60 protein-coding genes and 2 tRNA genes (2 of these 62 cut by a window edge) are annotated in these 56,008 nt (G+C 53.6%); 40 read left to right on the top strand and 22 right to left on the bottom strand.

Translation table 11 applies throughout. From position 1 onward, the window contains the following. Window positions 1-13 carry the 3' portion of a mannose-6-phosphate isomerase gene (gene manA, locus M987_RS15300; protein WP_014070000.1) on the top strand. 1,163 nt of this gene lie to the left of the window's left edge, so only the last 13 of its 1,176 coding nucleotides appear in the window; its start codon lies beyond the left edge, outside the window; it ends in the stop codon at window positions 11-13. 99 nt (window positions 14-112) lie between these two features. Beyond that, window positions 113-1,654, top strand: coding sequence for a YdgA family protein (locus M987_RS15295; protein ID WP_014069999.1), 1,542 nt, complete (start codon window positions 113-115; stop codon window positions 1,652-1,654). A gap of 29 nt (window positions 1,655-1,683) precedes the next feature. Here M987_RS15295 and M987_RS15290 read toward each other — a convergent pair whose 3' ends face one another. Together M987_RS15290 and M987_RS15285 are read right to left on the bottom strand one after the other, a co-directional pair. Continuing rightward, complete coding sequence (locus tag M987_RS15290) at window positions 1,684-2,199, bottom strand: phospholipase D family nuclease (protein ID WP_014069998.1); 516 nt, start codon at window positions 2,197-2,199, stop codon at window positions 1,684-1,686. A gap of 140 nt (window positions 2,200-2,339) precedes the next feature. Beyond that, window positions 2,340-3,368 (bottom strand): Mal regulon transcriptional regulator MalI, encoded by a 1,029-nt coding sequence (locus M987_RS15285; protein WP_014069997.1) that lies wholly within the window; start codon window positions 3,366-3,368, stop codon window positions 2,340-2,342. A gap of 178 nt (window positions 3,369-3,546) precedes the next feature. Between M987_RS15285 and malX the strand changes: the two genes are divergently transcribed. The 3 genes from malX (at window position 3,547) to add (ending at window position 7,458) form a co-directional block, all read left to right on the top strand. Beyond that, window positions 3,547-5,139, top strand: a complete 1,593-nt coding sequence (gene malX / locus M987_RS15280) for a maltose/glucose-specific PTS transporter subunit IIBC (protein ID WP_014069996.1) — start codon at window positions 3,547-3,549, stop codon at window positions 5,137-5,139. A gap of 48 nt (window positions 5,140-5,187) precedes the next feature. Then, window positions 5,188-6,360 carry a MalY/PatB family protein gene (locus M987_RS15275; RefSeq protein ID WP_014069995.1) on the top strand — a complete coding sequence of 391 codons (1,173 nt, stop codon included), beginning with the start codon at window positions 5,188-5,190 and terminating at the stop codon, window positions 6,358-6,360. A 96-nt stretch (window positions 6,361-6,456) separates the two neighbouring features. Further along, window positions 6,457-7,458, top strand: a complete 1,002-nt coding sequence (gene add, locus M987_RS15270) for an adenosine deaminase (RefSeq protein ID WP_014069994.1) — start codon at window positions 6,457-6,459, stop codon at window positions 7,456-7,458. A 40-nt stretch (window positions 7,459-7,498) separates the two neighbouring features. Here add and M987_RS15265 read toward each other — a convergent pair whose 3' ends face one another. Next, on the bottom strand, window positions 7,499-8,539 hold the full coding sequence (locus M987_RS15265) for an oxidoreductase (protein WP_014069993.1): 1,041 nt from the start codon (window positions 8,537-8,539) through the stop codon (window positions 7,499-7,501). 243 nt (window positions 8,540-8,782) lie between these two features. On the opposite strand from M987_RS15265, the gene blr reads away from it, so the two are divergent. The 12 genes from blr to gstA all read left to right on the top strand — a co-directional run bounded on the left by blr (window position 8,783) and on the right by gstA (window position 19,075). After that, window positions 8,783-8,908: a division septum protein Blr gene (gene blr, locus M987_RS15260; protein WP_168162139.1), complete on the top strand. Its 126-nt coding sequence runs from the start codon at window positions 8,783-8,785 to the stop codon at window positions 8,906-8,908. A gap of 234 nt (window positions 8,909-9,142) precedes the next feature. Continuing rightward, on the top strand, window positions 9,143-9,358 hold the full coding sequence (gene ydgT, locus M987_RS15255) for a transcription modulator YdgT (RefSeq protein ID WP_006174966.1): 216 nt from the start codon (window positions 9,143-9,145) through the stop codon (window positions 9,356-9,358). A gap of 87 nt (window positions 9,359-9,445) precedes the next feature. After that, window positions 9,446-9,886, top strand: coding sequence for a DUF2569 domain-containing protein (locus tag M987_RS15250; protein ID WP_014069991.1), 441 nt, complete (start codon window positions 9,446-9,448; stop codon window positions 9,884-9,886). 76 nt (window positions 9,887-9,962) lie between these two features. After that, the gene (gene rsxA / locus M987_RS15245) at window positions 9,963-10,544 is read left to right on the top strand and encodes an electron transport complex subunit RsxA (protein WP_008500564.1); all 582 of its coding nucleotides are present in this window, start codon (window positions 9,963-9,965) and stop codon (window positions 10,542-10,544) included. Beyond that, complete coding sequence (rsxB, locus tag M987_RS15240; protein WP_014069990.1) at window positions 10,544-11,122, top strand: electron transport complex subunit RsxB; 579 nt, start codon at window positions 10,544-10,546, stop codon at window positions 11,120-11,122. Before rsxA ends, rsxB begins: the two co-directional genes overlap by 1 nt. Next, a complete protein-coding gene (gene rsxC, locus M987_RS15235; protein ID WP_014069989.1) occupies window positions 11,115-13,235 on the top strand; it encodes an electron transport complex subunit RsxC in 2,121 nt (706 codons plus the stop codon). The genes rsxB and rsxC overlap by 8 nt, the downstream gene beginning before the upstream one ends. After that, window positions 13,236-14,288: an electron transport complex subunit RsxD gene (gene rsxD, locus M987_RS15230; protein WP_014069988.1), complete on the top strand. Its 1,053-nt coding sequence runs from the start codon at window positions 13,236-13,238 to the stop codon at window positions 14,286-14,288. 9 nt (window positions 14,289-14,297) lie between these two features. Further along, entirely contained in the window at window positions 14,298-14,918 is a 621-nt protein-coding gene (gene rsxG / locus M987_RS15225) for an electron transport complex subunit RsxG (RefSeq protein WP_014069987.1), read from the top strand. A gap of 2 nt (window positions 14,919-14,920) precedes the next feature. Further along, entirely contained in the window at window positions 14,921-15,607 is a 687-nt protein-coding gene (locus M987_RS15220) for an electron transport complex subunit E (RefSeq protein ID WP_014069986.1), read from the top strand. Beyond that, window positions 15,604-16,239, top strand: a complete 636-nt coding sequence (gene nth, locus M987_RS15215) for an endonuclease III (protein WP_014069985.1) — start codon at window positions 15,604-15,606, stop codon at window positions 16,237-16,239. Before M987_RS15220 ends, nth begins: the two co-directional genes overlap by 4 nt. A 613-nt stretch (window positions 16,240-16,852) precedes the next feature. Beyond that, complete coding sequence (gene dtpA, locus M987_RS15210; protein ID WP_014069984.1) at window positions 16,853-18,361, top strand: dipeptide/tripeptide permease DtpA; 1,509 nt, start codon at window positions 16,853-16,855, stop codon at window positions 18,359-18,361. Between the two features lie 108 nt (window positions 18,362-18,469). Beyond that, on the top strand, window positions 18,470-19,075 hold the full coding sequence (gene gstA / locus M987_RS15205; RefSeq protein WP_014069983.1) for a glutathione transferase GstA: 606 nt from the start codon (window positions 18,470-18,472) through the stop codon (window positions 19,073-19,075). A gap of 77 nt (window positions 19,076-19,152) precedes the next feature. Here the strand turns inward: gstA and pdxY are convergent, their stop codons facing one another. The 5 genes from pdxY to anmK all read right to left on the bottom strand — a co-directional run bounded on the left by pdxY (window position 19,153) and on the right by anmK (window position 23,736). Next, window positions 19,153-20,013 (bottom strand): pyridoxal kinase PdxY, encoded by an 861-nt coding sequence (gene pdxY / locus M987_RS15200; RefSeq protein ID WP_014069982.1) that lies wholly within the window; start codon window positions 20,011-20,013, stop codon window positions 19,153-19,155. A gap of 66 nt (window positions 20,014-20,079) precedes the next feature. Then, entirely contained in the window at window positions 20,080-21,354 is a 1,275-nt protein-coding gene (gene tyrS, locus M987_RS15195; protein ID WP_014069981.1) for a tyrosine--tRNA ligase, read from the bottom strand. A gap of 125 nt (window positions 21,355-21,479) precedes the next feature. Next, a complete protein-coding gene (pdxH, locus tag M987_RS15190) occupies window positions 21,480-22,136 on the bottom strand; it encodes a pyridoxamine 5'-phosphate oxidase (RefSeq protein WP_014069980.1) in 657 nt (218 codons plus the stop codon). Between the two features lie 57 nt (window positions 22,137-22,193). Then, entirely contained in the window at window positions 22,194-22,517 is a 324-nt protein-coding gene (mliC, locus tag M987_RS15185) for a C-type lysozyme inhibitor (RefSeq protein ID WP_014069979.1), read from the bottom strand. A gap of 94 nt (window positions 22,518-22,611) precedes the next feature. Further along, on the bottom strand, window positions 22,612-23,736 hold the full coding sequence (anmK, locus tag M987_RS15180; RefSeq protein WP_014069978.1) for an anhydro-N-acetylmuramic acid kinase: 1,125 nt from the start codon (window positions 23,734-23,736) through the stop codon (window positions 22,612-22,614). 254 nt (window positions 23,737-23,990) lie between these two features. On the opposite strand from anmK, the gene slyB reads away from it, so the two are divergent. Continuing rightward, the gene (gene slyB, locus M987_RS15175; RefSeq protein WP_014069977.1) at window positions 23,991-24,458 is read left to right on the top strand and encodes an outer membrane lipoprotein SlyB; all 468 of its coding nucleotides are present in this window, start codon (window positions 23,991-23,993) and stop codon (window positions 24,456-24,458) included. A gap of 201 nt (window positions 24,459-24,659) precedes the next feature. Continuing rightward, the gene (locus tag M987_RS15170; RefSeq protein WP_014069976.1) at window positions 24,660-26,021 is read left to right on the top strand and encodes a sensor domain-containing diguanylate cyclase; all 1,362 of its coding nucleotides are present in this window, start codon (window positions 24,660-24,662) and stop codon (window positions 26,019-26,021) included. A 36-nt stretch (window positions 26,022-26,057) separates the two neighbouring features. On the opposite strand, the gene slyA is transcribed toward M987_RS15170, so the two are convergent. Then, entirely contained in the window at window positions 26,058-26,498 is a 441-nt protein-coding gene (gene slyA / locus M987_RS15165) for a transcriptional regulator SlyA (RefSeq protein ID WP_041162049.1), read from the bottom strand. Between the two features lie 139 nt (window positions 26,499-26,637). On the opposite strand from slyA, the gene M987_RS15160 reads away from it, so the two are divergent. The 3 genes from M987_RS15160 to M987_RS15150 are packed head-to-tail and all read left to right on the top strand — an operon-like array spanning window position 26,638 to window position 29,818. Beyond that, window positions 26,638-26,922, top strand: coding sequence for a DUF1656 domain-containing protein (locus tag M987_RS15160; RefSeq protein WP_425359147.1), 285 nt, complete (start codon window positions 26,638-26,640; stop codon window positions 26,920-26,922). Window positions 26,923-26,924: 2 nt separating this feature from the next. Then, entirely contained in the window at window positions 26,925-27,785 is an 861-nt protein-coding gene (locus tag M987_RS15155) for an efflux RND transporter periplasmic adaptor subunit (protein WP_014069973.1), read from the top strand. Then, window positions 27,785-29,818: an FUSC family protein gene (locus M987_RS15150; RefSeq protein WP_014069972.1), complete on the top strand. Its 2,034-nt coding sequence runs from the start codon at window positions 27,785-27,787 to the stop codon at window positions 29,816-29,818. The genes M987_RS15155 and M987_RS15150 overlap by 1 nt, the downstream gene beginning before the upstream one ends. Here the strand turns inward: M987_RS15150 and sodC are convergent. From sodC to M987_RS15135, 3 genes are all read right to left on the bottom strand, one after another. Further along, complete coding sequence (gene sodC, locus M987_RS15145; RefSeq protein WP_014069971.1) at window positions 29,797-30,315, bottom strand: superoxide dismutase [Cu-Zn] SodC; 519 nt, start codon at window positions 30,313-30,315, stop codon at window positions 29,797-29,799. The two genes, M987_RS15150 and sodC, sit on opposite strands and share 22 nt — an antisense overlap. Before the next feature lie 79 nt (window positions 30,316-30,394). Then, window positions 30,395-31,291: an aldo/keto reductase gene (locus tag M987_RS15140; protein ID WP_014069970.1), complete on the bottom strand. Its 897-nt coding sequence runs from the start codon at window positions 31,289-31,291 to the stop codon at window positions 30,395-30,397. Window positions 31,292-31,339: 48 nt separating this feature from the next. Further along, window positions 31,340-31,579 carry a DUF1289 domain-containing protein gene (locus M987_RS15135; protein ID WP_014069969.1) on the bottom strand — a complete coding sequence of 80 codons (240 nt, stop codon included), beginning with the start codon at window positions 31,577-31,579 and terminating at the stop codon, window positions 31,340-31,342. A gap of 148 nt (window positions 31,580-31,727) precedes the next feature. Here M987_RS15135 and eptA point away from each other — a divergent pair, with 148 nt between their 5' ends. The 5 genes from eptA to rnt all read left to right on the top strand — a co-directional run bounded on the left by eptA (window position 31,728) and on the right by rnt (window position 36,601). Then, window positions 31,728-33,353, top strand: coding sequence for a phosphoethanolamine transferase EptA (gene eptA, locus M987_RS15130; protein ID WP_064555879.1), 1,626 nt, complete (start codon window positions 31,728-31,730; stop codon window positions 33,351-33,353). A gap of 41 nt (window positions 33,354-33,394) precedes the next feature. Next, entirely contained in the window at window positions 33,395-34,033 is a 639-nt protein-coding gene (locus M987_RS15125; protein ID WP_014069968.1) for a TetR/AcrR family transcriptional regulator, read from the top strand. A 207-nt stretch (window positions 34,034-34,240) separates the two neighbouring features. Continuing rightward, window positions 34,241-35,338, top strand: a complete 1,098-nt coding sequence (gene nemA, locus M987_RS15120) for an alkene reductase (protein WP_014069967.1) — start codon at window positions 34,241-34,243, stop codon at window positions 35,336-35,338. Window positions 35,339-35,437: 99 nt separating this feature from the next. Next, on the top strand, window positions 35,438-35,845 hold the full coding sequence (gene gloA, locus M987_RS15115) for a lactoylglutathione lyase (protein ID WP_014069966.1): 408 nt from the start codon (window positions 35,438-35,440) through the stop codon (window positions 35,843-35,845). Window positions 35,846-35,941: 96 nt separating this feature from the next. Further along, complete coding sequence (rnt, locus tag M987_RS15110; protein WP_014069965.1) at window positions 35,942-36,601, top strand: ribonuclease T; 660 nt, start codon at window positions 35,942-35,944, stop codon at window positions 36,599-36,601. Window positions 36,602-36,674: 73 nt separating this feature from the next. On the opposite strand, the gene grxD is transcribed toward rnt, so the two are convergent. Then, entirely contained in the window at window positions 36,675-37,022 is a 348-nt protein-coding gene (gene grxD, locus M987_RS15105) for a monothiol glutaredoxin 4 (protein ID WP_014069964.1), read from the bottom strand. Between the two features lie 338 nt (window positions 37,023-37,360). Between grxD and M987_RS15100 the strand changes: the two genes are divergently transcribed. Beyond that, complete coding sequence (locus M987_RS15100) at window positions 37,361-38,119, top strand: C40 family peptidase (RefSeq protein WP_041162220.1); 759 nt, start codon at window positions 37,361-37,363, stop codon at window positions 38,117-38,119. A gap of 122 nt (window positions 38,120-38,241) precedes the next feature. Further along, entirely contained in the window at window positions 38,242-38,823 is a 582-nt protein-coding gene (gene sodB, locus M987_RS15095) for a superoxide dismutase [Fe] (protein ID WP_014069962.1), read from the top strand. Window positions 38,824-38,861: 38 nt separating this feature from the next. On the opposite strand, the gene M987_RS15090 is transcribed toward sodB, so the two are convergent. Together M987_RS15090 and cydH are read right to left on the bottom strand one after the other, a co-directional pair. Then, complete coding sequence (locus M987_RS15090; protein WP_014069961.1) at window positions 38,862-40,028, bottom strand: MFS transporter; 1,167 nt, start codon at window positions 40,026-40,028, stop codon at window positions 38,862-38,864. A gap of 165 nt (window positions 40,029-40,193) precedes the next feature. Beyond that, window positions 40,194-40,283 carry a cytochrome bd-I oxidase subunit CydH gene (gene cydH, locus M987_RS24710; protein ID WP_041162048.1) on the bottom strand — a complete coding sequence of 30 codons (90 nt, stop codon included), beginning with the start codon at window positions 40,281-40,283 and terminating at the stop codon, window positions 40,194-40,196. A 297-nt stretch (window positions 40,284-40,580) separates the two neighbouring features. Between cydH and purR the strand changes: the two genes are divergently transcribed. Next, window positions 40,581-41,606 (top strand): HTH-type transcriptional repressor PurR, encoded by a 1,026-nt coding sequence (gene purR / locus M987_RS15085; protein ID WP_014069960.1) that lies wholly within the window; start codon window positions 40,581-40,583, stop codon window positions 41,604-41,606. A 16-nt stretch (window positions 41,607-41,622) separates the two neighbouring features. Here the strand turns inward: purR and punR are convergent, their stop codons facing one another. Beyond that, window positions 41,623-42,534: a DNA-binding transcriptional activator PunR gene (punR, locus tag M987_RS15080; RefSeq protein ID WP_014069959.1), complete on the bottom strand. Its 912-nt coding sequence runs from the start codon at window positions 42,532-42,534 to the stop codon at window positions 41,623-41,625. A gap of 115 nt (window positions 42,535-42,649) precedes the next feature. On the opposite strand from punR, the gene punC reads away from it, so the two are divergent. Then, entirely contained in the window at window positions 42,650-43,849 is a 1,200-nt protein-coding gene (punC, locus tag M987_RS15075) for a purine nucleoside transporter PunC (RefSeq protein ID WP_014069958.1), read from the top strand. 301 nt (window positions 43,850-44,150) lie between these two features. Beyond that, window positions 44,151-45,299, top strand: coding sequence for a cyclopropane fatty acyl phospholipid synthase (gene cfa, locus M987_RS15070; RefSeq protein ID WP_014069957.1), 1,149 nt, complete (start codon window positions 44,151-44,153; stop codon window positions 45,297-45,299). Window positions 45,300-45,330: 31 nt separating this feature from the next. Here the strand turns inward: cfa and M987_RS15065 are convergent, their stop codons facing one another. After that, window positions 45,331-45,969 (bottom strand): riboflavin synthase, encoded by a 639-nt coding sequence (locus M987_RS15065; protein WP_014069956.1) that lies wholly within the window; start codon window positions 45,967-45,969, stop codon window positions 45,331-45,333. A 347-nt stretch (window positions 45,970-46,316) separates the two neighbouring features. On the opposite strand from M987_RS15065, the gene mdtK reads away from it, so the two are divergent. The 4 genes from mdtK to M987_RS15045 all read left to right on the top strand — a co-directional run bounded on the left by mdtK (window position 46,317) and on the right by M987_RS15045 (window position 49,713). Then, window positions 46,317-47,690, top strand: a complete 1,374-nt coding sequence (gene mdtK / locus M987_RS15060; RefSeq protein WP_041162047.1) for an MdtK family multidrug efflux MATE transporter — start codon at window positions 46,317-46,319, stop codon at window positions 47,688-47,690. 153 nt (window positions 47,691-47,843) lie between these two features. Then, window positions 47,844-47,920: transfer RNA gene (locus M987_RS15055), tRNA-Val, on the top strand. Between the two features lie 4 nt (window positions 47,921-47,924). After that, a tRNA-Val gene (locus M987_RS15050) sits at window positions 47,925-48,001 on the top strand. Between the two features lie 116 nt (window positions 48,002-48,117). Next, window positions 48,118-49,713 (top strand): FAD-NAD(P)-binding protein, encoded by a 1,596-nt coding sequence (locus M987_RS15045; protein ID WP_014069954.1) that lies wholly within the window; start codon window positions 48,118-48,120, stop codon window positions 49,711-49,713. A 28-nt stretch (window positions 49,714-49,741) separates the two neighbouring features. On the opposite strand, the gene M987_RS15040 is transcribed toward M987_RS15045, so the two are convergent. Next, entirely contained in the window at window positions 49,742-50,377 is a 636-nt protein-coding gene (locus M987_RS15040) for a carbonic anhydrase (protein WP_014069953.1), read from the bottom strand. A gap of 228 nt (window positions 50,378-50,605) precedes the next feature. On the opposite strand from M987_RS15040, the gene M987_RS24705 reads away from it, so the two are divergent. After that, window positions 50,606-50,746, top strand: a complete 141-nt coding sequence (locus tag M987_RS24705; RefSeq protein WP_003857665.1) for a hypothetical protein — start codon at window positions 50,606-50,608, stop codon at window positions 50,744-50,746. Window positions 50,747-50,794: 48 nt separating this feature from the next. Here the strand turns inward: M987_RS24705 and M987_RS15030 are convergent, their stop codons facing one another. The 4 genes from M987_RS15030 to M987_RS24890 all read right to left on the bottom strand — a co-directional run bounded on the left by M987_RS15030 (window position 50,795) and on the right by M987_RS24890 (window position 53,644). Then, on the bottom strand, window positions 50,795-51,274 hold the full coding sequence (locus M987_RS15030; RefSeq protein WP_014069952.1) for a GlcG/HbpS family heme-binding protein: 480 nt from the start codon (window positions 51,272-51,274) through the stop codon (window positions 50,795-50,797). Window positions 51,275-51,363: 89 nt separating this feature from the next. Next, window positions 51,364-51,975, bottom strand: a complete 612-nt coding sequence (locus M987_RS15025) for a response regulator transcription factor (protein WP_014069951.1) — start codon at window positions 51,973-51,975, stop codon at window positions 51,364-51,366. Then, complete coding sequence (locus tag M987_RS15020; RefSeq protein WP_041162046.1) at window positions 51,968-53,296, bottom strand: sensor histidine kinase; 1,329 nt, start codon at window positions 53,294-53,296, stop codon at window positions 51,968-51,970. Before M987_RS15020 ends, M987_RS15025 begins: the two co-directional genes overlap by 8 nt. Before the next feature lie 180 nt (window positions 53,297-53,476). Then, window positions 53,477-53,644 (bottom strand): hypothetical protein, encoded by a 168-nt coding sequence (locus M987_RS24890; protein WP_041162045.1) that lies wholly within the window; start codon window positions 53,642-53,644, stop codon window positions 53,477-53,479. A gap of 238 nt (window positions 53,645-53,882) precedes the next feature. Here M987_RS24890 and M987_RS15010 point away from each other — a divergent pair, with 238 nt between their 5' ends. The 3 genes in view from M987_RS15010 to M987_RS15000 are tightly spaced (at most 1 nt apart) and all read left to right on the top strand, a layout consistent with a single transcriptional unit that may run on beyond the window. Then, a complete protein-coding gene (locus tag M987_RS15010; RefSeq protein ID WP_014069949.1) occupies window positions 53,883-54,701 on the top strand; it encodes an ABC transporter substrate-binding protein in 819 nt (272 codons plus the stop codon). 1 nt (window position 54,702) lies between these two features. Beyond that, window positions 54,703-55,518 carry an amino acid ABC transporter ATP-binding protein gene (locus M987_RS15005; protein ID WP_014069948.1) on the top strand — a complete coding sequence of 272 codons (816 nt, stop codon included), beginning with the start codon at window positions 54,703-54,705 and terminating at the stop codon, window positions 55,516-55,518. Further along, window positions 55,518-56,008, top strand: the 5' portion of a protein-coding gene (locus M987_RS15000; protein WP_014069947.1) for an amino acid ABC transporter permease. 286 nt of this gene lie beyond the right edge of the window; 491 of the gene's 777 nt are visible here — the first part of the coding sequence; its start codon is at window positions 55,518-55,520; its stop codon lies off the right edge, out of view. Before M987_RS15005 ends, M987_RS15000 begins: the two co-directional genes overlap by 1 nt.

Raw genomic sequence — 56,008 nt, 5'->3', positions numbered from 1 at the left:
CAATAAGCTATAAGCACTTACTGAATTTTTTAACAACTCTTGCTAAGCTAGTTGAAGACTTTATATCACCGGGCGGTTTTTACCGCCTGGTTTCATTTTAGGGATAGTCGCAATGAAAAAATCGGTCGTAGCGGTTGGGGTTATTGTTGCATTAGGCGTGGTCTGGACAGGGGCATCCTGGTTCACCGGAAAACAGCTGGAAGGTCGTCTGGCTGAGATGGTGGCGCAGGCCAATAGCGAAATCAAACGTAGCGCGCCAGAAGCTGGCGTGGAACTGAGTTATCAAAACTATCAGCGCGGCGTGTTTACCAGCCATATGCAGCTGGTCGTCAAGCCGGTGGCAGGTAATGACACCGCGTGGCTGAAACCCGGCCAAAGCGTGGTACTGGACGAAGTCGTGAGCCACGGCCCCCTCCCGCTGGCACAGCTGGCCTCTTTCAATCTGATCCCGTCAATGGCGTCGGTAAAAACCGTTCTGGTGAATAACGACATCACGAAACCGCTGTTCGATATTGCGAAAAATACCTCGCCATTTGAGATTGATACCCGCATCGGTTATGCCGGAGACACCAGCTCAAATATTGTGCTGAAAGCGCTGAACTACGAAAACGGTAACGAGAAAGTGGCCTTCAGCGGCGGCCATTTCCAGCTGGACGCCGATCGTGACGGCAACGTCTTCACCCTGACCGGTGAAGCGCAGAGTGGCCTGGTGAATGCGGTTAACGAGTACGACCAGAAGGTTCAGCTCACGTTCAACAACCTGAAAGCTGACGGCAACAGCCGCATGACCAGCTTTGACGAGCGCATTGGCGATCAGAAAATCAGTCTGGAAAAGCTCGCCATCGCGGTTGAAGGTAAAGAGATGGGCGTGCTGGAAGGGATGGACCTGAACGGCAAAACCGATGTATCCAAAGACGGTAAGAGCATCAATACCCAACTGGATTACAGCCTGAAAAGCCTGAAGGTACAAAATCAGGATCTGGGTACCGGTAAACTGTCGCTGAAAATTGGCAACATTGACGGTGCCGCATGGCACGAGTTCAGCCAGAAATACAGCAAAGAGAGCCAGGCGCTGTTGACGGATGCCGCACTGAAACAAAACCCTGAAGTTTATCAGCAGCAGGCGATGGCAGTGCTGTTCAACAATCTGCCAATTCTGCTGAAAGGCGATCCGGTGATTACCATTGCGCCGCTGAGCTGGAAAAACAGCAAAGGTGAAACCAGCTTTAACCTATCGCTGTTCCTGAAAGATCCTTCCACCGCCACGGGTGAGCCACAGACGCTGGCCCAGGAAGTGGACCGCACCGTGAAATCGCTCGACAGCAAGCTGACGATTCCGATGGATATGGCCACCGAGCTGATGACCCAGGTCGCGAAGCTCGAAGGTTATGGTGATGAGGATGCCGGTAAGCTGGCGAACCAGCAGGTGAAAGGCCTGGCGGCGATGGGCCAAATGTTCCGCATCACCAAACTGGAAGACAACACCATTTCAACCAGCCTGCAATATGCAAACGGCCAGGTGACGCTCAACGGCGATAAAATGCCGCTGGAAGATTTTGTCGGAATGTTCGGGATGCCTGCGTTGGGAATGCCAGAACCGGCGGAACCAGCCGATCCGGCAGCGCCAGCAGCACCGGCTGTGCCGCAGCAATAATCGACATAAGCCCCTCGCGAGGGGCTTTTTTATGGCTGGAAATCAACACCCTGCTGCCAGCGATTTTCCCAGTGTGCCAGGTACTTCTGCGCCAGTTCAGGCGCATGGTGGATAACAATGACATTCTCGGAATTCAGATATTCGGCTGATTTCGCGAAGTTAAACGAGCCGGTTTCAACAGTGTCCCCATCAACAACGATCGTTTTGTCATGCTGAATGCGGTAGTGATTATCCGTGCGCAGCTTTACGCCGTTTTGAGTGATATAACGCATGGCCGCCAGGCTTTTGGCACTGGTGTTTCCCTCTTCATCAATCACCACCCGCACATCCACCCCGCGCTTTTGCGCGTCCACCAGCGCGGTCATCACATCAGGCGCGCTAAAAGAGAACGCCATCATACGAATCGACTTCTTCGCCTTATTGATGGTTTTAAGTACAAGCGCCTGCGCCCCGCCTTCAGGAGAGAATCCAACTTCGATATCGCTGGAGGCGTAAGAAACAAGCGGGATAAAGGTTAATGCCAGAAGAGTCGTGAGGATCCGCATGGGCAAGCCTGGTGAAAAAATGAGGTGGAGAATATGCCTTGTTTTGATGCGCACATGGTTGATCCGGATCACACTTTATTGCCGGGTGGCGGCTGCGCCTTACCCGGCCTACGAACAGCAAACGTAAACCGGGCTGAAGACTACTTCACCGGCACCAGACGAGCTGCCACAATCTGATGCCCGGCCTGTACCTCGGTGTTGTCGATACGCTGCATGATTCGGTCAGCCAGCGTGTGCCCCATCTCGCGTGCGGGTGTGGTTGCCCAGACGATGGGCAGATCGTCCAGCGCATTTTCGCCGACATCGGCAAAAGCCCCTAACGCTACCTGCTGACCAAAGAAAGTTTCAACGCCCCCTTCACCGCTCTGACGCCCCGCACGGATAAGGCCAAACCATGCCCCCATCGCAATGGTATCGTTGTAGCAAATCACGGCGCTGATCGTAGGGTTACGGCGCAACATGGCCCCAATCACTTCGGCGGCCTGTTTCTGGCTGGATTCACACTCCACCACCCATTCACTGTGGAACGGCAGCCCATATTTAATCAGCGTGGCGCAATATCCCCCCACCCGTTCAGCCCGCGTCAGGGAGGAGCTTTTCCCGCCCAGCCAGGCGATGCGCTGATGGCCGCGACGAATAAGATGTTCGGTCAGCATTTGTGCCGCCTGCATATTGTCGGGCCGCAGCGTATCGGCTTCGTCAAGGTAACTGGCACGCGATGCAAACACCAGCGGTACGCCTTTTGCGGCGGCCCGCTCGCACAGTTCACTGCCGACACCGGACGCCCCGGCGATAATCACACCATCAACACCCTGCGTCAGCAGCATATCCAGCCGCTGAAGAAGCTGGTCGGCCTCGCGCCCGCCGTGCAGTAAAAATACCATCCGCCCCTGCGCTTCCAGCGCTTCAGTCAGCCCGGCGGTCAGTTCGGCGTAAAACGGTGAGGTCAGATCGCGCACAATCAAACCAATCACACCGCTTTGTCCGCCGCGAAGCGCCGATGCCTGGCGATTACGCACAAAACCCAGCTGCTCGACAGCCTCGTTAACTCGCTGACCCGTGGCGGAAGAGATGCGCCCTTTTCCGCTCAGAACCAGCGAAACGGTGCTGACAGACACGCCAGCCGCCAGTGCGACATCGTTGATAGTGATTTTTTTCGCTACAGCCATGTGTTGGCGTGACTCCCTGATAATGAGATCGGTAAAACGTTTTATCAATACGTTATCTTTATACTCTCTGCCAAAGCCTGAGAATGTGATTTAGCGCGCACTAAAGTTTGATAAAACGTTTTATCTTCTCGCAGCATTGAAGCAGATAAACCTATTTTAACAATAAAGGAGTCGTTTTATGACGGCGAAAGCAGCACAAAAAATATCGCTGTGGGAATTTTTCCAGCAACTGGGTAAAACCTTTATGCTGCCCGTGGCACTCCTCTCCTTCTGCGGGATCATGCTGGGGATCGGCAGCTCACTGAGCAGTAATGATGTTATTACGTTGATCCCGTTCCTCGGCAACCCTGTGTTGCAGGCGATCTTCATCTGGATGAGTAAGGTCGGCTCCTTTGCATTTAGTTTCCTGCCGGTGATGTTCTGTATCGCTATCCCGCTGGGGCTGGCGCGCGAAAACAAAGGCGTTGCCGCCTTCGCCGGGTTTGTCGGCTACGCGGTGATGAACCTCGCCGTTAACTTCTGGCTGACGGCAAAAGGCATCCTGCCAACAACCGATGCCGCCGTACTGAAAGCGAACAATATTCAGAGCGTCATTGGTATTCAGTCTATCGATACCGGTATTTTGGGTGCGGTGATCGCGGGCGTCATTATCTGGATGCTGCACGAACGCTTCCACAATATCCGCCTGCCGGATGCGCTGGCGTTCTTCGGCGGCACGCGCTTTGTCCCGATTATTACCCTGGTGGTGATGGGCCTGTTTGGTCTGATCATTCCTCTGATTTGGCCAGTTTTTGCGCTGGGCATTAACGGTATCGGCCGCATCATTAACGGTGCCGGTGATTTTGGCCCGATGATCTTCGGTACGGGCGAGCGTCTGCTGCTGCCGTTCGGCCTGCAACATATTCTCGTGGCGCTGATCCGCTTTACCGAAGCGGGCGGTACCATGGATGTGTGTGGTCACGATGTCAGCGGTGCGTTGACCATCTTCCAGGCGCAGCTGAGCTGCCCGACCACTCACGGCTTCTCTGAGAGCGCAACCCGCTTCCTGTCACAGGGTAAAATGCCAGCCTTCCTCGGCGGCCTGCCAGGTGCGGCGCTGGCGATGTACCACTGCGCACGCCCAGAAAACCGTCATAAAATTAAAGGTCTGCTGATTTCCGGCGTGATTGCCTGCGTGGTGGGTGGCACAACCGAGCCTATCGAATTCCTGTTCCTGTTTGTTGCGCCGGTGCTGTATCTCATCCACGCGGTGCTGACCGGTCTAGGCTTTACCGTTATGGCGGTGCTGGGCGTGACTATCGGTAACACCGACGGCAACGTGATCGATTTCGTAGTGTTCGGCATCCTGCACGGCCTGTCGACCAAATGGTATCTGGTGCCGGTGGTGGCGGCTATCTGGTTCGCGGTGTACTACGGGATCTTCCGCTTTGCTATCACCCGCTTCAACCTGAAAACTCCGGGTCGCGATGCGGATACCGCCACCAGCGTTGAACAAGCCGTTGCCGGTACGGTGGGCAAATCCGGCTATAACACCCCTGCTATTCTGGCGGCGTTGGGCGGTGCGGATAACATTACCTCACTGGATAACTGTATTACCCGCCTGCGTCTGTCGGTTAACGATATGTCGAAGGTCGATACCAATGCCCTGAAAGCCAACCGCGCCATCGGTGTGGTACAGTTAAATCAGCATAATTTGCAGGTTGTCATCGGCCCGCAGGTGCAGTCAGTCAAAGATGAGCTGGCGACCCTGATGCGAACAGTAGAAGCCTGATGCCTCACCCCCTCTTCGTGAGGGGGTTTTACTTTAAGGACCAACGCGATGTTTGATTTTTCTACCGTTGTAGACAGACACGGCACCTGGTGCACCCAGTGGGATTATGTTGCCGACCGTTTCGGCGCCGCCGACCTGCTGCCGTTTACCATTTCGGATATGGATTTTGCCACCGCGCCCTGCATAACCGAGGCATTACATCAACGCATCAGCCACGGTGTATTCGGCTACAGCCGCTGGAAAAACGATGAGTTTCTTGCCGCCGTGGCACACTGGTTCCAGCAGCGCTTTAACAGCCGCATTGATCCTGAGTCCATTGTTTATGGCCCATCGGTCATTTACATGGTGTCGGAGCTAATTCGTATCTGGTCAGACGCGGGCGACGGCGTTGTGGTACATACTCCGGCCTATGATGCCTTTTACAATGCCATCAACGGCAATCAGCGCACCGTGGTGCCCGTGGCGATGGAGAAAGATGCCGCAGGCTGGCAGGGCAATATGGCAGCACTGGAAGCCGCTCTCGCCAGGCCGGAAAACAAAATCCTGCTGCTGTGCAGCCCGCAGAACCCAACGGGTAAAGTATGGACGCGGGAAGAGCTGCACAAAATGGCAGAACTGTGCGCGCGATATGACGTGGCAGTCATCAGCGATGAAATCCATATGGATATGGTGTGGGGTGAGCACCGCCATACCCCGTGGAACGAGGTTGCACTCGGGAAATGGGCGCTGCTGACCTCTGGATCCAAGAGCTTTAACATTCCGGCGCTTACCGGTGCATACGGTTTGATTGGCGATAATGATAGCCGCACTGCCTACCTGAGCGCGCTGAAAGGCCGCGATGGGCTATCTTCCCCTTCCGTGCTGGCGCTGACCGCGCACATTGCGGCTTATGAGCAAGGCGCTCCCTGGCTGGATGCTTTACGCCGTTATCTGGAAGAAAACCTGCACTATGTTGCGCGTGAATTGAACAGTGCTTTTCCGAATCTGAACTGGCAGCCGCCTCAGGCGACTTATCTTGCCTGGATAGATCTCAGCCCTCTGGGGATTGATGACAAAGCACTGCAAAAAGTCCTGATTGAGCAGCAAAAAGTTGCCATCATGCCAGGATATACCTACGGCGAAGAGGGCAACGGTTTTGTACGCCTTAACGCCGGATGCCCGCGCAGTAAGCTTAAGCAAGGGGTTCAGCGGCTCATCGCCGGGATTAACACGCTGCGCTAATTGATTTGCGCAACGGAATATTCCATTGCGCAAATAGCTTTTTGCCTCGTTTTGTTTTTATAATATGGCGCACTTTAACCAGAAAAGAGTGCGACCATGATTGATACAAGCCTTCCTTTAACTGATATTCATCGTCACCTTGACGGTAACATTCGTGCCCAAACCATTCTCGATCTTGGCCGCCAGTTCAATTTAACTCTTCCTGCTCAAACACTTGAAACCTTGATCCCGCATGTTCAGGTCACGTCGAATGAACCGGATCTGGTCAGTTTCCTGAGCAAGCTCGACTGGGGCGTGAAGATGCTGGCCTCCCTGGATGCCTGCCGCCGTGTTGCTTTCGAAAACATTGAAGATGCTGCGCGTAACGGCCTGCACTACGTCGAACTGCGTTTTTCACCAGGCTATATGGCGATGACCCACAACCTGCCTGTGGCTGGCGTGGTTGAAGCGGTGATTGCAGGCGTGCGTGAAGGCTGCAAGGCCTTCGACGTACAAGCCCGTCTGATTGGTATTATGAGCCGTACGTTCGGTGAAGCGGCCTGTTTGCAGGAGCTGGAAGCGCTGCTCGCGCACCGTGATCAAATCACCGCCATTGACCTGGCGGGCGATGAACTGGGCTTCCCGGGCAGCCTGTTCCTCTCCCACTTCAACCGCGCACGTGATGCCGGCTGGCACATTACCGTCCATGCGGGGGAAGCTGCTGGTCCGGAAAGCATCTGGCAGGCTATCCGCGAGCTGGGCGCCGAGCGTATTGGTCACGGCGTTAAAGCCGTTGAAGATCGCGCTCTGATGGATTTCCTTGCCGAACAGCGCATCGGGATTGAATCCTGCCTGACGTCCAACATCCAGACCAGCACCGTGCCCACGCTTGCACAGCATCCGCTGAAAACCTTCCTGGAGCACGGCGTACTGGCATCGCTGAACACTGATGATCCGGCGGTACAGGGTGTCGATATTATTCACGAATATACCATTGCCGCACCGCAGGCCGGTCTGAGCCGCGAACAGATCCGCCAGGCGCAGATTAACGGGCTGGAAATTGCCTTCTTAACGCCTGCGGAAAAACAGGCGCTGAAAGACAAAGTGGCTCGCGGCTAAGCCATGTGCCGGGTAGCGTGTGCCTGCCCGGCCCTTAGCGTTATGCCAGACAAAGCGTTGCGCGATGTTTGGCAGATTCAATCCCCAGCTCAATCAGCTCCATAATCTGAATGGCCTGGCTTGCCGGAACCGGATTTTCCCCCGTGCCATTTAGCGCATCGCGGATCCCCGCATAATAAGCCGGGTAGTTGCCGGGCATCGTCAGTAGGGTTTCCTGAACCTGTTCCTCACCTTCGAAGCGCGTGAATACACCATCGCGCATATCGTAGCCCCAGTCTTCCTGTGGCAGACGTTCACCATTTTTCAGACGGTCTTCTTGCGGGTCCAGACCAAACTTCACGTAGCTGCCGCGGGTACCGTGGATGATATAACGCGCAGATTCCGCAGCCGCCAGCATGGTGGCGTGCAGGACAATGCGCCGTTGCGGATAACTTAATATCGCATGGAAGTAATCTGTTGTCTGCGCTCCCGGCCGCAGCTGTGCCAGGTCAACGGTCAGGCTCACCGGCAAACCAAACAGATTCACTGCCTGATCGAGCAAATGCGGCCCTAAGTCGTACCAGATACCGCTCCCGGGGCCAGCCTGCTCGCGCCAGCGGTCACGCACCTGAGGACGGAACCGGTCAAAGTGCGATTCGAAATACGCAATTTCGCCGAGCGCGCCTTCGTTTATCAGCGATTTGACGGTGAGAAAATCACTGTCCCAGCGGCGGTTATGAAATACTGAAAGCAACCGACCCGCACTTTTCGCCTGCGCATCCAGCTCTCTTGCTTGTGACAACGTCACGGTAAAGGGTTTATCCACCACCACATGTTTACCCGCTTTCATTGCGGCTTTTGCCAGCGGGAAGTGGGTATCGTTTGGCGTGGGGATCACAATCAAATCAAGATCCGGATTGTTAAACAGATGCTTTGGCTCAGAAACCACAGGAACCGATGGCCAGTCGGCATGGACTTTTGTTGCATCGCTGCTTGAAATCGCGGCCAGTTCCATTCCTGAAGTTCCGGCAATCAGAGGGGCGTGAAATGTTTTACTCGCGTACCCATAACCAATAAGCCCGACACGGATGTTGTCATTCATATTGTTACCCTCTCAGCTGATGTTCTTATTTCACACTGGCTATTCTGATGTCTGAACAGATTAATAATGTACCATATGACTTAAAATAGCATCCTGTGCCGGTTATTTTTGTTACATAGATTTAACCTGCTGATTTTCTTTAAGGAAACCGTTCCCAAAGCGCTTGCCGTGGCGAATGTTGCGCTGTAACATTTGCAATCTGTATTTATGGATAAATTACAAACACGAATCATGACGTCAATAATTAATCGAATCATTGAATTAGCGGGATGGATTGTCCTTGGAGTTTCGGTCGTGTTGCTGGGTGTTGCCAGCCATATCGATAACTACCAGCCGCCGGAGCCTGTCACAGTCGCACAACCGAAATAACCTCAACGCGGTAATAAAGAGTGACATATTATGTCAGTTTCATATTGCCAGCCGTGTTGAACAGGGTTAACCTTCTCATCCAGGCATCGTCTGATGCCTGAATCATTCAGCAAAGAAAACTCCTAATTTAGTCGCATTACCTGAGTGGGCAGTTTACGTCTTTATTAATCCGTTTATTATTCGAACGAATTACCTTTACTGGTATTACTCACTTTTATATGGAAACTCATTAATATGACAGTTCAGGACTATTTATTAAAATTTCGCAAGATCAATTCGCTTGAGAGCCTGGAAAAACTGTTTGACCATCTGAACTACACGCTGTCGGATAATCAGGAAATCATCAATATGTATCGCGCAGCCGATCACCGCCGTGCAGAGCTCGTCTCTGGTGGCCGGTTGTTCAATGTTGGCGAAGTTCCTAAGTCTGTATGGCGTTACGTACTATAAGAAAGTAGCCATCCGCGCGAAATGTTATATACTCTGCGCCCTGCAAATTGGCTATATAACGTTTCGCGCAGACTTATGGGAGAGAACATGACCGCATCGCCTGGAGAAAAAATCGGAGGCTGGTTAATCGCCCCGCTGGCATGGCTGCTGGTTGCATTATTAAGCGCATCTCTGGCGCTTCTGCTCTACACCACCGCACTGATTACCCCTCATGCGATCCAGACCCTGATGTCTCAGAGTACTGGCAAAATTGCGCTGTGGTTTGCGTCGTTCGTCTTCGCGATAGGCATGTGGTATTACACCCTGTGGCTGACCATCGCCTTCTTTAAGCGCCGTCAGAGTGTGCCTAAACACTATATTATCTGGCTGCTGATCTCTGTGCTGCTGGCGGTGAAAGCCTTTGCTTTCTCACCCGTGTCTGATGCGCTGGCCGTTCGTCAGCTGCTGTTCCCGTTGCTGGCGGCATCACTGTTGGTCCCCTATTTCAAACGCTCGTCGCGCGTGAAAAAAACCTTCGTGAACCCGTAATAACCTTACAGTTATCCTGTTGTCGCCTGTTCTGGTTTATCAGATAATGGGCGGCTTTTTTATTTCAGGCTGAATAATGACCGATTACTTACTGCTCTTTGTCGGAACTGTGCTGGTTAACAACTTCGTACTGGTGAAGTTCCTTGGCCTGTGCCCGTTTATGGGTGTGTCCAAAAAACTGGAAACAGCAATGGGCATGGGGCTGGCGACTACCTTCGTCATGACGCTGGCGTCTATTTGCGCCTGGTGGATTGATACCTGGATACTCATCCCGCTGGGTTTAACCTATCTGCGTACGCTGGCCTTTATCCTGGTTATCGCGGTTGTGGTGCAATTTACCGAAATGGTGGTGCGCAAAACCAGCCCGGCGCTTTATCGCCTGCTGGGCATCTTCCTGCCTCTCATTACCACCAACTGCGCCGTACTTGGCGTGGCGCTGCTGAATATCAACCTCGGGCATAATTTCATGCAATCGGCGCTGTACGGTTTCTCCGCAGCGGTCGGTTTCTCGCTGGTTATGGTGCTGTTTGCCTCTATTCGTGAGCGCCTGGCGGCAGCGGATATCCCTGCGCCGTTTCGCGGAAATGCCATTGCGCTGGTGACCGCAGGTTTAATGTCTCTGGCCTTTATGGGCTTTAGTGGTCTGGTGAAGTTGTAATGAATGCTATCTGGATTGCCATCGCTTCTATCAGCGTACTGGGATTAGTGTTTGGCCTTATTCTGGGCTATGCCTCCCGCCGCTTCGCGGTTGAGGACGATCCGGTTGTTGAAAAAATTGATGAGCTTTTGCCGCAAAGCCAGTGTGGCCAGTGCGGCTATCCTGGCTGCCGCCCTTATGCAGAGGCGGTCGGTGTGCAGGGTGAGAAAATCAACCGCTGTGCGCCAGGTGGTGAAGCGGTAATGCTGAAAATTGCCGCGCTGCTTAACGTTGATCCGCAGCCTGCTGATGGCGATGCGGATGTGCAGGAGCCCGTTCGCGCACTGGCGGTTATTGACGAAGCAAACTGTATTGGCTGCACCAAATGTATTCAGGCGTGTCCTGTCGACGCCATTGTCGGCGCAACCCGCGCCATGCACACCGTTGTGGCGGATTTGTGCACCGGCTGTAACCTCTGCGTCGCGCCTTGCCCGACGCAATGTATCGAGTTACGCCCGGTCGAAACGACTACCGATAGCTGGAAGTGGGATCTTCAGACCATTCCGGTTCGCATCATTCCTGTGGAACAACATGCTTAAGTTATTTTCTGCTTTCAGAAAAGAGAAGATTTGGGACTTTGATGGCGGCATTCATCCGCCAGAAATGAAAACCCAGTCTAACGGCACCCCGCTGCGTCAAATTCCGCTGGCGACCCGCTACGTTATGCCGCTGAAACAGCATATTGGCGCTGAGGGTGAGCTGTGTGTGAAAGAAGGCGATATCGTCCTGCGCGGCCAGCCGCTGACCTTTGGTCGCGGACGTATGCTGCCCGTACACGCGCCAACTTCCGGTAAAGTGGTGTCGATTGCACCGCACACCGTTGCGCATCCTTCTGCGCTCTCTGAGCTGAGCGTCATTATCGAAGCTGATGGCGAAGACCGCTGGATCGACCGCGATAGCTGGAGCGACTACACCGCCCGCAGCCGCGATGCGCTCATTGAACGTATTCATCAGTTTGGCGTGGCCGGTCTTGGCGGCGCGGGCTTCCCGACGGGAAGCAAACTGCGCGGCGGCGGCGATAAAATCCAGACCTTAATTATCAACGCTGCGGAATGCGAGCCTTACATCACCGCGGATGACCGTCTGATGCAGGATTGTGCTGCGCAGGTTGTGGAAGGTATTCGCATCCTCGCCCACATTCTGCAACCGCGCGAAGTGCTGATCGGCATTGAAGATAACAAACCGCAGGCGATTTCCATGCTGCGTGCGGTGCTGGCAGGCAGCCACGACATTGGCCTGCGCGTTATTCCAACCAAGTATCCTTCCGGCGGCGCAAAACAGCTGACGCAGATTTTGACCGGCAAACAGGTTCCGCACGGCGGGCGCTCGTCCGACATCGGCGTACTGATGCAAAACGTGGGTACCGCCTATGCGGTGAAACGCGCGGTTATTGACGGCGAACCGCTGACTGAGCGTGTTGTCACCCTGACCGGTGAATCGGTTTCTCGCCCGGGTAACGTCTGGGCACGTTTAGGCACACCGGTGCGTCACCTGCTGGAGCAAGCCGGTTTTTGTGCCGGTAGTGAACAGATGGTGATCATGGGCGGCCCGCTGATGGGCTTTACCCTGCCCTGGCTGGATGTCCCGGTCGTTAAAATTACTAACTGCCTGCTCGCCCCTTCTGCTACCGAGATGGGTGAAGAGCAGGAAGAGAAAGGCTGTATTCGCTGTAGCGCCTGTGCTGACGCTTGCCCGGCTGATCTTTTGCCACAACAATTGTACTGGTACAGCAAAGGCCAACTGCACGATAAAGCCACGGCACACAATCTTGCCGACTGCATAGAGTGCGGCGCCTGTGCCTGGGTATGCCCAAGCAACATTCCGCTGGTGCAGTACTTCCGCCAGGAGAAGGCTGAAATTTACGCCATCTCGATGGAAGAGAAACGTGCGGCAGAAGCAAAAGCCCGCTTTGAAGCGCGTCAGGCCCGTCTTGAGCGTGAGAAAGCGGCGCGTCAGGAACGCCATAAACAAGCCGCCGTGCAGCCCGCAGAGAAAGATCAGGATGCGATTAACGCCGCTCTGGCGCGCGTTCGCGAGAAAAAAGCCTCGGCCACTCAGCCCGTGGTGATCCCGGCGGGGGCAAAACCGGATAACAGTGAAGTCATTGCCGCACGCGAGGCGCGTAAGGCAGAAGCCCGTGCTCGTCAGGCGGAAAAAGCGCAAAGCGCACAGCCGGAAATAGCAGCCGACCCGCGTAAAGCGGCCGTCGAAGCGGCCATTGCCCGGGCCAAAGCGCGTAAAGCTGAACAACAGGACGTTGTAGTGGCACCAGAAGCACCGGTTGATCCGCGCAAAGCCGCTGTTGAAGCCGCTATTGCCCGGGCCAAAGCACGCAAAGCTGAACAACAGGACGTTGTAGTGGCGCCTGAAGCACCGGTTGATCCGCGCAAAGCCGCTGTCGAAGCGGCTATCGCCCGGGCCAAAGCGCGCAAAGCAGAACAACATGTACAACAAGCAGAGCCTGAAGCCCCTGTTGACCCGCGTAAGGCGGCTGTCGAAGCCGCCATCGCCCGGGCTAAAGCCCGTAAAGCGGCACAACAGGAAGAGCAGCCTCAAGCCGCAAATGACGATCCACGCAAAGCCGCAGTCGCTGCCGCGATTGCGCGCGTTCAGGCAAAGAAAGCCGCGCAGCAAGCAGTTAACGAGGATTAAATGGTTTTCAGAATCGCAAGTTCCCCTTACACCCATAACCAGCGCCAGACATCGCGCATTATGATGCTGGTTTGCCTGGCGGCCCTGCCGGGTATCGCCGTGCAGTTTTGGTTTTTCGGCTGGGGAACCCTTTTCCAGTTAGTCCTGGGTTGTGCTACCGCATTAGCGGCCGAAGCGCTGGTTCTGAAATTGCGCAAGATAGATGTCACCCGCATTCTCGGCGACAACTCAGCGCTGTTGACCGGCCTGCTGCTGGCCATCAGTATCCCGCCCTTCGCTCCGTGGTGGATGGTGGTACTGGGCACCGTGTTTGCCGTGATTATCGCAAAACAGCTCTACGGCGGCCTGGGGCATAACCCGTTTAACCCGGCGATGATCGGCTATGTGGTGTTGCTTATTTCTTTCCCGGTGCAGATGACCAGCTGGCTGCCACCGCATGAAATTGCTGCAACCGTGCCTGGTTTTATGGATGCGTTCCACGTTATTTTCACCGGCCACACGGCGCTGGGTGCGGATATGAACACACTGCGTATGGGTGTGGATGGCATCAGCCAGGCGACTCCGCTGGATACCTTTAAAACCTCACTTCACGCCGGGCACAGCGTTGAGCAGATCATGAAATCGGCCATCTACAGCGGCGTGCTCGCCGGAGCAGGCTGGCAGTGGGTGAATCTGGCTTATCTGCTGGGTGGCGTGTTCCTGCTGTGGCAGAAGGCAATTCGCTGGCATATTCCGCTCAGTTTCCTGGTGACACTCGCCATCTGCTCCACCCTGGGCTGGGTATTTTCTCCGGAATCCCTGGCCAGCCCGCAGATGCACCTGCTCTCAGGTGCGACCATGCTGGGTGCCTTCTTCATTCTGACCGACCCGGTGACCGCATCGACCACCAACCGTGGCCGTTTGATCTTCGGTGCCCTGGCGGGGCTGCTGGTGTGGCTTATCCGCAGCTTTGGCGGCTATCCTGATGGCGTGGCGTTTGCTGTCCTGCTCGCCAACATCACCGTTCCGCTTATTGACTACTACACGCGTCCGCGCGTGTACGGCCACCGCTAGGAGCCTGCTATGCTGAAAACGATGCAAAAACACGGCGTCACGCTGGCCATCTTCGCTGCGGTGCTGACCGGGCTGACGGCGCTGGTGAATGCGCTGACCAAAACGACCATTGAAGAACAGGCGACAAAGCAACAGAAGGCCCTGTTCGACCAGGTTATCCCGGCAGAATTCTACGATAATGACCTGCAAAAAAGCTGTTTTGTGGTTCAGGCAGCCCCGTTAGGGAAAGGTTCGCACCGGATTTTTATCGCTCGTAAAGGGGATAAAGCCGTGGGTGCCGTGATGGAAGCCACCGCGCCAGACGGATACTCCGGGGCCATACAGCTGCTGGTCGGCACTGATTTCTCTGGTACGATTCTGGGTACGCGTGTGACAGAGCACCACGAAACACCCGGTCTTGGTGACAAAATTGAGCTGCGCTTAAGCGACTGGATTTTGCATTTCGCCGGCAAAGTGATCCATGGTGAAGATGATACCGCCTTTGCGGTGAAGAAAGATGGCGGCGAATTCGACCAGTTTACCGGCGCCACCATCACCCCGCGTGCGGTGGTCAACGCCGTAAAACGAGCCGGGCTGTATGCCGAAACGCTGCCCGCGCAGATCAACAATCTTCCGGCCTGTGAGGAGTAATCATGAGCCAGGTTAAAGAGGTTATTGTCCAGGGGCTATGGAAGAACAACTCCGCACTGGTGCAACTACTGGGGATGTGTCCGCTGCTGGCGGTAACATCGACCGCTACCAACGCACTCGGGCTGGGCCTTGCGACAACGCTGGTGCTGACCCTGACGAACCTGTCCATCTCTGCACTACGCCGCTGGACACCATCAGAAATCCGTATTCCGATTTACGTGATGATCATCGCCTCGGTGGTGAGTATCGTGCAGATGCTGATTAACGCCTACGCGTTTGGTCTGTACCAGTCGCTCGGGATTTTCATTCCGCTTATCGTGACCAACTGTATTGTGGTTGGCCGTGCTGAAGCCTTTGCGGTGAAAAATAGCCCGGCAATGTCTGCGCTGGACGGTTTCTCCATCGGTATGGGCGCAACCTGCGCCATGTTTATTCTCGGTTCCATCCGTGAAATCCTGGGGAACGGTACGCTGTTTGACGGCGCAGATGCCCTGCTGGGTGGCTGGGCAAAAGCATTGCGCATCGAAGTGTTCCACACGGACACACCGTTCCTGCTGGCCATGCTGCCACCAGGCGCATTTATTGGCCTTGGAATGATGCTGGCGATAAAATATCTCATTGATGAGAAACGTAAACGCCGCGCCGCTGAGCGCAGCGTTCAGGAAGGGATACCCGAGAAAGCCTCATGAACAAAGAGAAACGCATTGCAATCCTGACCCGGCTGCGGGATGAAAACCCTCACCCGACAACAGAGCTGAACTTTAACTCACCGTTCGAGCTGCTGATTGCCGTGCTGCTCTCTGCACAGGCCACGGACGTGAGCGTCAATAAAGCGACTGCCCTGCTCTACCCGGTCGCCAACACGCCGCAGGCAATGCTGGAGCTCGGTGTAGAGGGCGTTAAGTCCTACATCAAGACCATTGGTTTGTTCAATAGCAAGGCCGAGAACGTTATTAAGACCTGCCGGATTTTGCTTGAACAGCATGGTGGTGAGGTGCCTGAAGATCGCGCAGCGCTTGAGGCATTACCCGGTGTAGGCCGGAAAACCGCCAACGTTGTGCTTAACACGGCATTTGGCTGGCCGACCATCGCAGTCGATACCCATATCTTCCGCGTTTCAAACCGCACTAACTTCGCCCCAGGCAAAAATGTCGAGCAGGTCGAAGAGAAGCTGCTCAAAGTGGTTCCCGCCGAATTTAAGGTTGATTGCCACCACTGGCTGATCCTGCATGGGCGTTATACCTGCATTGCGCGCAAGCCGCGCTGCGGCTCCTGCATCATTGAAGACCTCTGCGAATTTAAAGAAAAAGTGTATCCCTGAATCCTTTTTCGCTTTCTGAGCTCATATCAAATGGTTATGAAAGGAAGCTCTCACTGTGAACCTTCCTTTCGGCCATTTATTGTCCGCATTAGCCATCCTTGACCCTGTCGATTGTTCGGTCATTTAACACTCAAACAGGTTAATTGTTTTTTCATCACCAAAAATTTCTATACATCTGTGATCGAGATCACTCTGATAACTCCATGTTGGATTTTTGTTGTGAAAAGCTGTGTAAACCCTTTGCCAGACAATATTTAACCGTTCCTTTACCGCAGATAAGACCAGTCATTTTTCAGAATATGGGCTATATCACTGGCCATGAGGTCAAATAGCAGAACATATTGCCAAATGCGGTTTTTTTGGGGTTTGTGGCAGTGAAAAAAACCAACAATCCTTAACCAATGAAATTTAACGCTGAATAACATTTGCATGACCCGAGTATTATACCGCTCCAGATATATGTAACAGATTATTACAAACGTATTGCCAGATGGGTCAGGATAGTGAACATTACCCGCCGTTTCCCCTCCCAATATAACTATAAGGCGGATGGACTACGGTCATCACGCTATGAACACCCCCGTTAATATGGGATGTAAAAAAAGAGGTATATGTGTCTACTGCAAACAATAAACCAACAGATGAGAGCATAAGTCTTAACGCTTTCAAACAACCTAAAGCGTTCTATCTCATCTTCTCTATTGAGTTATGGGAGCGTTTTGGTTACTACGGCCTGCAAGGGATCATGGCGGTTTACCTGGTTAAACAACTGGGTATGTCCGAAGCAGATTCCATCACGCTGTTCTCTTCATTCAGTGCTCTGGTGTACGGTCTGGTCGCTATCGGCGGCTGGCTGGGTGATAAAGTTCTGGGTACCAAACGTGTCATCATGCTGGGCGCGATCGTCCTGGCAATCGGTTATGCACTGGTTGCATGGTCCGGTCACGATGCGGCTGTGGTCTATATGGGTATGGCGACTATCGCAGTCGGTAACGGTCTGTTCAAAGCGAACCCATCTTCCCTGCTTTCTACCTGCTACAGCAAAGATGACCCGCGTCTGGACGGTGCATTCACCATGTACTACATGTCCGTGAACATCGGTTCCTTCTTCTCTATGCTGGCAACGCCATGGCTGGCCGCGAAATTCGGCTGGAGCGTTGCGTTCTCCCTGTCTGTTGTCGGGATGCTGATCACCGTTGTTAACTTCGCCTTCTGCAAGAAATGGGTTAAAGACTACGGTTCAAAACCAGACTTCGAACCTGTGCATGTGGGCAAACTGCTTGCAACCATCGTGGGTGTTGTGATCCTCGCGGCAATCGCCACCTGGCTGCTGCACAACCAGGGCGTGGCACGTGCTGTGCTGGGCGTGGTTGCACTGGGTATCGTCTGCATCTTCGCGAAAGAAGCATTCGCCATGCAGGGCGCTGCTCGCCGTAAGATGATTGTTGCGTTCATCCTGATGCTGGAAGCGATTATCTTCTTCGTGCTGTACAGCCAGATGCCAACGTCTCTGAACTTCTTCGCTATTCGTAACGTTGAGCATTCTATTCTGGGTATCGCGTTCGAGCCGGAGCAGTATCAGGCCCTGAACCCGTTCTGGATCATGATTGGTAGCCCGATTCTGGCCGCTATCTATAACAAGATGGGTGACCGTCTGCCAATGCCGCACAAGTTCGCGATTGGTATGGTGCTGTGCTCTGGTGCGTTCCTGGTGCTGCCACTGGGTACCAAATTTGCGACCGACGCAGGTATCGTCTCCGTTAACTGGCTGATCCTGAGCTATGCTCTCCAGTCTATTGGTGAACTGATGATCTCCGGTCTGGGTCTGGCAATGGTTGCTCAGCTGGTACCACAGCGTCTGATGGGCTTCATCATGGGTAGCTGGTTCCTGACCACTGCCGGTGCAGCGATTATCGCCGGTAAAATTGCTAACCTGATGGCCGTTCCAGAGAACGTAACCGACCCACTGGTTTCTCTGAACGTCTACGGTACGGTATTCATGCAGATTGGTGTGGCTACCGCAGTTATCGCTGTGCTGATGCTGCTGACTGCACCTAAACTGAATCGTATGACTCAGGACGACGACAAAACTGCTAAAGCGACCAAAACCGCAACAGCATAATGTCATCGGGGAACGACTGAACAGAAGCCGTTAACTTTGTGTTAGCGGCTTTTTTTTTATTCGTTCGCGCACTAACATAGCTGAAACCTCAGCAAAAAGGAGTTACCGATGAAACTGTTCTACAAACCGGGCGCCTGCTCTCTTGCTTCCCATATTACCCTGCGCGAGAGCGGTAAAGATTTCACGCTGGACGGCGTTGATCTGATGAAAAAACGCCTGGAAAACGGCGACGATTTCTTTGCTATTAACCCGAAGGGACAAGTTCCGGCGCTGCTGCTGGATGACGGTACACTGCTGACAGAAGGCGTTGCCATTATGCAGTTCCTGGCGGATAACGTACCGGACCGCCAGCTGTTGGCCCCGACTGGCAGTATCTCTCGCTATAAGACGCTGGAGTGGATGAACTATATCGCGACCGAGCTGCACAAAGGCTTTACGCCGCTGTTCCGCCCGGATACACCAGAAGACTACAAACCTACCGTGCGTGCCCTGCTGGAGAAAAAACTTCAGTACATTAACGAGTCGTTGAAAGACGATCAGTGGATTTGTGGCCAGCGTTTCACCATTGCAGATGCGTATCTGTTTACCGTTCTGCGCTGGGCACGTGCGGTTAAGCTTAACCTGGAAGGGTTAGATCATATTGCATCGTATATGGAGCGGGTGGCAGCGCGCCCTGCGGTTGCTGCGGCGCTGAAAGCGGAAGGTCTTAACTAATATCGCCCGGCGGCGCTGCGCTTGCACGGGCCTACAGGTATTGTAGGCCGGGTAAGCGTAGCGCCACCCGGCATAGTTTACAGCTGCGTTGCGCTGAAATAGTGCTCCGGCTTCGCAATTCGATCCTGCGCAGCAACCACCTGCAACTCATACTCCTGCATATTTTTCGTCGCGGTCATGATTTCGTACACGGCGGCAGTCACATGCTCCAGCGCATCACGAAGCGTTGCGCCTTGCAGCAATTTCACCAATAGCAGACCGCTGGTCACATCGCCCACGCCAACCGGCTGACGCACGCCAAAATCAACCAGCGGACGGCTGATATGCCAGGCTTCGTCTTTCGTCACCAGCAGCATCTCAAAACGGTCACGGCTCAGCCCTGCGCGCGCCAGGTGCTTGACCAGTACAATCTCAGGCCCTTGCGCAATCAGCTCGCGAGAAGCGCTGACAGCCTCGTCTACGCTGTTAACAGGATGCTCGCAGAGGATCTCCAGCTCAATCAGGTTGGGCGCAATAATGTCACTCGCGGGCAGCGCGTGTCGCACGTGAAACTCAGCCACGCCAGGAGCCACGATGCAGCCCTTCTCCGGGTGCCCCATTACCGGGTCGCAGAAGAATTTTGCCGCCGGGTTCGCCGCCTTAACCTGACGCACGATGCCGAGAATATGTTCGCCCTGCTCTGCTGAGCCCAGATAACCGCTCAACACCGCGTCACAGCGTTTGAGCTGGTCGATATCAGCGATGCCCTGCACAATCTCCGTGAGATGCGAAGGCGGCATCACGCAGCCGGTCCATTTCCCGTACTGGGTATGATTAGAGAATTGAACGGTATTAAGCGGCCAGACATTGGCACCGAGACGACGCATTGGGAATTCCGCTGCGCTGTTGCCAGCATGTCCAAATACAACGTGGGACTGAATGGCGAGGATATTCTTCATTTTTTGCTTACCACAACCCTGAAAAAACAAAGGGGCGTGGTTTCCCACGCCCCTGCATACTGTTGATTACTTCCAGCACACCAGACAGTAATTCTTCTTACCGCGACGCAACAGCGTGTAGCGGCCATACAGACGATCGCCGTCAACAAAGGTGTATTCAGGATCGGCCTGTTTTTCACCGTTGATGGTAATGGCGTTGGAGGCAATGGTCTTACGAGCCTGACCGCGGGACGGTTGCAGCTCAGAATCCACCAGCGCCTGCATCAGGTCTGCGCCTTTTTCCATCTCAACCATCGGCACGCCATCCTGCGCCAGCTGTTCGAAGTCCGCTTCGCTTAAATCGCTCAGCGTACCGTTGAACAGGCTTGCGGTAATGCGTTTTGCCGCTGCCAGGCCTTCTTCGCCGTGAACCAGTTTGGTCACTTCATCAGCCAGAACATACTGCGCACGAGGTGCAGTGCCGCTGTTTTTGTCTTCTTCTTCCAGCGCATTGATGGCTTCAATGTCCATAAAGGTGAAGAATTTCAGGAAGCGGTAGACGTCAGCATCTGCGGTGTTGATCCAGAACTGATAGAACTTGTACGGGCTGGTTTTCTTCGGATCGAGCCATACTGCGCCGCCCTCGGTTTTACCAAACTTGGTGCCGTCGGCTTTGGTGATCAGTGGAACCGTCAGGCCGAACACCTGGTTCTGATGCAGACGACGGGTCAGATCGATACCGGAGGTGATGTTACCCCACTGGTCAGAACCACCAATTTGCAGGGCCACACCGTGCAGTTTGTTCAGGCAGGCGAAGTCATAACCTTGCAGCAGGTTGTAAGAGAACTCGGTGAAAGAGATGCCCTGATCGTCACGGTTCAGACGCTGCTTCACGGCTTCTTTGTTGATCATCTGGTTAACAGAGAAGTGTTTACCGATGTCACGCAGGAAGGTCAGCACGTTCATGCCGCCAAACCAGTCATAGTTGTTCGCGGCAATTGCAGCGTTTTCACCACAGTTGAAGTCGAGGAACGGCGCAACCTGTTTGCGAATCTTGTCCACCCACTCCTGCACGGTGTCTTCGGTGTTCAGTTTACGCTCAGCGGCTTTGAAGCTTGGGTCACCAATCAGACCGGTCGCGCCGCCAACCAGTGCAACAGGCTTATGGCCTGCCATCTGGAAGCGTTTCAGGCATAACAATGGAACAAGATGCCCCAAATGCAAGCTGTCAGCGGTGGGATCGAAGCCGCAATAGAGCGCGATCGGGCCTTGCGCCAGTCGCTCTGCTAACGCTTCCTCGTCCGTCACCTGGGCCACGAGGCCCCGCTCTTGCAATTGTTTAATCAAGTTACTGCTTGCCATCAAATTCTCCATGTATAAACGACTGCACCTTTGCCGGTACACGACTTTTCGCCTGATGCGAAAGGTACATAGAATAAAGCGCTGGCGCACGTAGCGCTAGCGCTTAAAACAACAAATTTCGGGGATTACGGCGCCAGTCTGTCGATTTTCCAGCCAGCATTCTCGCGCTGGTATAAAAAGCGGTCGTGCAGGCGATGTTCACCGCCCTGCCAGAACTCCATCTGCTCGATTGGGATGCGGAATCCGCCCCAGAAGCTTGGCAACGGGACTTCACCCTGCTGGAACTTTTGTTTTAACTCGAGGAATTTACTTTCCAGTACGCCGCGGGCAGAGATTCGGCTGGACTGTTTAGAGACCCAGGCACCAATCTGGCTGTCGCGCGGGCGGCTGTGGAAATATTTCAGCACTTCCAGGGTGGAAAGTCGCTCGGCTTTACCGGTGACCATGACCTGACGTTCCAGCATATGCCACGGGAACAGCAGGCTCACACGCGGGTTGTTTTCAATCTGATGCGCTTTACGGCTGCCCAGGTTGGTATAAAACACCAGCCCTTTCTCATCGTAATGCTTCAGCAGCACGATACGCTGGTACGGCTGACCGGTCTCATCAACCGTGGCAACCACCATTGCGGTCGGGTCGGCAAGCTTTGCTTCACAGGCCTGTTTCAGCCAGCGTTCAAAAAGCACCAGGGGTTCGGCGGGAAGATCCTGGCGACGCAGGCCGCCTTTGGTGTATTCACGGCGCAGATGCGCAATTTGCTGCAATTCGTCGTTATCTGACATGGCGTTAGCTGAAATTGACAATAGGTGGCGCTATTGTGCGCCGCCCCTGTAAAAATCTCAACGCTTCGGATTTTGTAGCTGGCAATTGTTCAACACAATGCGGTCACGTTTGTAGACCGTTGCTTCATCGCCTTTAGACCAAAAAACATAAATGCCATCGGTATAACGCGCACCTGACGCAGACATGCCCTGCTTCAGATTCAGCAGTTTGTTGTCGTACACAAAGCTGGCTTCCTGACGGGGGTTGTTGATCTTCACGGTCAGCGGTTTTTCGTCGCAACGATACTCCAGGGTATCGGTCTGCATACGTTCAACGAACTGGTTATAGACGCTGCACCCTGGCAGCAGTAAAGGCACAGCAATAAGAAGAAGTTTTTTCATGGGCGTATTCCGAAGACTATCCTGGTCCTGGAGGACACTGCTGCCCTCCTGTTTTCTTTCCATTTTAACGGCTACACGCAACGCTGAATTTCAGTTAACTCTGATTATGACGTGGATTTGCCGGGAAAATCGCACCCAGCACGCTCGCCTCACGCGCGCCGGTTACCGACGGAAGATTCCCAGGTAATCCGGCGATGGTGCGCCAGGCAAGCCAGGCAAAGGCCAGCGCTTCCATATCATCGCCGCTGATCCCGGCATCGTCCGTCGTCGTGACTTCGGTGCCTGGCAATAACCCGGCCAGACGCGCCATCACCAGCGGGTTGCGGCTGCCACCGCCACACACCAGCAGGCGTTCACATCCGCCGCTGAGGAGAACCTGTTCGGAAATCGACGTGGCCGTCAGTTCTGCAAGCGTTGCCTGTACATCTTTAGGGGAAAGTGCGGGGAATGGCATAAGCTGACGTTCAAGCCAGCCATAGTTGAAATACTCGCGCCCGGTGCTTTTTGGCGCAGGTGCAGCAAAATACGGGTCGCTAAGCATGGATTGTAAAAGAGGAATGATCACTTTTCCTTCACAGGCCCACTGGGCGTCTTTGTCGTAAGGTTTTCCATACTGACGCCAGATCCAGGCATCCATCAGCATATTGCCCGGCCCGGTATCGTAGCCACGAACGGGCTGGCCCGGGATAAGCATTGACAGGTTGGCGATGCCGCCGATGTTGAGCACCATCCGGCGTTCTGTTGGGTGCGCCAGCAACGCCTGGTGAAATGCGGGGACCAGCGGCGCGCCCTGCCCACCCAGCGCGATATCCCGACGACGAAAATCGCCCACAACAGTCACGCCGGTTTTGGCGACAATCTGGTTGTTATCACCAATCTGCATCGTGTGCGGCGCATCGCCGGTCGGCTCATGCCAGACCGTTTGCCCGTGACAGCCGATCGCCACCACATCCTGCGGTTGCAGCTTCTCTTTTTGCATCAACGCCAGTATCGCATCGCCGAAGAGCGCGCCCAGGCGCACATCAAGCTGACCAAGCTGTGACAGCGTAAGCTGCTGGCCCTGACAGATGCTCAGGATCGCTTCTTTAAGCGAAACAGGGATCGGCCATGTCAGGCTCGCCTGCTGTGCCACCATGTTTTCATCTATGGCAGCCAGAACAACATCGACACCATCAAGACTGGTACCTGACATCACACCAATGTAGCGACCCGATTTCATGCGCTTTCCTTACGTTTCGTGGGCGAGTTACCCACACTCCACCATAAACGGCGTCGCTTTGCTATGCAGAGATAATATTTTTTAACAATGTCAGACACGTAACCAGAGGACTTCTTGTTTATGCCTCGTTAAGCCAAATTCAAGTACAATTTTCCTATTGTTAGTGCAAAGATATGAACTATGGCCTCTTATGCCATATAATTTAGCCATAACGGATGCCCTGACTGGGCGTTTTTGGTGAACAGGAGATTCAAATGATTTTACGTGTACTGGGCGTTTCACTGATTGGATTGACGCTGGCGGGTTGTGTGAATAACGATTCCCTTTCCGGTGACGTTTATAGCGCGTCTGAGGCTAAACAAGTTCAGAACGTGACTTACGGTACTATCGTTAATGCACGTCCTGTACAAATTCAGGGCGGCGATGACAACAATGTTGTTGGCGCAATCGGCGGTGCCGTACTGGGTGGCTTCCTGGGTAACACCGTAGGTGGCGGTACGGGTCGTTCTCTGGCAACAGCTGCAGGTGCCGTAGCCGGTGGTGTTGCAGGTCAGGGTGTGCAGGGCGCGATGAACAAAACGCAGGGTGTTGAACTGGAAATCCGTAAGGACGACGGCAACACCATCATGGTTGTACAAAAACAGGGTAGCACCCGGTTTGCAGCCGGTCAGCGTGTTGTTCTGGCCAGCAACGGTAGTCAGGTTACCGTTTCCCCGCGTTAATACCAAAGAGGATGCGGCCAACTGGCTGCATCCTTTTACAATATTCATCATTTAAATATATATATTTACAAAATACCTCCCCCACTATTTAGTTTCCCCTTCTTATATTGCTCCTGCGCAAAGTATTTGTTCATGACGTTGTTAAACTAAGCAGACTCACACCTCCTTAATAAACTATTATTTTTTTGTTAACAAAAACGTATGAACACGATTGAACGTTACATAAAGAACCGCTATATCACTTTCTTCTTTGGCTGCATAATTGTCATTGGGATATTACAGGGTTCATTTTTAAAACTGGTCGAGTTAGTCCCGTCATTTTCACCCTTATTATTCCCGACGCTCACCATATTTTTACTCGTGTTTCATCTGTTTATTGCTTGTTTTATGTCCATGAAATATTGGTGCGATCGCAGACGCTTGTATTTGGTCGCCATCGCCTCCGCCTTCATCGGGTCGATGCTGCTGATGACCGGGACGCTGTCGAGCTTCCCTGCCTGGCTTGATCTCTACCAGTTCGACATCGTTAACTATAACGACGCGATGATTTTCTTCACGTTTCGCCATCTCCTGATGGCGGTATTGATTATCTTTGCTGCGCTACTGTATATGGTCCGGGATTACCCTTTATCTCGACTGACTCATATCAGCATTATTATTGCTATTTTTATATTCACCGCATGTATGGTTGTGTTGGCATGGCTTTTTTCCGGCCATTCATCAGTACTGACGATTGATTTAGTGGATAATGAAACCCGGCAATTTATGGTTCTCTGGAGCCATTTAATCAATATATTGCTTATCATTTTGTGGCTAGTGGCATTAGTGGCACTGATCGCTATTACGCGTTTGCGCAACCTGTTCTGGGTCGGCGGTACTTTTTTATGTGTCTGTTATATCGTGACACTGGGGATGTTGTTCTTCGGCGGGCACGCTGAAGACATCGCCTGGTATCGCGCCCGCTTATTTGAAACTGCGGCAACCTTACTCATCATTCTGGTTCTGCTTTATGATGTATTTAATCTCTATCGTGATTCACATTTAAAGTACCAGCAGTCTTATCAAAATTCGATTCGCGATCCGCTGACCCGTCTCTACAACCGCAGCTATTTTTATGACGCGTTAAACCAGTCCCTTGCAACGGCAAAAGCGACTCGCCCTGTTTCCGTTATCGTCAGCGATCTCGATCGCTTCAAGCGCATCAACGACTGCTATGGCCACTTACAGGGCGACAAGGTATTGCAGTTTGTCGCCAATTTGCTGATGGATTCCGTGCGTCCTCAGGATATTGCCGCACGCATCGGTGGCGAAGAGTTTGTCCTGATGCTGGCCAATACCGATTCCGATGCCGCGCGCCAGGTTGCAGAGCGTATTCGCCTCAACTTAAGCAGCTTTGACAAGAGCAGCAGTAACGGACAGCTTCCGGAGCCTATTACCATCAGCATGGGGGTGTTTACCGCGACATCCTCACAGATAACCGCTGAGGAGTGCGTGGAAAGCGCGGATAAAGCGATGTACGAGGCCAAAGAGACAGGACGTAACCGTGTGGTGGTCTTCCCGTAAAAAAAAGCCTTGCTGATGCAAGGCTTTTTTATGTTATCAGTCGCGGGACTGCAACTCACTGATGTTCTGCTCAAGACGAGCAATGAGACTAATAAGCATCTCAAGTTCCGCCGGAGAAATCCCGGACAGGATCTCCCCTCGCGTTTTGCTGATCACAGCTTCCATCTCATCAATGATTGGCGCTGCTTTTTCAGTGAGTTTAATCCGCTTGGCACGACGGTCACTGGCGCAGGTCTGCCGTGAGATCAGCCCTTTTTCCTCCAGCTGATCTAACGTTCGTACCAACGACGGTTGCTCAATACCAATCGCTTTGGCCAGTTGAATTTGCGACTGTTCGGGTGGCAGCTGATGAATGTTATGCAGCGTGACCCAATGCGTCTGTGTCAATTCCAGAGGTTTCAGGCGATGGTCAATCAGAGCACGCCAGACGCGTACTAACCTTGCCAGATCAGAACCTAATGGCGATTCCAATTTCATCTCCTTATAATTAGCTTGCTAAGTTATTCTACTGATTTTAGAATAGTGTGCAGCATTTATATTGCCAAAACAAATGCAATACTGCATTCAGCGATGTTGAAAGTATGATTTACACTGAATACTAACGCCTCATCGTGTAATGACTGGCCACTGTGGCCACCCTTTCAACTGCAAAGGATCTCTGCTCGTGAAGTTTTCTTACAGCTCCGCGGGGTTACCCCTCCAGGACTTGATTGTCGGTGCATCAGTCTTTTTTCCTCCTCTTTTTAAAGCCGTTTTTGTCGGTTTTTTAATCTGGCTTGTTGTACACCGCCTGCTGCGAGACTGGATGTATTCCGGTGAAATCTGGCACCCGATGTTGATGGATCTCTCCCTGTTTGCTCTTTCCGTATGTCTTGGCCTTGCCGTGTTGATTGTGTGGTGAATATGTCCCTGAAAACACTAAAATACTTTTCCACTCTTTTGGTTCTGGCCCTGGCACTGGTTGCCGGTTGGTGGATGTGGACCTACTACATGCAGTCCCCGTGGACGCGCGACGGTAAAATTCGCGCTGAGCAGGTCAATATCACCCCGCAGGTCTCAGGCAGTATCACGACGCTTCTTGTTAAAGATAACCAGTTTGTTAAAAAAGGCGATGTGCTGTTCCGTATTGACGAGACGCCCTACCACATCGCTATCCTGAATGCACAGGCGCAGCTTGCCAAAGCGCAGTCTGACCTGGCAAAAGCCAACAACGAAGCCAACCGTCGCCGCCATTTATCGCAAAATTATATCTCTGCGGAAGATTTAGACACCGCCAACATTAATGTGAAAGCCATGCAGGCAAGCGTCGATGTCGCCGAAGCGACGCTCAAGCAGGCCCAGTGGCAGCTGACGCAAACGGTGGTGACATCTCCGGTTGATGGATGGGTAACGAACCTCTCCACGCGCGTGGGGAATTATGCCACCACGGGGCAGCCGGTGTTTGCGCTGGTAGACAGCCACTCATTCTATGTTGTCGGTTATTTTGAAGAGACGAAGCTGCGCCATATTCAGGAAGGTGCGCCGGCGCGGATAACACTGTACAGCGGCTCACAAACGTTACAGGGTCACGTATCAAGCATTGGCCGGGCCATTTACGATCAAAGCGTCGAGACAGATTCCGGCCTGGTTCCGGATATCAAACCGAACGTGCCCTGGGTGCGTCTTGCCCAGCGCGTTCCGGTTCGCGTGGAGTTTGACAACCTGCCGCAAGACATCACGCTGGTTTCAGGCACAACCTGTACCGTCACTGTCGGAACACGTTAATGAACCTCTCCGCTTTCTCCTGGCGTAACACTCCCTGGATAAAAGCAACCCGCCCGCAGTGGCGTTATGCACTGCGTAACGGCATTGCCATGTGTCTTGCGCTCATGGTGGCCTACTATCTGAACCTGGACGAGCCCTACTGGGCGATGACCTCTGCGGCGGTGGTGAGCTTCCCCACCGTTGGCGGTGTTATCAGTAAAAGTCTGGGACGCGTGGCGGGCAGTCTGCTCGGCGCTACCGCTGCGTTGATCATCGCCGGCCATACTCTTAACGATCCCTGGCTGTTTTTACTGAGCATGGCAACATGGCTGGGCTTTTGTACCTGGGCCTGCGCGCATTTTACCAATAACGTGGCCTACGCATTTCAGCTGGCAGGTTATACCGCCGCCATTATCGCCTTCCCGGTGATTAACGTCCTGGACACTACCGAACTGTGGGATATCGCCCAGGCGCGCGTGTGTGAAGTCATTATCGGTATTCTGTGCGGCGGGGTCATGATGATGATCCTGCCCAGCACATCGGATGGCACAGCGCTGATCGCCGCATTAAAAGCCATGCATACCCGCTTACTGGAACACGCAAGTCTTCTCTGGCAGCCCGACACCAACGACGAAATTCGCCTTGCGCACGAAAAAGTCATCGGCCAGATCCTGACCATGAATTTACTGCGTATCCAGGCGTTCTGGAGCCACTATCGTTTCCGCAGGCAGAACGCGTTGCTTAACTATCTGCTGCATCAACAACTGCGTATGACCAGCGCCATTTCCAGCCTGCGCCGGATGTTGCTTAACTGGCCCAATCCGCCGGAAAACACCCGTGAAATCATTGAAGCGCTGCTGGTCGAGCTTGCGCGACCCACGGCCGACTTCTATAGCGTGGCCCGCATTATTGCACCGCTGGCACCGGTGGATGAATATGACTATCGCCACCGGGCGTTCTGGCAGCGGCTGCGCTATTTTTGTCGGCTTTACCTGCTGAGCAGCCGTTGGATCCGCGCCGTAGAAAATGCCACGCCCATTACGGAGTTTTCTGTCCCGCAAAGTCCTGCGCTGGCGCGGCATACCGATAACATGGAGGCGCTGTGGAGCGGTTTTCGTACGTTCTGCGCGCTTACCCTGGTGGGCACATGGGGCATCGCAACCCAGTGGGACAGCACCTCCGCCGCGTTGACCCTCGCCGCCATTAGCAGCGTACTGTACTCGGTTTCCCCTTCACCCTTTAACTCCCTGACGCTGTTGCTGCGTACGCTGATACTGCTGTCACTGTTCAGTTTTGTGGTGATGTTTGGCCTGATGGTGCAAATCACGGATCTGTGGCAGTTCCTGCTGTTTCTTTTCCCTCTGCTCACCACCATGCAGCTGCTGAAGCTACAAATGCCAAAACTCGCCGGGCTCTGGGGGCAGCTTATCGTTTTTATGGGATCGTTTATCGCGGTCACCAACCCACCCGTTTATGATTTTGCTAACTTCCTCAACGACAACCTGGCAAAAATCCTTGGTGTGGCGTTAACCTGGCTGGCGTTTGCGGTGCTCCGCCCGGGCTCTGATGCGCGCAAAAGTCGGCGTCATATTCGCGAGCTTCGCCGGGGATTTGTCGATCAGCTCAGCCGTAAGCCCCATCTGCGTGAAAGCGAGTATGAATCCCTTGTGTATCATCACGTGAGTCAGCTGAATAACAGTCAGGATGTTCTCGCGCGCCGCTGGCTGCTGCGCTGGGGCGTGGTATTGCTTAACTGTTCACATGTGGTGTGGCAGCTGCGTGCCTGGGAAACCCGGTCTGATCCGCTGGCGCAGGTTCGGGATATCTGTATCGCGTTACTGCGCGATGTGATGAGTGAACGCGGTGTTCAGCAGCGCCCGCTGGAAGCCACGCTCGTTGAGCTTCAGCGTATTTGCAACACCCTCGCGCGCCACCATCTCCCGGCCGCGCGCGATTTAGCCTCAATAATCTGGCGGCTGCACTGTTCGCTGTCGCAGCTGGAACAGGCCCCGCCACCGGGCACCATTGGCGATCACATCACGCCACAGGCATAACGTGCACCGCCACCGCCCAGAGGTTTAGGCTTGTCGGACATGTTATCGCCGCCCACGTGGATCATCAGCGCCCGGCCTTTGATTTCATCCAATTTTTTGAGCCGCGGCGCAATGACTGGCGTCGTGGCTTTGCCATCTTTGTCTACCACCAGCACGGGCAGATCGCCCAGGTGCCCCATGCCGTTCGGCCCTTCGTGCTTACCGTAATGTTCAGGATCAAGGTGGCCACCTGCGGCTTCTGCCGCCGAGGCTTTCCCCTCTTTCAGGGCGGGCTGACAGCTACCGTTGGTATGAACATGAAAACCATGCTCGCCGGGTGGAAGGGAGTTGAGATGAGGAGCAAACTCCAGCCCTTTGTCGGTTTCAGTGATTTTTACTGTTCCGACGGACTGGCCTACACCAAGTGGAGAAACGAGGTTCATTTCTACTTCGTCACTGGCAGCCTGCGCCCCTGCGCATACTGCTAGTGTCACGAGTGCCAGAGCAAAACGCTTCATGTGACCTCCTGGGTTTCTTTTTGCCCCTTAAGTCTATACCAGAGGCAGCATTTTCACCGGGAGGTCACTTTTTAGCGGATTACGGGACGTCGTAACCCAGTGCCGCTTTACGGATACGGAACCACTGCTGGCGTGTCATTTCCAGCGCTTCAGCGGCAATCGCCGCGCGCACACGTTCAATTTTGCCAGAACCAATAATCGGCAGCGGTTTTGACGGCAGACGCATGATCCACGCGTACACGACCTGCTCAATGCTTTCCGCATTCAGCTCCTGTGCGATGGTGCTCAGTTCATCACGCAATGGCTGGAAGGCATCATCATTAAACAGACGCCCGCCGCCCAGGCACGACCACGCCATCGGGCGGATGCGCAGCTGTTGCAATTGATCGAGCGTACCGTCCAGCAGCAGCGGCTGGTGAACAGGTGAAATCTCGACCTGGTTAGTGGCCAGCGTAAATGGCAGGCGTGACTGAAGTAAGGCGAACTGCGCAGGGGTAAAGTTCGATACCCCGAAATGACGGACTTTGCCGCTCTGGTGCAGATTCAGGAAAGCCTCCGCCACTTCATCAGCATCCATCAGTGGATCCGGGCGATGGATCAGCAGCAAATCAATATGGTCAGTTGCCAGATTAACCAGTGATTGCTCTGCGCTTTTTACGATATGGTCACGGTCAGTGATGTAGTGACCAAGCGCGTGCTCAGGTTTAGCCGTGGTGGCGATGCCGCATTTCGTGACAATCTCCATACGCGAGCGAAGCGCCGGAACCAGCTTAAGTGCCTCACCAAACGCGGCTTCACACAGGTAGCCGCCATAGATATCGGCATGATCGACGGTGGTGATCCCTAAATCGAGATGCTCTTCAATGAAGCTCGCGAGCTGAACAGGGGACATATTCCAGTCCATCAGCCGCCAGTAACCCATCACAAAACGGGAAAACTCCGGGCCCTGGGGTGCAAGGGTAATACGCTGAACCATAACAATTTCCTCAAGGAAGTAATGTCATGAGTATACGCAATTACGCTGCTAAAAAAGTGAAGGTTGCTGCGGTTCTTCGGTTTCGCCTGCTTTGTTTGCGCGTATTTTGCGCAGCAAACGCTGCCGACACAGGCGCAGGATGTCCTGTTTTTGCGTGTCGCTAAAATTTTGCCAGTTGAAACGCTCGTCGCGGGTACGCATACACCCACGGCAATATCCGCGCTCATCCACCTGACAAATTCCCCGGCACGGGCTCTGGATGGGGAAAAACTCCAGTTGCTCTGCCACACACACCTCCAGAAACCGATTATCACCTACAGTGAAGACGTTAAATGCCGCTCATGCAAGGGCTTTACCACAGAAATATGGCATTAAGGTTTCACTAATCTTCTCTCCCTATACTCGCCGCATCACGATAAAGAATGGTTTGTTAATGATGTGGTTTATTAAAAAGTTACAATGTAACGACATTAAATTTACTCTGGGTTGTGCCCTCTTTTTTACCGCGCTGAATGCACTTTTCATCCAGCGCAGCTGGGCTATCATTGCCCCTGCACAACTGCATGATATGCTCTTCGCAGCGTCCGTTCCGCTGGTGCTGTTTTGCGGTTGGGTCATTGTTTTTAGCATTCTCAATATCCCCTTTATCCGTAAGCCGCTGCTTATCCTGTTAACCATGGGATGCGCCGCAGCCACCTATTTTATGTATACCTACGGCGCGGTTATCGATCAGAACATGATTGTTAACGTGTTCGAAACCAACTCCCAGGAAGCGACCGCCCTGGTGACACCGCAGATGATCATCTGGATTGTCATCGCCGGTCTTATTCCATCCGTGGTGTTAGCCCTGACGCGCATACGCACCGGCAAATGGTGGTACGCGCTGCTGACGCGTATTGCCGCGATGCTCGGCGCGCTGCTGGTGATCATTCTGGTCGCCTCCGTGTTCTATAAAGATTACGCCTCGCTGTTCCGTAACAACAAAAGCATCGTCAAGATGGTGACCCCTGCCAACTACGTCAGCGCGATCATGAAATACAGCAAAACCCGCTGGTTTGCAGGCGATCAGACGCTGGTACGTATTGGTGAAGATGCCCAAAAAGGCCCGGTGATTGCCGGGCAGCAGAAAAAAACAGTGCTGGTACTGTTGGTCGGTGAAGCGTCCCGCGCAGCGAACTACTCGCTTAACGGCTATGACCGTGAAACCAACCCTGAGCTGAAAAAGCAGAATATTATCAATTTCCCTCAGGCATCTTCCTGCGGGACAGAAACCGCGGTCTCCGTTCCTTGCATGTTCTCAGGCATGACGCGTAAAAAATACGACGCTGACCTCGCCCGCCACCAGGAAGGGTTGCTCGACGTGCTGGGACACGCGGGTATCAACCTGTTGTGGCGCGATAACGATGGTGGCTGCAAAGGGGCTTGTGACCGTATCCCACATACGGACATGACTCAGTGGAAGCTGGACCAGTTCTGCAAAGACAAATCCTGTATTGATGACGTTAATTTCTATCGTCTGGATAACGTGCTGGACGGCCTGAAGCAGGACACGGTTCTGGTCATTCACCTGATGGGCAGTCACGGCCCGGCGTACTATCGCCGTTACCCGGATAACTTCCGCAAGTTCACGCCAACCTGCGATACCAACGAGATTCAGGATTGCGATCATCAGGCGCTGATCAACACCTATGACAACACCATCCTTTATACCGACAGTATCGTGAGCAAGACTATCGATACCCTGAAAGCCCGCCAGGGCAGCATGAACACGGCGCTGATTTACCTGTCGGATCACGGTGAATCGCTGGGCGAAAGCGGTATCTACCTGCACGGCACACCGTACATGCTGGCTCCTGAACAACAAACGCATATTCCGTTTATGTTCTGGCTCTCTCCCGACTACGCGAAAAACTACGGCGTTAACGAGCAATGCCTGCGCGACCATGCAGCAAAAGATGCGGTTTCACAGGACAATTTATTCTCAACGGTACTGGGGATGATGAACGTGAAATCAAAGGTTTATCAGCAACAGCTGGATATCCTGAACGCATGTCGTCAATAAACCTGCTTGCAATAGACCGATTGGTCTATTAGAGTGCCGACATGAGCAGAAATACTGAACACGATACGCGCGAACACTTACTGGCTACAGGCGAGCGTCTTTGTATGCATCGCGGGTTTACCGGTATGGGGCTTAGCGAACTGTTAAAAACCGCTGAGGTGCCGAAAGGGTCGTTCTACCACTATTTTCGCTCCAAAGAAGCCTTTGGCGTGGCGATGCTGGAACGGCACTATGCCAGTTATCATCAGCGCCTTGCCACCCACTTTGCCAGTGGCGAAGGTAACTACCGGGATCGTGTTCTTAACTACTATCAGGAAACGCTGACCCAGTTCTGTCAGCAGGGCATTATCAGCGGATGCCTGACGGTAAAACTCTCTGCTGAGGTGTGCGATCTTTCCGAAGATATGCGTGCCGCAATGGACAAAGGTGCCAGCGGCGTTATCGCCCTGCTGGCCCAGGCGCTTGAGAAAGGCCGTAATGAAAAAACGCTGGCCTTCCCCGGTGAGCCACTGACCCAGGCGCAGGTGCTCTATGCGCTCTGGTTAGGTGCAAACCTGCAAGCCAAAATTTCTCGCAGTGCCGTGCCGCTGGAAAGCGCGCTGGCGCATGTGAAAAGCAGTATTACAACGCCTGGCGTAAATACCCTAAATAATTCGAGTTGCAGGACAAAACGCGTGTAGCGTTTTGAACAGTGCTTGCGCTGGCCCCGAAGGGGCGAGGCCACAGGCCGAGTAACGCGGCAAGGGAGTGAATCCCCGGGAGCTTACACCAGTAAGTGACTGGGGTGAGCGAGTGAAGCCAACGCACATGCAACTTGAAGTATGACGGGTATAGCAGGTGTTTTTATTTACCTAATCACTAGTCGACTGGTCTACTCAGGAGTCTCTATGTCAGCTGAAAAATTATTTACCCCACTGAAAGTGGGTGCCGTGACCGCGCCGAACCGCGTATTCATGGCCCCTCTCACCCGCCTTCGCAGCATTGAACCGGGTGACATCCCAACCCCACTGATGGGTGAATATTACCGCCAGCGCGCAAGCTCAGGGCTTATCATCTCTGAAGCTACGCAGATTTCTGCTCAGGCAAAAGGTTATGCTGGCGCACCAGGCCTGCACAGCCCGGAACAAATTGCAGCCTGGAAAAAAATCACCGCCGGCGTTCACGCTGAAGATGGCCGCATCGCCGTACAGCTGTGGCACACCGGTCGTATCTCTCACAGCAGCATCCAGCCTGGCGGCCAGGCTCCGGTTTCCGCCTCTGCGCTGAGTGCAAACACCCGTACCTCGCTGCGTGATGAAAACGGTCATGCGATCCGCGTCGATACCTCTATGCCGCGTGCGCTGGAGCTGGACGAGATCCCGGGTATCGTGAACGATTTCCGTCAGGCCGTTGCCAATGCACGTGACGCCGGTTTCGACCTGGTTGAGCTGCACTCTGCTCACGGCTACTTGCTGCACCAGTTCCTGTCGCCGTCTTCTAACCATCGTACTGACCAGTACGGCGGCAGCGTTGAAAACCGCGCGCGTCTGGTTCTGGAAGTGGTTGATGCCGTCTGCAAAGAGTGGAGCGCCGACCGTATCGGTATCCGTGTTTCCCCGATTGGTTCTTTCCAGAACGTTGATAACGGTGCGAATGAAGAAGCTGATGCCCTGTATCTGATTGAAGAGCTGGCAAAACGCGGTATTGCTTACCTGCATATGTCTGAACCTGACTGGGCAGGCGGTCAGCCGTACACTGAAGCTTTCCGTCAGAAAGTGCGCGACCGTTTCCACGGCGTGATTATCGGGGCCGGTGCCTATACACCAGAGAAAGCAGAAGATCTGATCAGCAAAGGGCTGATTGATGCAGTGGCATTTGGTCGCGATTACATCGCTAACCCGGATCTGGTTGCCCGTCTGGAACGTAAAACGGCACTGAACCCACAGCGCCCTGAAAGCTTCTACGGCGGCGGTGCTGAAGGTTACACCGACTACCCTTCCCTGTAATTCCTCCTTGTGCATTGATAGCGGCGACATTTCGCCGCTATACTAAAACATCGTTTCTGTTCAAGAAGATAATCCAATCCATTGGTTAATGAGGAAATTATGCGCCTACTTCACACCATGCTGCGCGTTGGCGACCTGCAACGTTCTGTCGATTTCTACACTAACGTGCTGGGTATGACGCTGCTGCGCACCAGCGAAAACCCGGAATACAAATATTCACTGGCATTCGTAGGCTACGGCCCGGAATCAGATGAAGCGGTTATCGAGCTGACCTATAACTGGGGCGTAGACAGCTACGAGCTGGGCACGGCATATGGCCATATCGCGCTGGAAGTGGAAAATGCCGCTGAAGCCTGTGAACGCATCCGCAGCAACGGCGGCAATGTGACCCGTGAAGCGGGCCCGGTCAAAGGTGGCACCACGGTCATTGCTTTTGTTGAAGATCCAGATGGTTACAAAATCGAGCTGATTGAAGCCAAAGACGCTGGTCGCGGTCTGGGCAACTGATCCCGCAGGGCGCAATATGCGCCCGTAGTTTTACTGCATCCCCTCTTAAAATTTGCCATAATGCGCACTGCTTTTTTCCCCATGTAAGAGACCCTGATGTCCGATAACGCTCAATTTACCGGTCTGTGCGACCGTTTTCGTGGTTTTTATCCCGTTGTCATTGATGTAGAAACAGCCGGATTTAACGCTAAAACCGATGCGCTGCTTGAAATTGCCGCCATCACGCTGAAGATGGATGAACAGGGCTGGATTTCACCGGACACCACGCTGCATTTCCACGTTGACCCATTCGAGGGCGCCAACTTACAGCCAGAAGCGCTGGCCTTTAACGGCATTGACCCACATAACCCCCTGCGTGGAGCCGTAAGCGAATACGATGCACTGCACGCCATTTTCAAAATGGTGCGCAAAGGCATGAAAGACAATGATTGCAGCCGCGCGATCATGGTGGCGCATAACGCTACCTTCGATCACAGCTTTATGATGGCGGCTGCCGAACGCGCATCGCTCAAACGCAACCCTTTCCATCCGTTTGTTACCTTCGACACCGCAGCCCTGAGCGGCCTGGCGCTGGGACAAACGGTATTATCCAAAGCCTGCATCACGGCAGGAATAGCGTTTGACGGGACTCAGGCGCATTCCGCGTTATATGACACCGAACGCACCGCTGAACTGTTCTGTGAAATTGTGAACCGCTGGAAACGTCTTGGCGGCTGGCCGCTGCCGATGGGTGATGAGGCAGATATTCAATCGTAGGTCGGGTAAGCGCAGTACCACCCAACAAAAAAAAGCGACCTCGACAGGTCGCTTTTTTATTTTCGCAGATAACTTACTCTGCGTCTGGTTCTTCAGTTTTGTACTTAGCAGCGGTTTCTTTGATCAGCTGTTGCAGTTCGCCACGCTGATACATTTCGATCAGGATGTCACAACCGCCAACCAGCTCGCCATCAACCCACAGCTGCGGGAAGGTCGGCCAGTTTGCGTATTTTGGCAGCTCAGCGCGAATGTCCGGGTTTTGCAGGATATCAACGTAAGCAAAGCGCTCGCCACAGGCAGACAGCGCCTGAACTGCTTGTGCGGAGAAACCGCAGCTTGGCAGCTTCGGAGAACCTTTCATGTACAGGAGAATTGGGTTTTCAGCAATCTGGTGCTGGATTTTTTCAATAGTGGTGCTCATGTCTTGCTTCCTTTAACTTCTGTTACGGCATTCGTCTGACATTGTAGCGGTTCAGAGCGGCATCGGAAAATAACATTTTTTTCACGTCTATATATTTTAAACGTTACCGGCATAAGTTGCATTCCAAATGTAGCTTAACCCTGCTGTAGGTAAGGTTTTGCTTAAGGAGTAAGCAATAGTGCTACAGATTGATGAATTTTTTTGCACTTGCTAACGAAACACAATTTTAGATTGAAAAATGCTATTAACTTATCGGGTTTTTATAGATTAGAATCGACGGGTTTTGAAAATCACACGCAGGTATGATTGATGACCTGCATTTACCAGGGGACTGGCCAGTGGCGCGGATAAATAAAATCTCGATCACGCTCTGTGCTTTATTGTTTACGACACTCTCTTTCACGCCAGTGGCTAACGCCTCCCAGCAGGCGCGGCATTCTGCTGTACAAAAAACGCACCTGGCGAAAGTCACAGAACGTAAGAAAAAAACCACCAGCAAGAACGAAAAGAAAAAAACCACCGCACAGACAAAACGTACTGCCTCCAGCAAAACTAAAACCACTCACACCACCTCGCGCAAAGCCCAGCAAACTGCCGCTAATCTCGTTACCGAAAAATGTACGGCCCGCAAAGGTCACAAAACGAAGTGCGTTAAAGGCATGAAGGTTGCGGAAGTGCATAAAGTGCGCGTCCAGAAAGCGCAAAAAACCGCGATGAACAAGCTGATGGGACAAATTGGCAAACCTTATCGCTGGGGCGGAACCTCACCCCGTACCGGTTTCGATTGCAGCGGTCTGGTGTATTACGCTTACAAAGATCTGGTGAAATTCCGTATTCCGCGTACAGCGAACGAAATGTATCACCTGCGCGATGCTTCACCGGTCGATCGTGGCGAGCTGGAAAACGGCGATCTGGTGTTCTTCCGCACCCAGGGTCGCGGCACGGCTGACCACGTGGGTGTTTACGTGGGCAACGGGAAATTCATCCAGTCACCCCGTAGCGGCCAGGACATTCAAATCACTTCTCTGAGCGAAGATTACTGGGTACGCCACTACGTTGGCGCGCGCCGTGTAATGACCCCGAAAACCATTCGTTAATCCCTGCCCTGCCGCGTCTGCGGCGGGGTAAGTTCCTCTTTTGCATACCCTTTCAATTTGCTACTCTATCCTTGTTGTCTGTATGGTTATTGGCAACGTAAAAAATAATAAGGAGAGAAGCAATGTCGTTCGAATTACCTGCATTACCGTATGCAAAAGACGCCCTGGCTCCACACATTTCCGTGGAAACCCTGGAATATCACTACGGCAAACACCACCAGACGTATGTCACCAACCTGAACAACCTGATCAAAGGCACTGACTTTGAAGGCAAAACGCTGGAAGAGATCGTGCGTAGCTCTGAAGGTGGCGTGTTTAACAACGCCGCTCAGGTCTGGAACCACACGTTTTACTGGCACTGCCTGGCACCGAATGCAGGCGGAGAACCAACCGGTGAACTGGCCGCAGCCATCAATGCCGCGTTCGGCAGCTTTGCTGATTTCAAAGCAAAATTCACTGACGCAGCGATTAAAAACTTTGGCTCCGGCTGGACCTGGCTTGTGAAAGAAGCCGATGGCAAACTGGCTATCGTATCAACATCCAACGCGGGTACACCGCTGACCACCAGCGCAACCCCGCTGATGACCGTCGATGTGTGGGAACATGCTTACTACATCGATTACCGTAACGCGCGTCCGAACTACCTGGAGCATTTCTGGGCGCTGGTTAACTGGGAATTTGTTGCGAAGAACCTCGCAGCGTAAGAGACACGCAGAAGGGTTCACCCTTCTGCGTTTTTTGATTATTCAGCAGCACAGGCCGTTTCTGGCGGTTTACGTCCCGACATCAGTACCAGCAGTAACCCCAGAGCAGCAATAATCGCTCCCATCACCGGCACAAAGCTGTACCCAAGGCCACCCGAAATCACCGCACCACCGGCCGCAGCGCCCAGCGCATTACCCAGGTTAAACGCACCAATATTCACGGATGAAGAGAGCCCCGGCGCTTCATGAGCCACACGCATGACACGCATCTGCAACGGCGGAACCACGGCAAAGGTTGCTGCACCCCATACCACCATCGCAATGGCCGCGCCAAACTCGTTACGCGCCAGCCACGGAATGGCTACCATGATGACAATCAGCAGCGTTAAGAAGCCTTTCAGCGTGCCGCTCACGGAACGGTCTGCCAGCTTACCGCCCAGATAGTTACCAATAGAAAACCCTACGCCAATCAGCACCAGAATCGCGGTAATAAAAACTGGTGTGGCATGAGTAATATCGTGCAGAACGGGCGAAATATAGGTATAGAGCGTAAACATCGCCCCTGCCCCCAGCACCGTAGTCAACAGTGCAGACAACACCTGAGGACGCACCAGCACAGACAGCTCTTTACGTACATCCGGGCGTTCGCCTGCGCTCCCTTTTGGCAATGAGAAGAACAGCGCGACCATGGCAATCACGCCCAGTGCGGCGGTTGCCAGGAACGACATACGCCAGCCGATCGCTTCACCCAGCCAAGTGGCCGCAGGGACACCGCCGATATTGGCGATGGTCAGGCCCATAAACATGGTTGCCACTGCGCTGGCCTGCTTATGTTTAGGCACCACGCTTGCGGCAACCACGGAGCCGAGTCCGAAGAAGGCGCCGTGATTAAGGCTGGTCAGGATACGGGACAGCATCAGCGTGGTGTAATCCGGTGAAAGTGCGGAAAGCACATTCCCCAGCGTAAAAATGGCCATCAGGAAAATCAGCGCATTACGACGCGCACGGTGTGATAGCAGCAGCGTCATTAACGGCGCCCCTACCATCACGCCAATCGCGTAGGCGCTAATCAACATCCCGGCCGCAGGGATAGAGACGTCCACACCCCGGGCGATAACAGGCAATAACCCCATCGGGGAAAATTCAGTGGTGCCAATCCCAAAAGCGCCAATCGCCAGGGCCAGCAGAGGAAAATTGATTTTCATGAGTCAACTCCGGATGCCGTGTCGTACCGCGACACAGAACAAAGAAGTCAAAAGCATGACACCAATCACAAAAAATGAGAAGTTAACAATTTGGCAAAAGATTTTTGCCAGAGAAGTAACAATCAGCGGGGAGTGTGGAGGGAGAGAACTCTCCCCCCGCGTAAATCAGTGCAATACAGCCGTCAGACCAGCGGCAACAATCAGTGCCAGCACGATAACGGTGGTCGTCAGCGAAAACTTAAGATCGGTACTCATCAATTTTTCTCCTTTTAATCACCTTACGAAAAGTGAGCTTGCTCATTTTTACACAGTTTACGTCAAAAATCTTCCTGGATTTAAACTGATATCCACTTTTGCTCTTCCCCTTTTCATCAAGATAGGACAAAATTCCACGCTAAATTTATTAGCGTACCGGCCATTGACCCCCTCCTGACGTCCTGTGTCGTTTTCCCGGCGTGTCGCAATTCCAGATTGCGTGATAAGGGTGAGAGAAGGCAAACGTTTACCTTCAAGTTTTTCAGGAGCTTAGGATATGGTCTGGAGTGACATTTAATGGCAACAATTAAAGACGTGGCAAAACGCGCAAACGTTTCCACTACAACCGTATCACATGTAATTAACAAAACCCGTTTTGTCGCGGAAGAGACGCGTAATGCCGTCTGGGCGGCGATCAAAGAGCTGCACTATTCGCCAAGTGCGGTCGCGCGTAGCCTGAAAGTTAATCACACCAAATCCATTGGTTTGCTGGCCACCAGCAGCGAAGCTGCGTATTTCGCAGAGATCATCGAAGCGGTCGAGAAAAACTGCTTCCAGAAAGGCTATACCCTGATCCTGGGCAACGCGTGGAACAACATTGAGAAACAGCGTGCTTATCTGTCGATGATGGCGCAAAAACGCGTGGATGGCCTGCTGGTCATGTGTTCTGAATACCCTGAGTCTGTGCTCTCCATGCTCGAAGAGTACCGTCACATCCCAATGGTTGTGATGGACTGGGGTGAAGCGCGTGCTGATTTTACCGACTCCGTTATCGATAACGCCTTCGAAGGCGGCTACATGGCCGGTCGTTATCTGGTGGAACGCGGTCATCGCGAGATTGGCGTGATCCCGGGCCCACTGGAGCGTAACACCGGTGCAGGCCGTCTGGCCGGGTTTATGAAAGCCATGGAAGAAGCGCTGATCACCGTACCGGAAAACTGGATTGTTCAGGGTGACTTTGAGCCTGAATCCGGTTACCGCGCGATGCAGCAGATTGTCTCCCAGCCACATCGTCCGACTGCCGTCTTCTGCGGTGGCGATATTATGGCGATGGGTGCACTTTGTGCCGCCGATGAGCTGGGTTTGCGCGTACCGCAGGATATTTCTGTGATCGGGTATGACAACGTGCGCAACGCGCGTTTTTTCACTCCGGCGCTGACCACCATTCACCAGCCGAAGGACTCTCTGGGTGAAACAGCATTCAATATGCTGATGGACAGGATCGTTAACAAACGTGAAGAGTCACAGTCGATTGAAGTCCACCCGCGTCTTATCGAACGTCGTTCCGTTGCGGACGGTCCTTTCCGCGACTACCGCCGTTAATCGTGAACGGAGCCAGTTAATCTGGCTCCCGTAACCACTCCCTGTTCAGCGTTTCACTGTCCCCCAAATAATCCAGCAGCCACGCCATCGCAGGCGATACGTCGCTTTGCTGCCAGGTCAGACAACATGCCGCATCCGGGAACGGGTTTTCAAGTTCAAGGGCAACCCACTCCCCGGCATCGATTCGCGGTCTGGCAAAATGGACCGGCACCATCGCCACACACAACCCGGAGGAAAGGCAGGTCGCGGAGGATTCCCAGTCAGGCGCAATCACCCGACGCTGGTTATCCAGCAGCCAGGTTACACGCTTCGGTAGTGAGCGCGACGTGTCCTCCAGCACCAACGATGGCCAGTTACGCAAGGTATCGTCACTTAACGGCCCCGGCATTGCCGCCAGCGGGTGATCGCTTGCCACCACGCATTTCCAGCTTAACATTCCCATATCGCGAAATGCGTAGCGTCCCCCTACGGGTATGGCCTGTGTTGCGCCGATCGCCATCTCTGCCCTGCCGTCTGCCAGTGCATCCCAGACACCGTTAAAGACTTCCTGCGATACCCGCAGCTCAACATCTGAGAAGTGGCGATAAAAATCGACAATCATCTGCCGGGTACGTTCGGGTTTTACGATGTTATCCACCGCAATAGACAGATGCCCTCGCCAGCCGTTAGCGATTTGCTGACACTGTTCGCGGGTGATCTGCATTTTTTTGATAACAGAACGCCCTTCTTTCAAAAACCACGCCCCGGCAGGCGTTAATTCCACGTCGCGATGGCGGCGTTCAAACAGCGGAACCGCCAGCCATTCCTCAAGCTGACGTACCGTGTAACTGATGGCCGAGGGGACGCGGTGGAGTTCCTGCGCGGCTCCGCTGAAGCTGCCGTTACGGGCGACAGCATCCACAACTTCAAGAGAATAATCTGACCACATTTTCTGCCTGCAAAAAATTTGAATGCACCAGCCAAATATTAGCGTTTCACAAGCCGCTTTGCACTCCCTACACTCTGCGCCAACGTACACCTGCCTCCTTAAGGAGAATAAAACAATGCAACCCAGGAAAGGTTTTTTAGTCTGGCTCGGCGGCTTAAGCGTGCTGGGCTTTTTAGCGACCGATATGTACTTACCCGCATTCGCTGCAATGCAGGAAGATTTGCAAACGCCTGCCGCCGCCATCAGTGCCAGCCTGAGTTTGTTCCTCGCCGGTTTTGCCTTTGCGCAGCTGCTGTGGGGACCGCTCTCTGACCGTTTTGGTCGTAAACCGGTACTGTTGCTTGGCCTGGCAATTTTTGCCGTGGGCTGTCTTGGGATGTTGTGGGTACGCGATGCGACCTGGCTGCTGGTGCTGCGTTTTGTTCAGGCCGTCGGGGTTTGTGCCGCAGCGGTCACCTGGCAGACGCTGGTGACGGATTACTATCCGGCCTCGCGGACCAACCGAATTTTTGCCACCATTATGCCGCTGGTTGGCCTTTCCCCTGCGCTGGCTCCACTGCTGGGCAGCTGGATCCTGGCGCACTTCGACTGGCAGGCGATTTTTGCCACCCTGTTTGCCATCACTCTGGTGCTGATGCTGCCCGCATTCGCCCTGAAGCCTGCGCATAAAAAAGAGACACACCCGGAAGCGAAGCCGATTACTTTTACCTCTTTGCTGCGCACCAAAGCGTACCGCGGCAACGTGCTTATCTACGCCGCCTGCTCCGCCAGCTTCTTCGCATGGCTGACCGGCTCACCCTTTATTCTGCATGACATGGGTTACAGCCCGGCCGCCATCGGACTGAGCTATGTTCCACAGACCATCGCCTTCCTGGTGGGCGGTTATGGTTGTCGCGCGGCGCTGCAAAAATGGCAGGGTCAGCAGATGTTACCCTGGCTGCTGGCGCTGTACGCGTTAAGCGTTATTGGTACCTGGGCCGTTGGCTTTATTCCGGGCGCAGGTCTGGTAGAAATCCTGATCCCGTTCTGTGTGATGGCGATTGCTAACGGTGCCATTTATCCGATTGTCGTGGCGCAGGCTTTACGCCCGTTCCCCCAGGCAACGGGCCGCGCGGCAGCCTTGCAGAACACACTGCAACTGGGGCTGTGCTTCCTGGCAAGCCTGGTGGTGTCCGCACTGATTGCAACGCCACTGCTCACTACCACCAGTGTGATGCTGGTAACCGTTGCCCTTGCAGGCATCGGCTATCACATGCAGTCAGCGGCACATCGTGAGGAACATACGGCAGGCCAGGCTGAAACATCGCACGCTTAATCGCGCCAGCAACTATGTTACATTCCAGTGATTAGGTTGCTAAGAATTTTCTATTGAATCACCAAATTTTGAGGCCTATACTAAATTTGGTTCGATTAAATACGATAAATATTAAGTGTTAACGGGAGCCGGAGTGCTCCCGTTTTACCATGGAAGGCCTTTCGGCAAGGGCTATCTCCCTTCCTCTGTTCTACGTCGGATACTAGCCTCACGGAGCGTAATACCGTGAGATTTCTCACAAACCAAAAAAAGCGTCTACGCTGTTTGAAGGTTCTGATCACAGCAAGGTGATGGAGAAGCTATGAGTTCATCGTGTATAGAAGAAGTCAGCGTTCCGGACGACAACTGGTCCCGGATCGTCAGTGAACTATTGGGTCGTGCAGGCATCACTATCAACGGGCCTTCCCCATCCGATCCTCAGATCAAACATCCCGATTTTTTCAAGCGCGTGTTGCAGGAGGGATCGTTAGGGCTGGGTGAAAGCTATATGGATGGCTGGTGGGACTGCGAGCGGCTGGATATCTTTTTCTCAAGCGTTTTACGCGCCGGACTGGAGAACCAACTTCCCCGCAATCTAAAAGATACCCTGCGTATCGCGTCTGCCCGGTTGTTTAACCTGCAAAGCAAAAAACGGGCATGGATCGTGGGTAAAGAGCATTACGACCTGGGTAATGACCTCTTTAGCCGGATGCTGGACCCCTACATGCAATACTCATGCGCCTACTGGAAAGAGGCCTCCACGCTTGAGGATGCACAGCAGGCAAAACTGCGTCTGATCTGCGAGAAATTGCAGTTACAGCCGGGGATGCGCGTGCTGGATATCGGCTGCGGCTGGGGTGGCCTTGCGTACTATATGGCGAAAAACTACGGCGTCAGCGTGGTGGGTGTGACCATCTCTGCGGAACAGCAGAAAATGGCGCAGGAACGGTGTCACGACCTCGACGTCAATATTCTGCTCCAGGATTACCGCGAGCTGAACGATCAGTTCGACCGCATTGTCTCTGTCGGGATGTTCGAGCACGTTGGGCCGAAAAACTACAACACCTATTTTTCGGTGGCAGATCGTAACCTGAAACCGGATGGCATCTTCCTGCTACACACTATTGGTTCGAAAAAGACTGACCATAGCGTTGATCCCTGGATCAATAAATACATCTTTCCGAATGGCTGTTTACCGTCGGTTCGCCAGATTGCGAACGCCAGCGAACCCCACTTTATTGTGGAAGACTGGCATAACTTCGGCGCAGATTACGACACCACGTTGATGGCATGGCAGTCGCGTTTTCTTAGTGCCTGGCCGGAGATTGCTGACAACTATTCCGAACGATTCAAACGGATGTTCACGTATTACCTGAACGCCTGTGCAGGTGCATTCAGGGCGCGTGATATACAGCTATGGCAGGTGGTCTTCAGCCGTGGTGTTGAACACGGTTTGCGGGTCGCCCGCTAAAAAAATAACCCCGGATAGCCGGGGTTATTTTTTATTCTTCTTCAGATTTTATTATTGCGGCTTCTTTTGCCGCCAGCACGCGCTCAACGGTATCCACAACCGCCTGCGTTTGCGGATCTATTTCAATATTTACGCGATGCCCCAGTTTTTTAGCACCCAGAGTAGTGCGCTGTAATGTTTCAGGAATTAAATGTACGCAAAAACGCGTTGGCGTCACTTCGCCAACCGTCAGGCTAATACCATCAATGCCAATAAATCCTTTATACAGGATGTATTTCATTAATGTCGTATCCTGCACTTTAAACCAGATTTGGCGGTTATTTTCAGAGGTCAGGATTTTCGCAACTTCAGCCGTCGTCATGATATGACCAGACATCAGATGCCCGCCGATCTCATCGTTGAACTTCGCCGCACGCTCTACGTTTACGGTATCGCCAACCACCAGCTCACCCAGATTGGTGATGCGCAGCGTTTCTTTCATTAAATCAAAGCTGATGTGATTGCCGTTAATTTCAGTGACCGTCAGGCAGCAGCCGTTATGCGCAACCGACGCCCCGGTTTCCAGACCATCGAGCATATATTCCGGCAGCTCGACAACATGGGTGCGGAAATTGGGTTTTTCATCAATGGACACCAGTTTCGCCGTGCCCTGAACAATACCAGTAAACATGCTTACAACTCCTGTTTCTTCGGACGGTGCTGACACCGTTTAATCCCACCACAATAACAGTTGGAAAAACAGGTTGCCAGCGGAGCGCATTTTCTGGCGATTTTTTCACTAGATAATTAGTTAAAGCCCGCTACAATAGCTGCCATCCCCCTGCATTTTCTTCTTGCTGCCAGTAACGGCGGCTTTTTTAGTCTCTCATACCCTAAATAATTCGAGTTGCAGGAAGGCGGCAAGCGAGAGAATCCCCAGTAGCATAGATAACTATGTGACTGGGGTGAGCGAGCGCAGCCAACGCACATGCAACTTGAAGTATGACGGGTATATAACTACAAAATAAAGGTGTTCACGTGCAGAAGTACATGAATGAAGCGCGTCAGTTGTTGGCACTGGCTATACCAGTGATCATCGCGCAGGTTGCCCAAACCGCAATGGGATTTGTGGATACGGTGATGGCAGGTGGTTATAGCGCCACCGATATGGCCGCTGTTGCAATCGGAACCTCAATCTGGCTACCGGCCATTCTCTTTGGCCATGGCCTGTTGCTGGCCCTGACTCCGGTTATCGCACAACTGAACGGCTCCGGGCGTCGCGAGCGGATCGCGCACCAGGTGCGCCAGGGATTCTGGCTGGCAGGCGCGGTCTCCGTGCTGATTATGGTCGTGCTGTGGAACGCAGGCCACATCATCCGCTCCATGCATAACATCGACCCTGCCCTCGCGGATAAGGCCGTGGGTTATTTGCGCGCGTTACTGTGGGGCGCGCCGGGATATCTGTTCTTCCAGGTGGCGCGTAACCAGTGCGAAGGGCTGGCAAAAACCAAGCCTGGCATGGTGATGGGGTTCATCGGTCTGCTGGTGAATATTCCGGTGAACTACATCTTTATCTATGGGCACTTGGGGATGCCTGAACTGGGTGGCGTCGGTTGTGGTGTGGCGACGGCAGCGGTTTACTGGGTCATGTTCTTTAGCATGATGACCTATGTCAAACGCGCACGCTCCATGCGCGATATCCGTAACGATGAGTCTTTCAGCAAGCCGGATATGGCTGTCGTGACCCGTCTTGTGCAACTCGGGCTGCCTATTGCGCTGGCGCTGTTCTTTGAAGTGACGCTGTTCGCAGTGGTTGCACTGCTGGTCTCTCCGTTGGGCATTATAAACGTGGCCGGGCACCAGATAGCGCTGAACTTTAGTTCGCTGATGTTCGTGATGCCGTTGTCACTGGCTGCGGCGGTGACTATCCGTGTCGGCTTCCGTCTGGGGCAAGGTTCAACCATTGATGCACAAACGGCAGCACGTACCGGGTTAGGCGTGGGTGTCTGTATGGCGATATGTACCGCGCTGTTTACCGTCGCCCTGCGTGAGCAGATTGCCCTTCTCTATAACGACAACCCGGAAGTGGTTCTCCTGGCGTCGCACCTGATGCTGCTGGCGGCGGTGTACCAGATTTCAGACTCGATTCAGGTTATCGGCAGCGGGATCCTACGCGGATATAAAGATACGCGCTCTATCTTCTTTATCACCTTTACGGCGTATTGGGTGCTGGGGCTGCCTGCCGGCTATATCCTGGCGCTGACCGACCTGGTGGTTTACCGTATGGGGCCTGCCGGGTTCTGGATGGGCTTTATTATTGGCTTAACGTCAGCCGCTATCCTGATGATGCTGCGTATGCGCTTCCTGCAACGTCAGCCTTCGGCCGTGATTTTGCAGCGCGCCGCACGTTAAATACACAGTAGCCGCTGGCGGGCGGCTACTTTCTCTTCATTTTGCGCGGGAATAAAGCAATCGCGTGAAATCTGAGAGAAAATTGCATTTTCCCTCTTGCCTCATCCGGGCAGTGCCGCTAATATTCGTCCCCGTTGTCGCCGACAACACGTTGCGTTCATAGCTCAGTTGGTTAGAGCACCACCTTGACATGGTGGGGGTCGTTGGTTCGAGTCCAATTGAACGCACCATTCTGCGTCCGTAGCTCAGTTGGTTAGAGCACCACCTTGACATGGTGGGGGTCGGTGGTTCGAGTCCACTCGGACGCACCATTTCAGTCCTGAAATGGTGCAAATCCTCTCTTAGTATTCTGAATCATCCTAATCTTCTGATTTTTTAATTTTTCACCTGCTACGCTTTTCTCATGGAAAACGCAGGAACACCGTCGATGAAGAAAATCGCCATTATCGGCTCGGGCCCCACCGGGATTTACACCTTTTTTTCGCTGCTGAATAACAAAACGCCCCTCTCGATCTCGGTCTTTGAGCAGGAAAAGGAAGCCGGAGTTGGGATGCCATACAGCGCTGAGGATAATTCGCGCCTGATGCTGGCGAACATTGCGAGTATTGAAATCCCCCCACTCTTCATCACCTATCTCGACTGGCTTAAGACACAGAGTCAGACCCATCTCACCCGCTATGGCGTTGATAAAAATTCACTGCATGACCGCCAGTTTTTACCGCGTATTTTACTGGGCGAATTTTTTCGCGATCGGTTTTTGGCCATTGTCTCAGAGGCTAAAAAGCGGGGGTTTGCGGTGCAGGTATACGAATCCTCCTGCGTGACCGACATCGACTCCCACGCAGACGGGGTCGCACTGTCGGTCAACGATAAACCCTTCGCCGAAAGTGTGGATCTTGCCATCGTTGCCACTGGCCACGTCTGGCCTGACGATGATGAGGCGACGCGCGCCTACTTTCCAAGCCCGTGGTCCGGGCTGATGGACGCGGAAGTCCGCCCCTGCCACGTCGGCATTATGGGCACCTCGCTGAGTGGCCTGGATGCCGCCATGGCGGTAGTGATGCAGCACGGGACGTTTGTCGACAACCAGTTCCGGCTGGCGGAAAAAAGTCAGGGGCTGAAAATAACATTAATGTCGCGCACCGGGATCCTGCCGGAGGCCGATTTTTATTGCCCCATCCCGTATGAACCGCTCGCCATATTGACCCAAGCAGTCGCAGAGGCTGAAATCAAAAAAGGGGCTGACGGGCTTCTCGACCGGATATTTACACTTATGGTGAAAGAGCTCCACAATGCCGACCCACAGTGGTGCGACGCAATAAATCTTCACAGGCTTAATGCTGACACCCTCCTTGATGCCTGGTTTGCAGATCGCAAAAAGCACGACCCTTTCTTATGGGCGGAAAACAACCTCCATGAGGTGGTGCGGAACAAACATGAAAAACGCACCGTCGCATGGCGCTATACCGTGCTGCGGCTACACGATGTGGTGGGGGAAATCGTTCCTCACCTTAACGAGAAAGACAGCGAGCGTTTTAAAATGGGGCTGGCGCGGGTGTTTATTGATAACTATGCCGCCATTCCGCCGCAGTCCATTCGCCGGCTACTGGCACTGCGCGAAGCGGGGATCCTCAGCATTCTTACGCTGGGGAATGAGTACGAACTGGATATCGGCAATGATCGTACTGTTATCACGACCCAGGACGCCACCTGGCAATTCGATGTATTTATCGATGCGCGCGGACAAAAACCGCTTAAAACCAAAGACCTGCCCTTCCCGACGCTGCGTAAACAGCTTCTGGCAACAGGTGATGAAATACCGGATGTGGGAGAGGATTATACGTTGCAGGCGCCCGAATCGCTGTGCGGACGGGTAGCCTTTGGGGCAATCCCCTGGCTCATGCACGATCAGCCTTTTGTGCAGGGGCTGGCGGAATGCGCGGAGAGAGGAAAAGCGATGGCAAAAGCAGCAGAGAAACCTGCATCCCGGCCACGCAGAAAACTGTTTTTTGTGGAGAATTAACGGGGCATCCTTGCCCTGAGTAACCGGATTATTCGAAGAACACTTCCGGATTTTCAGACAGCGACACAAAGGTTTTGGTCTCTTTATCCAGAGCGCGAATATCACCGCTTTCGATATCGTAAACCCAGCCATGCAGGCGAATAGAGTTATTGCGCAGGCCGACTGCCACAGACGGATGCGTTTTGATGTTGCTCAGTTGCGCGAAAACGTTCTCCTGCACCATCGCATTCACTTTATCCGTACCGTTGGTCCAGGTTTTGTTTTCCACAACCGCTTTTGCCGCATCGGAATAGCGCAACCAGTGGGATACCGCCGGCATAGGCTCCAGGTTGGCGTTGTCGGCAATCGCCTTCATCGCGCCGCAGTTGGAGTGGCCGCAGATAACAATATCGGTCACCCCCAGCGCCACTACTGCGTATTCGATCGTCGCCGACACGCCGCCTGGTTCAGGCCCGAACGGTGGAACGATATTGCCAGCATTTCGAATGACAAAGAGCTGTCCCGGCTCTTGCTGCGTTACCAGCTCTGGTACCAGGCGACTATCGGAGCAGGAGATGAACAGCGCTTTGGGATTCTGGCTGGACGCTAAACTGCGGAAGAGTTCTTTACGTTGCGGAAAAACTTCTTTTTGAAAGCTGAGGAAACCTTCAATGATATGTTGCATAGCAATGTCTCTTTATCTGTTTTAGTTTAGACGTGACAGTGATCACGTTCGTAAAGTTTAACTACCCCGCTTAACATCATACAAGAATTATATTGCTGACCCGACCACATAGCTCGTTACCCACCCGCATTTTGCACTTTGGGCTGTTCTGCCGCCCGTGGGATGCATCAATCCCTGTTTTTGCCCTATACTGTGCTGACCGCAAAAACTGAACAAAGCAGGTAAATGATGGAAATTGATCTCGACAATCTGGTGTTTAACGGACTGGATGAAGCCGAAGAGCGCAATGCTGAGCGTCTGGATGACGCAGATAAAAAGGCTCAGGCTATTGTAGCTGACGATGACTGCGGCGACGCCTGCAAAATCTGATCACGTAATTGACCCGCACTGGATGCAACACCCGGTGCGGGTGACTCGTTACAGCTTCAGGCTATCAATTGCCTGCTGCGCGCACGCTTCATCAAGATGACCACCCGGCGCACCGCCGATACCAATCGCCCCGATCACTTCATCACCCACTTTCACCGGTAAACCGCCCGCCAGCAGCAGGAAGCCAGGAACATCACGCATGTTTTGCGCCCCGGCATTACTCTGCGCCGCTTCCATCACTTTGCCAGAGGCATTTTTTGTGCTGAGCGACGTATAGGCTTTCATTTCGCTGGCTTTCACCGTGTGCGGGCCTGCGTTGTCGGTGCGCTGCACGGCCTTAATGACGCCCGCGCGATCAACCACTGTCACCGTCACCTGGTAATTTTTCGCCATGCAGGCCTGAATGGCAGAGGTGGCCAGGGCGTTCGCCTGGGTCAGAGAGATATTTTTTTGCGCCAGCACATCGGCCTGTGCTGTCAGGCTCACACCACCCGCGATAAACGCCGCAACCATCATTAACTTTTTCATCGCACATCCTCGATTATTGGGAGACACCACGAGATTATCGGGACGCGCGGGGAAACGTAATTCGGTTGAATACGCACTCCTCCTGGTAGTTATACGGATTGCAATTTATCGTAATCGCGGATGGCCTGAACAAGGCTCGTCACACCGAGCTTGGTCAATGCCGCGGCGCGGTGCGCTTCAACGGTTTTGGGTGACAGGTTGAGTAACGCGGCGGCCTCTTTATTGCTGCGCCCTTCCATTAACACGCTGAGTACCTCATGTTCACGCGCGGTAAGGAGTTCAAAGCGGGCTTTGATGCGTGATGTTTCCTGCCAGGCCCCGAGCAGTCGCTGGCTCTCTTCAAAGGCCAGGCCAACCGTCTCAATCAGCTTGTCCGCATCCAGCGGCTTGGTGAAAAACTCAAATACGCCATTGCGAAACGCCCGACGGCAGGCATCGACGGTACCATGCCCGGTCATGATGATGACGGGCAACAGCGGCCACGGCCATTCACCTTCTTCCAGCCACGCAAGCCCGCCTTTACCGGGCATCCGCATATCCAACAGCAGGCAGCCCACCAGCGCTGCGTCCCCCTGGTGCGCAACCGTAAAGCCGTCAACACTGTCATAGGTTTTCACCTGCCACTGCATCCCGGAGAGTAAAAATGCCAGCGATTCCCTGACTGACGCATCATCATCAATCAGATAAATAGCGTTAACCATGTGATGTCTCCTTGTCATTCGCCAGTTGAAGCAGGATCTGCGCGCCGCCACCCGGTGCGTTGTTAAGCGTAATGGATCCGTTCATACGCGTCATCAGTGACTCCGTTAAGGTCATGCCGAGCCCAATCCCCTCTTTTCGCCCGCTGTAAAAAGGCATAAATGCATTCTGCAATGCCTCAGTGCTAAAGCCCGGGCCACCGTCGGTGACGGTTATCTGTACGGCATCGCCTTTCTTCTGGCTTTCTATTCGCACCCAACCCTGAGGAATGTCCTGCTGCGCCTGGATAGCATTGCTGAGGATATTATGCAGCACCTGCTCAAGCCACAGCCGGTCTGCCTGCACTGTCGATGCATCCGGCGCAAAGTGATGGCTGACCGTAATATGTTCAGCCTTGCGCTCATGTTCGAGTAAATTCACCACCTGCTGCCAGCACTGCGCCAGGTCGGTGTCGCGCAGGGTCACTTTTTCCTGCACCACGTGTTCACGAAAACGCGTTAACAGCGCACCGATCCGCTGGGTCTGTACCAGCGCTGCCGCCAGCGCCTGAGACACCGCCTGCGGGTTATCCTGCATCTGCTGGCGCTGCGCTCCCTGGATCCAGGTCTGTACCGCGGTGAGCGGCTGGTTGATTTCATGCACAATGCCCGCGGTGATCTCCCCCAGCGTGTTCAGCCTGGCGTGCTGGTAGTAGTGCGCACGTTGTTCCGCCTCTTTTCGCGCCTTGCGCTGCCAGAACGCCACGCTCGCCACCGCAATCACCACCGCCCAGCCGAAAAAGACCAGTGGAAAGCTAAACCACGAAACCCCGAGCCAGTCGGGTTCCGCGTCTGCATTTAGCGTAAAGGGTTGAGTGTGCTGTGGGAAAGTACGCTGCCAGTGCCAGAAAGCTCCAGACGCTGTCTCATCAGGGTTCGTCGGAAAGTGCATATGAAGACGGGAGAACGTGTGGCTGGTCGCCAGCAGCGGTGCCAGGTCGATAAGCACCCGGATCTGACGCCAGGGGTTGTACAACCAGTACTGCTGATCGTGCAAAGGTTCAACTCTGGCCGCATCCAGCGCCCGATCCGTTGTCTTTTCCAGTGCCAGAATATGCGGGAATTTTTTACGCAGCGCGGCGATATCTTCATCGCCACTGAGGAGCGGCAGCACCGATTCGTTTTGCGTCAGTACGGCACCGATAGTGGAATAGAGCGCCGAAAACTCGCGATCCTGCGCCCAGAACTGACGGCGGATTTGTTCGGCGTACAGCAACGCACTGCTAATCAGGCAGACTATGGCCCAGACCGCGATGCTGCGTTTAATCAGGATAGTATTACTCATCGTGTTAACGGGTGTCGTCATTCAGGCAGTCGTCATTCAGGCAGTCGACATTATCAGCTAACCCTTATGAGAACAAAAAAACAGTGCCGTTATCCGATCTTCGGGGTGTTTTTACCCCCCTGTTTTCCTCAGCACTCTTCGCACAGCTCATTCCAGTACATTTCGCGCTTTAGGCGCAATTCAGCGTGACGTTTGATCATGGAACCACTCCGGATCTATGTTCGCGATATCCACGCCATACAGGCTGGCAACAGGCAGTATCGACTCAAGAACACGTTGCGCGCTGTTCTCCGCGCTTGCTGGTGAGCCCGCAAAAAACCGCCGTAACGTGCTTATCCACTTTTTCATCGTCTTTACCCCTCGTTGCTGAACCTGCCCTAAGTTAAACACCCCTTTCTCGTGCAAGTGAAATACCAATATCGACTGTTGATGTGCAGGAAGTGCAAATAGAGCCCTTTCATTTACCTGAAGATAACACCTTGTTCACTAATGCTTTTTCGTTAATTACAAAGCACGATTTCTTATTTGGCGATAGGGTTCACTTATGGGAGCGTGGAAGGACAAAACAAAACGATGAGATAACACTATGGCAGCTTACACAAAATTGGCACTGGCACTGGGTTTACTGACGGCAGGCGGCATTCTTTCTACACAGGCTCTGGCCGATCAACTGGCCGATATCAAGGCCGCAGGCGTGGTAAAAGTAGCGACCTTCGATGCCAACCCGCCGTTTGGCTCTATTGATGCTAAAACCCATGAAATTGTGGGCTACGACGTTGATTTCGCCAAAGCCCTGGCAAAAAAGCTCGGCGTGAAACTGGAGCTGGTTGCTACTAACCCGGCGAACCGTATCCCGCTGCTTCAGTCTGGCAAGGCAGATTTGATCGTGGCAGATATCACCATCACGCCAGAGCGCGCGCAGGTTGTTGATTTCTCCACCCCCTATTTCGTGACCGGGCAGCAGTTCCTGGTACCGGCAAAATCCGCCGATAAGCTGGACGAATACAGCCGGGCGCGCATCGGGGCGGTGAAAGGCACCACGGGCGAGCAGACATTACACCAGCGTTTCCCACAGTCTCGCGTACTCTCTTATGACGATATCCCGCTGGCGCTGACGGCGCTGCGTAATGGCAACGTGCAGGCCATCACTCAGGACAGCACTATTCTGGCCGGGCTGCTGGCACAGGCACCGGATAAAGCGAACTTTAAAATCCTGCCGGACCTGATAAGCAAAGAAGAGATTGGCGTCGGGGTGAAAAAAGGCGAAACAGCGCTGCTGAAAGTGGTCAACGATGAGCTGGTCGCTCTGGAGAAAAATGGCCAGGCCGCCAGTATTTATGACGTCTGGTTTGGCCCGCAAACCCAGTCACCGCAGCCTCGTGCCTTTAAAATAGAAGCTCAGTAATATGCTCTCAGGTTTATTTTCACGCTCCGCGGCCAGTGCCGCGGATTTTTCACATCAGGAACAGGCAAGCGTTGAGTTTCGTGACGTGGTAAAAAGCTACGGCGACCATCACGTGCTAAAAGGCATTAATCTCAGCATTACCCCTGGCGAAGTGGTTGCCATTCTTGGCCCTTCCGGTTCCGGTAAATCCACCCTTATCCGCCTTATCAACCAGCTTGAAACCCTGAACGGCGGTGAGATCCTTATCGATAACAAACCCACCGGACAACTCACCGGGGCCGCGCTTCGCAAGCTGCGCAGCCGCGTAGGGTTCGTTTTCCAGCAATTCAATCTTTACGCCCATCTTACAGCCAGCCAGAACATCACCCTGGCGCTGGAGCATGTTCATGGCTGGAAACCGCAGCCCGCTGAGGAACGCGCCCTTGAGTTGCTCAACAACGTTGGGATGCTGGAAAAAGCGCACCACTTTCCTGCGGAGCTTTCCGGCGGCCAGCAACAGCGGGTGGCGATCGCACGCGCGCTGGCCTCTTCACCGCAAATCATCCTGTTTGATGAGCCCACTTCCGCGCTGGATCCAGAGATGATTGGCGAGGTGCTATTTGTGATGAAAACGCTGGCCCACAGCGGGATCACCATGATTGTGGTAACGCATGAAATGCAGTTCGCCCGTGAAATTGCCGACCGGATTGTCTTTATCGACGGCGGGCAAATTCTGGAAACCGCGCCACCTGAGCAGTTCTTTACCCAGCCTGTTCATCCGCGCGCGCAGCGTTTCCTGCAAAAAGTGCTTAACCCGCTGCATCAGGAGCATCTGTAATGCCTGCGCTCGACTGGCACGGGGTGCTGACCGGGCAACCCCTGCAATGGATCCTCTCCGGTTTTCTGACCACGCTATGGGTCACGCTCGCCGGTGTGATTCTGGCAAGCCTTCTGGCACTTCTCTTTCTGCTGCTACGTCTTTCAGGTGGACGAGTCGGACATGCCATCGTCAGCGGCTGGGTTTCGCTGTTTCGCAATACTCCGTTACTGGTGCAATTGCTGTTCTGGTATTTCGCTGCCTGGAACGGGCTGCCGCAGGCGTTTCGCGAACTGGTGAATGCCGATCACAGCTGGTCGGTTTTACCCGGTAACGTCTGGTGGTTCGCGCCGGAATTCCTCTGCTCCGCCTGGGGACTCGGCGTTTTCACCTCGGCCTTTTTGATTGAGGAGGTGGAGTCCGGATTGCGCTCCGTCCCTGGTGGGCAGCGGGAAGCCGCGCTGGCTCAGGGGTTTTCTGCATGGCGGCTTTTTCGTTACATCCTTCTGCC

Origin of the sequence: Enterobacter soli ATCC BAA-2102 (genome assembly GCF_001654845.1) — a bacterium.
GTDB classification, from domain to species: domain Bacteria; phylum Pseudomonadota; class Gammaproteobacteria; order Enterobacterales; family Enterobacteriaceae; genus Enterobacter; species Enterobacter soli.
The sequence above is the reverse complement of the archived record's forward strand: the minus strand, read 5'-3'. Positions and strand labels throughout refer to the sequence as shown.

Bases quoted from the DNA above. Each gene is read 5' to 3' on its own strand.
- M987_RS24705 (WP_003857665.1), top strand. From the start codon at position 50,606: ATGGAAATTGATCTCGACAATCTGGTGTTTAACGGACTGGATGAAGCC.
- M987_RS15285 (WP_014069997.1), bottom strand. From the start codon at position 3,368: ATGGCTGTAGCGAAAAAAATCACTATCAACGATGTCGCACTGGCGGCT.
- nth (WP_014069985.1), top strand. From the start codon at position 15,604: ATGAACAAAGAGAAACGCATTGCAATCCTGACCCGGCTGCGGGATGAA.
- punR (WP_014069959.1), bottom strand. From the start codon at position 42,534: ATGTGGTCAGATTATTCTCTTGAAGTTGTGGATGCTGTCGCCCGTAAC.
- rsxA (WP_008500564.1), top strand. From the start codon at position 9,963: ATGACCGATTACTTACTGCTCTTTGTCGGAACTGTGCTGGTTAACAAC.
- sodC (WP_014069971.1), bottom strand. From the start codon at position 30,315: ATGAAGCGTTTTGCTCTGGCACTCGTGACACTAGCAGTATGCGCAGGG.
- slyB (WP_014069977.1), top strand. From the start codon at position 23,991: ATGATTTTACGTGTACTGGGCGTTTCACTGATTGGATTGACGCTGGCG.
- M987_RS15010 (WP_014069949.1), top strand. From the start codon at position 53,883: ATGGCAGCTTACACAAAATTGGCACTGGCACTGGGTTTACTGACGGCA.
- M987_RS15160 (WP_425359147.1), top strand. From the start codon at position 26,638: ATGACTGGCCACTGTGGCCACCCTTTCAACTGCAAAGGATCTCTGCTC.
- M987_RS15275 (WP_014069995.1), top strand. From the start codon at position 5,188: ATGTTTGATTTTTCTACCGTTGTAGACAGACACGGCACCTGGTGCACC.
- M987_RS15045 (WP_014069954.1), top strand. From the start codon at position 48,118: ATGAAGAAAATCGCCATTATCGGCTCGGGCCCCACCGGGATTTACACC.
- mliC (WP_014069979.1), bottom strand. From the start codon at position 22,517: ATGAAAAAACTTCTTCTTATTGCTGTGCCTTTACTGCTGCCAGGGTGC.
- M987_RS15140 (WP_014069970.1), bottom strand. From the start codon at position 31,291: ATGGTTCAGCGTATTACCCTTGCACCCCAGGGCCCGGAGTTTTCCCGT.
- M987_RS15040 (WP_014069953.1), bottom strand. From the start codon at position 50,377: ATGCAACATATCATTGAAGGTTTCCTCAGCTTTCAAAAAGAAGTTTTT.
- rsxC (WP_014069989.1), top strand. From the start codon at position 11,115: ATGCTTAAGTTATTTTCTGCTTTCAGAAAAGAGAAGATTTGGGACTTT.
- M987_RS15265 (WP_014069993.1), bottom strand. From the start codon at position 8,539: ATGAATGACAACATCCGTGTCGGGCTTATTGGTTATGGGTACGCGAGT.
- M987_RS15090 (WP_014069961.1), bottom strand. From the start codon at position 40,028: ATGAAAATCAATTTTCCTCTGCTGGCCCTGGCGATTGGCGCTTTTGGG.
- M987_RS15030 (WP_014069952.1), bottom strand. From the start codon at position 51,274: ATGAAAAAGTTAATGATGGTTGCGGCGTTTATCGCGGGTGGTGTGAGC.
- gloA (WP_014069966.1), top strand. From the start codon at position 35,438: ATGCGCCTACTTCACACCATGCTGCGCGTTGGCGACCTGCAACGTTCT.
- punC (WP_014069958.1), top strand. From the start codon at position 42,650: ATGCAACCCAGGAAAGGTTTTTTAGTCTGGCTCGGCGGCTTAAGCGTG.
- anmK (WP_014069978.1), bottom strand. From the start codon at position 23,736: ATGAAATCGGGTCGCTACATTGGTGTGATGTCAGGTACCAGTCTTGAT.
- M987_RS15125 (WP_014069968.1), top strand. From the start codon at position 33,395: ATGAGCAGAAATACTGAACACGATACGCGCGAACACTTACTGGCTACA.
- nemA (WP_014069967.1), top strand. From the start codon at position 34,241: ATGTCAGCTGAAAAATTATTTACCCCACTGAAAGTGGGTGCCGTGACC.
- gstA (WP_014069983.1), top strand. From the start codon at position 18,470: ATGAAACTGTTCTACAAACCGGGCGCCTGCTCTCTTGCTTCCCATATT.
- ydgT (WP_006174966.1), top strand. From the start codon at position 9,143: ATGACAGTTCAGGACTATTTATTAAAATTTCGCAAGATCAATTCGCTT.
- M987_RS15065 (WP_014069956.1), bottom strand. From the start codon at position 45,969: ATGTTTACTGGTATTGTTCAGGGCACGGCGAAACTGGTGTCCATTGAT.
- slyA (WP_041162049.1), bottom strand. From the start codon at position 26,498: ATGAAATTGGAATCGCCATTAGGTTCTGATCTGGCAAGGTTAGTACGC.
- M987_RS15250 (WP_014069991.1), top strand. From the start codon at position 9,446: ATGACCGCATCGCCTGGAGAAAAAATCGGAGGCTGGTTAATCGCCCCG.
- M987_RS15155 (WP_014069973.1), top strand. From the start codon at position 26,925: ATGTCCCTGAAAACACTAAAATACTTTTCCACTCTTTTGGTTCTGGCC.
- pdxH (WP_014069980.1), bottom strand. From the start codon at position 22,136: ATGTCAGATAACGACGAATTGCAGCAAATTGCGCATCTGCGCCGTGAA.
- pdxY (WP_014069982.1), bottom strand. From the start codon at position 20,013: ATGAAGAATATCCTCGCCATTCAGTCCCACGTTGTATTTGGACATGCT.
- cfa (WP_014069957.1), top strand. From the start codon at position 44,151: ATGAGTTCATCGTGTATAGAAGAAGTCAGCGTTCCGGACGACAACTGG.
- M987_RS15295 (WP_014069999.1), top strand. From the start codon at position 113: ATGAAAAAATCGGTCGTAGCGGTTGGGGTTATTGTTGCATTAGGCGTG.
- rnt (WP_014069965.1), top strand. From the start codon at position 35,942: ATGTCCGATAACGCTCAATTTACCGGTCTGTGCGACCGTTTTCGTGGT.
- sodB (WP_014069962.1), top strand. From the start codon at position 38,242: ATGTCGTTCGAATTACCTGCATTACCGTATGCAAAAGACGCCCTGGCT.
- M987_RS24890 (WP_041162045.1), bottom strand. From the start codon at position 53,644: ATGAAAAAGTGGATAAGCACGTTACGGCGGTTTTTTGCGGGCTCACCA.
- purR (WP_014069960.1), top strand. From the start codon at position 40,581: ATGGCAACAATTAAAGACGTGGCAAAACGCGCAAACGTTTCCACTACA.
- cydH (WP_041162048.1), bottom strand. From the start codon at position 40,283: ATGAGTACCGATCTTAAGTTTTCGCTGACGACCACCGTTATCGTGCTG.
- M987_RS15020 (WP_041162046.1), bottom strand. From the start codon at position 53,296: ATGAGTAATACTATCCTGATTAAACGCAGCATCGCGGTCTGGGCCATA.
- M987_RS15150 (WP_014069972.1), top strand. From the start codon at position 27,785: ATGAACCTCTCCGCTTTCTCCTGGCGTAACACTCCCTGGATAAAAGCA.
- rsxG (WP_014069987.1), top strand. From the start codon at position 14,298: ATGCTGAAAACGATGCAAAAACACGGCGTCACGCTGGCCATCTTCGCT.
- M987_RS15025 (WP_014069951.1), bottom strand. From the start codon at position 51,975: ATGGTTAACGCTATTTATCTGATTGATGATGATGCGTCAGTCAGGGAA.
- M987_RS15170 (WP_014069976.1), top strand. From the start codon at position 24,660: ATGAACACGATTGAACGTTACATAAAGAACCGCTATATCACTTTCTTC.
- rsxB (WP_014069990.1), top strand. From the start codon at position 10,544: ATGAATGCTATCTGGATTGCCATCGCTTCTATCAGCGTACTGGGATTA.
- tyrS (WP_014069981.1), bottom strand. From the start codon at position 21,354: ATGGCAAGCAGTAACTTGATTAAACAATTGCAAGAGCGGGGCCTCGTG.
- M987_RS15220 (WP_014069986.1), top strand. From the start codon at position 14,921: ATGAGCCAGGTTAAAGAGGTTATTGTCCAGGGGCTATGGAAGAACAAC.
- grxD (WP_014069964.1), bottom strand. From the start codon at position 37,022: ATGAGCACCACTATTGAAAAAATCCAGCACCAGATTGCTGAAAACCCA.
- M987_RS15005 (WP_014069948.1), top strand. From the start codon at position 54,703: ATGCTCTCAGGTTTATTTTCACGCTCCGCGGCCAGTGCCGCGGATTTT.
- malX (WP_014069996.1), top strand. From the start codon at position 3,547: ATGACGGCGAAAGCAGCACAAAAAATATCGCTGTGGGAATTTTTCCAG.
- rsxD (WP_014069988.1), top strand. From the start codon at position 13,236: ATGGTTTTCAGAATCGCAAGTTCCCCTTACACCCATAACCAGCGCCAG.
- add (WP_014069994.1), top strand. From the start codon at position 6,457: ATGATTGATACAAGCCTTCCTTTAACTGATATTCATCGTCACCTTGAC.
- M987_RS15290 (WP_014069998.1), bottom strand. From the start codon at position 2,199: ATGCGGATCCTCACGACTCTTCTGGCATTAACCTTTATCCCGCTTGTT.
- eptA (WP_064555879.1), top strand. From the start codon at position 31,728: ATGTGGTTTATTAAAAAGTTACAATGTAACGACATTAAATTTACTCTG.